Origin of the sequence: Okeania sp. SIO2B3 (assembly GCF_010672525.1) — a bacterium.
In the GTDB taxonomy this organism is placed as follows: domain Bacteria; phylum Cyanobacteriota; class Cyanobacteriia; order Cyanobacteriales; family Microcoleaceae; genus Okeania.
Map to the genome: position 1 here is coordinate 1 of NZ_JAAHGH010000017.1, position 57,671 is coordinate 57,671.

Genomic DNA, 57,671 nt, shown 5'->3' on the forward strand with positions numbered 1-57,671 from the left:
CAGTAATTGACGATAACTTAGTGCAACAATGGGAAACACAACTAAAGGCAGTACCAGAAATAGAACAAGTAGCAGTAGTAGTGCAACAGAAAATACCACATTTACCACCATTGCATATATCAGACTTGCTGCCATCAGACTTAGTTCCTGGAAATAGAATACTAACAGATTTAGTAACACATCCAACAAATCCATCTCTTCAACCAGAAGATTTAGACTCAAAAGCACTCGCCCTCAGTGATGGAGGATTGTTGAATATCCCAGAAGATGCCCCCAGAACCTTGACAGAGGCTCTGATTAAAACTGCTACTCAGTTCAAAGAACGCCAAATAATTTATGTACTGGCTGAAGGAAAAGCAGATTTTCAAACTTATGGTTCTCTGTTAGAAGAAGCAAAATCAATCTTGAGTGGCTTGTACCAAATGGGTTTAACAGCAGGGAGTAGGGCAATTTTACAAATTCAATCCCTGCGAGATTACTTTCCCATATTATGGGCTTGTATTCTAGGTGGGATTAAACCAGTAACGGTAGCAGTAGCCAGTAAATATGAAGAAACAAATGCTGTTGTCAAAAAGTTGTATAGCACCTGGGAATTGCTGGAACAGCCACCAATATTAGCAAGTGATTCTTTAATAGAACAGCTAAATGGCTTAAATAATTTCTTACCCGTGTCAAATTTGAAGGTAGTATCGGTGAGCGGGTTACGCAATTATCCACCCACAGCAGAAATTCATAAAAGCCATCCAGATGATGTTGCTTTCTTTCAATTGACTTCAGGTAGTACAGGCGCGCCCAAATGTATTCAAGAAACCCATAGAGGAATTATTGCCCATATTCATGCAGCTCAACAGTTTAATGGCTATCTAGATAGTGATATATGCCTCAACTGGCTTCCTGTAGACCATGTAGTGCCAATTCTTACTACCCACTTGAAAGATGTTTATTTAGGATGTCAGCAAATTGAAGTAGCCACTGAAATAATTTTAGCTAACCCCTTAACCTGGTTAGATTTAATTGAAAAGTATTGTGTGACTCACACTTGGGCACCGAATTTTGGGTTTAAATTAGTTAGTGATTCCCTGTTAAAAGTTCCAGGTAAAAGTTGGGATTTATCTTCAATTAAATTCCTGATGAATGCAGGAGAGCAAGTGACTTTACCAGTTGTACAAGAATTTCTGAATTTAGTGTCTCCTTATGGTATAAAATCTCAAGCCATGCAACCAGCATTTGGTATGGCAGAGGTTTGTACTTGCATGACATATCAAAATCAATTTACACCGGAAACAGGAGTTCATCGAGTAGAGAAATCATCTTTGGGAGGTAAACTGCAAATTACTCAAGATGATGAGCGAGATACTATTGATTTTATTGATTTAGGTAAACCAGTTCCCGGAGTACAAATTCGGATTACCGATCAAAATAATCAAGTGGTACCAGAAGGAGTGATTGGTCGGTTTCAAATTAAGGGAGCAGTTGTGACTCCAGGTTATTTGAATAATGCTAAAGCTAACGAAGAAGCATTTGTAGGAGATGGTTGGTTTAATTCAGGAGATTTAGGGTTTATAATTGATGGTCATTTGATTCTCACAGGAAGAGAAAAAGAGCAAATTGTGATTAATGGAGTGAATTATTATTGTTATGAAATTGAGGAAATTGTCAATCAAATAGAAGGAGTAGAACCAACTTATGTAGGAGCTTGTGGGTTGACATCAGATTCAAAAGGAACAGAAAAGTTAGCCATATTTTTTACACCACAAAACTCCAGCGGAGAAATAGATATAGAACTGATTAAAAAGATTAAAGGTAAAGTATCTGCCAATATAGGTATTAATGCAGATTATGTGCTGCCTTTAGAACGTCAAGATTTTCCGAAGACAACAAGTGGAAAAATTCAGCGTTCCCTAATGAAAAAAATGTTGGCGAAGGGTGATTTTGATGAGGTAATCAAGCAGCTCGATGTTAAAGAGGGAAATAGTAATACAATTCCTGATTGGTTCTATGAAAAAGTATGGCGGAGAAAACAAGGATATTATCAACCACGAAAATTAGCAGAAATTGGGGTTGTTTTAGTATTTTTAGATGGCTTAGAATTAGGTGAAAAACTGTGTCATAAATTAGACAAAAATTCTCAAGTTTATGTGAAGGTAGAACAGGGAGAAACTTTCAAAAAGGTCAATGATAATCACTATATAATTGCTCCAGATGTCCGAGAAGATTATCAAAAATTATACGAGTCTCTAGCAGCAGAAAATCTCCAAATCGGAGCAATTATTCATCTGTGGCATTATGATAAATATGCAGGAGAAATTACTGACATAGAAACTATAGAAACAGCACAAAAAACTGGAATTTATAGCCTTTTATTTATATTACAAGCCTTTAGTAATCAAAGTGAAAATTATCCAGTGCGACTGCTTTATGTCGCCAGTCATAGTCAGTCTCTGAATCCCAAAGAAGCCATTGCATATCAAAAAGCAACAGTACCAGGTTTACTAAAAACTATTCCCCAGGAAATCCCCCACTGGAGTTGTAGGTATCTAGACATACCACAAGAATCATTAGATGTCAATAGCGATCAGATACTTGAGGAACTAACTATTGATGCCAAAGATTCAGAAGTGGCTTATCGAGATGGAGAGCGTTGGGTATCAGGTCTGGAGAAAATTAACCTGTCTTCTTCACCTAAACAATCATTACCATTCAAAGCAGAAGGCACTTACCTGATCAGTGGCGGTTTAGGAGGAATTGGTGTCGAAATTGCCAAGTATCTCCTGCAACATTATCAGGCTAAATTATTGCTGTTAGGTCGTACACCTTTACCAGAAAGCAACAGTTGGCAAACCCATTTACAACAAGGAGGTAAACTAGCAGAGAAAATCGAAGCTTACCAACAATTACAAAAACTAGGTGGTGAGGTGATATACCTAGGGGTGGATATCTGCAATATTACAGCAGTGCAGGAGGTAGTAGAGCAAACCTTGTCTGGATGGAACACTCAACAACTAGATGGAGTGATTCATTTGGCAGGGTTGATGCAAGAGCGCTTGCTGATGGAAGAAACACCAGAAAGTTTAGCTGAGGTGTTACACCCTAAACTCATAGGTACTTGGGTATTACATCAATTGCAAGAATTGCAACCCAAAAGCTTGTTTATCAATTTTTCCTCTATTAATGGTTTCTTTGGTGGCACAACGGTGGGAGCTTATGGAGCAGCTAATAGTTTCTTGGATGCTTTCTCTTACTATCAACGCGATCGGAGTCAGTTACAGAGCTATTGTTTAGCTTGGAGTATGTGGGATGAAATGGGGATGAGTCGGGGTTATCAGATGAAGCAGTTAACTCAAGCTAAGGGTTATCTAGCTGTGGGATTATCTCAAGGTATGTCTTCACTCTTAGCTGGTTTATGCCATGATAAACCCTACTTGATGGTCGGTTTAGATGGTAGTAATCTTAATATCAGAAGGTTAACTGCTCCATCGGATAATCTGCAACAATTAACAGCTTACTTTACTACTAACGATAAAGGTAAACCAAATGTAAGTTCTCTGGATCATCAGGTATATGATGCGGTGGGTAAACCTAGTATTTGTACTGTGGTGGAGTTGCCACAAATGCCTTTGACTGAGACTGGGGAAATTGATGTAGGTTTACTTTCTGAGAGTAATTCGGGTCGTTCAACTCAAGAAAGGGTAAAGCCCAGGAATGATATAGAGCGTAAAATTGCTCAAATTTGGCAGGAGTTGCTTGGGGTGTCCCAGGTGGATATCTATGATAATTTCTTTCAATTAGGTGGGAATTCTCTTTTGACTACTCAAATGATTTCTCGCCTCCGACAAGCTTTGGGGAATGAACTGACTTTACAGCGCTTATTTGAGTCACCGACTATTGCTGGTATAGCTAAACATATTGAAGCGCTGCGTCAGTCTTCTCCAGATGAGAATAAATTTTCTCCTCTGTTTCCAATTAACCCAAATGGCTCCAAAGTCCCTATATTTTGCGTACACCCTAGTAGTGGAATGGCTTTATCCTACTTTGAGTTAGCTAAATTATTAGGTGATGATCAACCATTCTACGGCTTACAAGCATTGGGTTTAGAAAAGGGGCAAGAACCTCTGACGCAAGTAGAAGATATGGCTACTCTGTATCTATCGGCTATTCGTCAGGTTCAGCAAAATGGTCCATACATTCTACTGGGTTGGTCTTTTGGTGGATATGTAGCCTTACAAATGGCTGATGAACTAATAACTCAAGGTGAACAAGTAGCTTTTCTAGGATTACTTGATACTTACGTTCCCTCTGAGTTACCTGATGAGCAAGTCCTGATGGAAAGGGGAGAAATAGTTGTGCCACTGTTTGGGGGAACAATTTCAATACCTGCTAAAGAATTTCAGCAACTTACTTCTAACGAACAAGCACTTTTCGTTATGAAGCAAGCTCAACAAGCTAAACTACTTCCGCCTGATTTTGAAGTGGATGATATTCAACGTCTCTTAGAACTTTTAAGATTAAATTTAAAAGCAATGGGTGGGTATTCTCCCCCTCCTTATCCAGGCCCTATAACTTTGTTCCGGGCGGAAAAAGGCTCCTTAGGACTCTCTCAAGAAGTCTTTGCTGCTATGGAACCAACTCTAGGTTGGGCAAAAACAATTGTGGGCAAGGTTGAGGTAGAAACTGTTCCTGGTTATCACGAATACATGGTCTATAATCCTAATGTCACAACTCTGGCTCAGAAATTGCAAGTTTGTATAGAGCGATCGCTCAAAATCCTTTCATTAATGGATAATGGATAATGGATAATGGATAATGGATAATTACCTCTCCCTTTTAGGGAGAGGTAAGACCAATAAGGGAAAAATTTATTCTCTTGGTCGATTGGATCTGGCGCAGGTTTCGCAGCCATCCCACCCTGCGGGAAGCTACGCTAACGACCGCTTTTTTCCCCTTTATTGGGAAGGCAGAGTCAGCTGAATTGTTTAATTATTTAATTATTTAATTATTAATTATTCGGTAAAAATTGATGTAATGAACTCATAAACATAAATATTTGAATCCCTATGTCTCAAATTACAAGTAAACTAACCGGTGTCTCTCGTACTATGGCCGCCACCCTGAAGACCAGAGCAGAAGAACAAGAGCGTCCTGACTGTCTGTTTCAAGACCCCTTAGCTGTACAGTGGCACAAACAATTGCCTCTAGATGATGATATGGAAGCATCATATAATTTGGTAGGTGGTATATATCAAACCAGTTTGTCTACACGGTCTTATATTCATGACCAAATTACTTCTGGTCATATTGCTAACCATCCCCATCCTGTTGTTGTAGAATTGGGTGCGGGTTTATCTACTCGCTTTCACCGCATTGGACAGAATGTTAAATGTTGGCTAGACCTTGATTTACCAGATGTAACAAATTTACGCCGTCAACTAGATTCTGAAACCGAGCAACACCAGTTTATTAGTGCTTCGATAATGGATTTTGACTGGATGAATTCTATTCCTGATGTGGGTTCTGAAAATATTTTATTCCTTGCAGAAGGCTTGCTCATGTACATTGAGCCAAATCAATTGCAGCAACTGGTTAAGGAAATGCGATCGCATTTCCCTGGTGCAACTTGGGTAATGGATGTTATGGGTAATTCCTGTAAGTTATTATTAAATCAAGGGGCAGCTAAAATCGGAGCCCCACTTAAGTGGTTTGTGAAGAACGAACAAGACTTAGCCACCATGGGATTGCAAGTGGTCAATACTTGGCCTCTCTATAAACTATATCCAGAACGTTTTCCTTGGCAATGGCAACTACCTTTGAAATTCCTTACCCAATTCCCCTACTTTCGTAATTTTTATCTAATTGTTGAAACTAAGCTATAATTAGGTTTTGTTGCATGAAAGTTGCGATTAAGTATGAAGTTTAACGGTACGAGGTTAAGGTAGAAATTGTTCCTGGCGATCACGAATATATGCTTTACCGAAAAATTGTGGGTATGCGCCTCCCTTTTTAAAGGGATAAAAAGCGGTCTCCGGATGGCGAAGTCTCCTCGCTGGCCGACCATCGACCAAGAGAAAAGAGACTATTCCTTATTTCAAGCCTCCTTATTGCAGAGGTACTGATAACTGATAACTGAAATGACCAACCTAGTGTAATACCAATTCCCATGCATTAATGCAAGACCTTGAGTAATATCATGTCCGGTTGAACAGTTATAAATAAATAACGACGGAGTCCTCAGGAGTCAAGCCACCCCCGCCCCTCCCAGGAGGGGAAGGACCGAGTCAGGAGGTAAGAAGGAAGAAGGAAGAAGGAAGAAGAAGAACTGGAGTTGAAGGAGAAAGTTTTTTGATCACTAATTATCTGGACATGATATAATACTTCAGTTATCAACTAATTAGCACAGGCCGAATCATTTTTTTGCTAATTAGCAGCTCATTTAATGTTAATTATTCTTATGTTTACTTCCCCTCCCAGGAGAGGTTAGGGGTGGGTCCCCTGCTCAACAAAATGTAGAAAAGTTTTTGAGAAATGATATATAGCAATGAGCACTGGTATATTTACAAATTGCAGGAGGGGTCAAATAGCTAAAAGTCTTATATTATCGGCAATTTATTCCCCTCCTGGGAGGGGGAGGGGCTAGGGGTGGGTTGCCTGTTGGCAGATGAGCTGTTGCCTGCGCACAGCGCTATAACTACCCTGGCTCAAAAGTTACCGAAAAATTGTGGGTATGCGCCTCCCCTTTTAAGGGGATAATAAATAAAAATTTTCATCTGTTTGTCAATCCTCTTCTTTTCAAGGAGAGGTAATTATTCATTATTCATTATTCATTATTCATTATTGAAAGATTTGTTTGGAGCAAGCTTAATTTGAAGGATTAGTTTTTATTTTCAAGCTTATTGCTATTTAGGATGAGGAAGTGGTAGTGTAAAGGGGTGATAGCAAAAAAGTGGGCTATGTCCACTGAATTTCTATAAACTAGGAGGAAATAATTAACATGACAGTAGCACCTTATGATCGCAAGATATCTGAACTTCTCATACAGGCAGTATCACTTGCCTATCAACAATATTATCGTGAGGAATCTGAGGAGAAATCTGGCAATAACTATGACGGAGACATCACTCAATTCCCTCTTTTTAAAACAGTTTTCAGTGAATATACTCAAGTAAGAAATTTTAAAAGTTATAACTCTGATCCAGAAAGCATGAAGGATGAGTTCGGTGATAAATTTCAGGATCTGGTCTATGATATAGAGAAGTTTTGTTATCCATCGATGCCCGAGAATCCAAGTGAATACAAAGAAGAGAAGTATTCTTCATACCTAGGTTTCCTACTGAAATCTAAGAAAAACAACATCATTGTCTTTCGAGGAGTGCGAACTCCATTTGAGAAGAAACAATCAATGATTTTCCCACAAGTTCCTTGTAAATTAGGGGGTAAATATGTCGGATATATTGCGTCAGGTGTTTCAGAAATGTACATGAAAAACCTATATAACAAAAGATCCTTACAGGATCAGATGTCCCCATTGCTAAAAGAATTAGATAAAGATATACCTTGCTATATAACTGGTCATAGCTTTGGGGGAGCACTTGCTATCATAACAGCTCTTGAACTCGTAGAGACTTATGATATGAGTCCAGACAATGTATTTATGTACAACTATGGAGGGTCGGCTATAGGCGATCCTATATTTGCAAAGTATTACGATGCTAAAGTTCCAAATAGCTATAGGGTTGTAAACACTAAAGACTTTGCACCAAATATTCCTAGCATGTTTGGGATTCTTCATATGGGTCCTAGTTACAAGTACCAACATGTAGGCCAAAAATGGTCTTTCAGAAAGGACGCTTACGTATATCCACAAAATGAGCTGGTTATTCTTCCAGAAAGGAATCATCTTGACATGGTTGCTTATAATAAAGGTGAACCTCAAGTAGACCCATATTATGCAGCTGTAGTCAACGAAAAAGAAAAATCTACGGATGAATAGACCCTTAAAGATACAAATGAACTATATTTACGCTCTTGGATAACCCAGAGCTGTTTCATTCTAAACTGTGCCATTTTATGTATTTACAAAACCAGGTTATATCAAATCCGGTTAAATACCCTGACAATCAATAGCTTAAAACCCTGATTATTACGTTATTGGATCTATGTGCAATTAGGCGGATTTGATATTATTTCAAGCTTTAGGAAATTTATCTTTCGCTGTCTGAAAATCAATAAATTTATCAAAATGTTGGCAGAAGACCGGCGCTCTCCGGTCACGGGAGCGTCGGGATGAATGCCAATCAATCTTGCGGTTTCACAGGCAATCTGTAAAAATGTGAACATAGAAAACCCAACAGGAAGATGCTTGAAAAAGCGTACAAATTTAGGTTTTACCCAACTCCAGAACAGGAAAATCTGTTGCGGATCACATTGGGTTGTGTGCGTCTAATCTACAACAAAGCTTGAGCAGCTAGAACTACTGCATGGCATGAAAACCAAGAACGAGTAAGCTACAAGCAAACACCTCAACTATGCTTACTTGTTGGAAAAAACAGCAAGATTTAGATTTTCTTGCAGAAGTCAGCAGTGTACCACAGACTTGAACCACGGCACTTTAGTCATTGAAGATTTGAATGTTCGCGGGATGTTAGCTAAACACTGAATTTCTATAAACTAGGAGGAAATAATTAACATGACAGTAGCACCTTACGATCGTAATAAATCATTACTTCTCATACAGGCAGTATCACTTGCCTATCAACAATATTCTGCTTGGAAAAAGGACGATCACTATAACGGACAAGTCAATGATTTACCTCTTTTTAAGAGTGTTTTCAATGACTATCGTGTAGTGAAAAAACTTCAAGGTTATTCCAGAGCTAAAAGTAGCACTAGCATTTATCAGAGCAATAAAGATTTAGACGAAAAACATAGCTATTTCTCATACCTAGGTTTCATACTGAGCTCGCCGACAGACAACATCATTGTCTTTCGCGGAGCAAGAACTCCATTCGAGATATCGGAAACACTGCAGTACACCGAAGTGCCTTATTTATTAAATTCTGCAAATAAAGGCAATATTGAGCAAGGCGTATCAGAGATGTACATAGACATACCCGATACTACTAAGGAACAATCCTTAAGGACTCAGATTAACGCAGGGATAAAAGACTTAGAACACAATAAACCTTGGTATGTAACTGGTCATAGTTTAGGAGGAGCGTTTGCTATTCTAACAGCTCTTGAGCTCGTAGTGAGTCATCATATAAGTGCAAACAATGTATTTATGTATAACTATGGAGGAATGAAGGTAGGCAACTCTCAATTTGCAACTTTTTACAATGCTACTGTTCCGAACAGCTATCGGGTGGTAAACACTAAAGACTTTGTACCAGGTCTTCCTCCGCAGATATACAAAAACTACAGACATATAGGCCAAGAATGGTTTTTCTGCAAAGACACAGACACTCCATCGGATCAGTACGCAGTTAATGGTCAAACATATAAAGTATATAATCATTTGCATGAAGTAGAGCATCAAATAACAAATCAACAAACATCTCAGCAAAAATCAATTCAGATAGACCCGTATTATACGGCGGTAGCTAAAAGACAGGAACAGCTAAGGTCTACAACCAGCCCAACGGTTGCACCCAGCGCATGAGTAAACTAAAATTAGATACATTCAACTAGGGCTAGGGTGTGTTTTCAAACTCGTTATGAAAAACTTGCTGCCAATTATACAGCCATGATTACGATCGTCTGCATTACTTTGTGGCTATAATTTGAAAACACGCCCTAGTGTCGCTACGCGGAAGTCAAAAGTCAAATATTTCAGCTACATCAAAAACGTTGGCCTTGGCAATAGCAACTACCGTTGAAATTACTTACCCAGTTTCCCTACTTTCGTAATGCTTATCTAATTGTGGAAACTAAGCTATAACAACTTACTTATCTATTTACCAAACTCCTTACGCTCCAGAATATTTGCACAAGCTAATAAAATCCGGAAAGTCAGTCCCCCAGCAATTAATATCCCAACCCACTCTAAATATGGTATGTAAGGCAACTGTCTGACAAATTCATCAACCACTTCAAAATTAATGGGTTGAATAATCCCAAAATATTGCTGATAGAGAAATACATATGATGTGCCAAACCCACCTATCACCAATACAGATGACAAAGCACGCAAAATCACTGCCAAGGTCAGAGCAAACCTGTTAACTGTTAACTCAAAAGGTATAGTTTGCTGTCGGAGTTGAGGTAAAATCAGATCGTTATACTCTGCAAAAATTTCTGAGAATTTATTCATTGATGCCATCATACTCTCAGGGCGCAAACTTTGAATTAAAGCACGACGCTCTGATTGTTGATTATACTTTTTGCTAACCTTGAAGTAATCGAAATCTGGCAACAAATACTGAAGCGAACCATCTAAGGTTAAAAGAGACCGACTAACTTTCAGAAATGACCAGTTATTGGGGATACCATATCTATTTAAAACTTGGGAAAATTCGGCTGTAGCTCCACCCAGGGATTTTTCCTTGTACGATAACCCCTTAAGTCCTGAGCTATCTGCCCAAGTCTGAGTTGCTTGTGCTATCTCTACCCGTGCTCTAGAAATATTCACCTTGGGTACATCCACAGCAAACCTGATAATATAATCAGCAGCTCTAGTAAAGTCTCCCTCTGATAGGGCTTTATTATATTTCAAATATGAGGTTCTCAATTCTTTTTCTAGAGAACCCGTACTTCCTAAATCAATCAGCACAAACTTGTTCTTACGCAACAAAATGATGTTGCCTGGATGTAGGTCTCCATGATAGAGATTATCTTCATATATTTGTCGCAATAATGATAAGTATAAGCTTTCGCCAACCTTTTTGGGGTCTACATCGTTTTCGTCTTCCCATCTTCTAGCTTTGGCGCGATCGCGTTGATAAGTCTTAATATAATCCGCCATTAATACACCATCGATAAATTCCATCACCAAAACTCGACGTTTAGAATATTTATCATAAATTTTTGGAGTATATATCTTGTGTGCTTTTAAGGTTTTTTTCATCCTACGAGCACTTGTTGCTTCATAGCGGAAATCTAACTCTTCTCTAAAAGTTTTCTCCAATTCTGCTAAAGCTTCATCTAAACTTAAATCACTACCAATATTTAAAGACATCAACACATTGGCCAAAACCTTAATCAGGTCTAAATCTCGCTTAAAAGACTCCGCCAAACCAGGGCGTTGGATCTTAACCACCACAGGAATTAGTTTTTTCTTCTTCCGTAAAACTGCTCTATGAACTTGACCAATAGATGCAGCAGCTAAAGGTTGTTCATCAAAAAACTCAAATATTTTTTCTATTGGTTTGCCTAATTCTGATTCAATAGTTGAGCGTACCATGTCAAAAGGAAACCCAACAGCTTGATACTGTAATTTTAGTAATTCATCACATACTTCATCTGGAAACAAGTCGTTTCGCAATGCGAATAACTGACCTGCTTTTACCCAAAAACCACCAAATTCTTCAAAAATTTCTCGTAATTGGGTGGCTGTTTTTTGAACATCTGACCTACCAGTAAATTTACGAATTTGTATCCCTACAAGATAAACTATGAATCGCCAAATAATATAAGTGGTTGATAACCGACGGGCCTCTAGTTTATCCACGATTTTGACTTTTTTTCGGTCTTTTTTTTCAACTATAGGGGTAGGAATATATTTCTTCTTTATCATACTTTATTTTCAACTAGACCAAGAAATTATTGATTAATTGTTTACTTTACTATTTCATTTCAATGTTGAAATTTTATAAGCATTCAGCTGTCAGCCATCAGCTAGCTGTTTGTGCAGCATTCTGCAGGAAATGCTTACGAAATTTTTAGTTAGGTTTACTTTTGATTCAAATCTAGAAAATTACTCAGAATTCAGATAGAAAACACTCAGATTTGAAATACCTGAATTTTATTGGTAACACAATTTTTTAGTTATCAAACTATAGATAAATTACACCTTTAAAGTCACATTGGTCATAATGATTAATATTTAATTAGCTAGATAGTGAAAACTATTTAAGAATTTTGGAAAAATTGCTAGATATCAGATATTGTATGCAACAATGATCGCCAACTAATTTTTCATTTCATAATTATTGACTTAGGTATCAAATCAAGGATAATTTTTATGCAAATAAATCATCATTAACCATCGTAAATTTAGCCAACTAAGATTAAATATTGCGACCGCAATATTTAATGATCATTTTAATTAGGTTTATATTCATAATTCAATAACAAAATCCATTCTTTGTGTCAATTCATATAATGCCAATATAATTGTAATTGCTTACTGGTTGTTATATTTTTTTCATAAAAAACTTAGATATATTTCGATAATTTAGGTAATTTAAAATTATCACTATGACGACAATAGCAAAGATTGATAATTGAATAAATTACTTTCGCGATCGCCTCCTATCTCATCAATGAAATCCCTCCCAATTTTTTGTTCAATTCATTATCAAAAACTAATTGACTTCACCTAGACAATAAGCTTTGATTCCCTGAGAAGCAAACCAATTAATCGTTATTTCTGTCTGAATCGGTGACACCAAAACCACAAAACCAATCCCCATATTAAAAGTATTAAACATCGCTTCCTCTTCAACATTTCCAGCTTCAGCTATCCACTTAAAAATAGGAGGAATATCCCAACTACTTCTATCAATATTAATAGACATTCCTTCTGGCAAACAACGAGGTAAATTTTCTGGTAAACCACCCCCAGTAATATGAGCCATACCATGAATATCTAAACCCGCTTTTTGCCCTGCTAAAATTGGTTTAACATAAATTTTTGTTGGGGTTAATAGTGCCTCTCCTAAACTTTTCTTATTCAAAAAATTTGGGCAATCTTGTAGAGAAATATTGTACTCGTCAATAATCTTTCTTACCAAGCTAAAACCATTACTATGAATGCCACTACTTTCCAACCCGATCGCCACATCGCCCACTTGCACCTGAGACCCATCCAAAATCAAGCTTTTTTCCACAATTCCCACAGAAAAACCAGCTAAGTCGTACTCACCAGGTGGATAAAAACCAGGCATTTCAGCAGTCTCTCCCCCAATTAAAGCACACCCCGCTAAACGACATCCTTCAGCAATACCAGAAACCACTTCAGTTAACTGTTGCTGATTCAATTTTCCGGTTGCTAAATAATCTAAAAAAAATAGAGGTTCCGCCCCCGATGTCAACACATCATTGACACACATCGCCACCAAATCAATACCAACAGTATGATGACAATTAAGAATATTTGCTAATTTTAATTTTGTGCCCACACCATCAGTACCAGAAACCAAAACAGGTTCTGTATAGCCACTTGGCAAAGCAAATAACCCACTAAACCCACCTAATGCTCCTAAAACTTCTGGTCGGTGGGTACTAATAACCATATTGCGGATATTATCTACAAATTCACGACCCGCTTCAACATCAACACCAGCTTGTTTATAGTCCATCATGTCTTAGGCCAAAACTTTGATTGTGCGCTAGACAACAAAAGATTAAGAAACCCATTTATGAAGATTCTCAATCTAGCAAAGGCAATTTCATAAATCCCTACTTTTGTCAGGATGTCTAACCTTTAGAAGTTTACCATCAGTCTTGTCTCTTTGACACTCCGCGAGATAAATCCACGCGGATTATTAAGCAGAATACATTTGCCGGGTTCAATCCACGTCAAATTTAACCCTTAATGGCATAGTCAAAGATGCCTCTAGTCTGTCTGGGGTAAACCCATTCAGCTTACTTTTTAATCCAATATTTGCTGCTCCATTGCAGTCAGCATTAATCAATTTATTTTGCTTCGTTTTGTACAAACCACGTTTAATTCTTTTGCCACTAAAGCTATATTCAGTTGAATTATGAGCATGATAAAAAGGTATATTATCTCTATCCAAAAAACTAGCCTTGGATGTGTAAGATTCCTCTTGTTCCAAATAAGTTAATCCAGCTCTTTCACACATAGCTTTTAACTTTAATCTCAAACTATGATGCGGTATTTGTACAAATTTTTGGTTTGTTTTCTTACCTAAATTGATATCTTTTTTGATTCCGGGATTAACACCTACAACAATAGTAGATATTTGATTTTGACTACACCAGTTCATGAGATATCTAACTGCTTTATTCAGATAATCCCTTACTTTATTGTTTCGATTGACTGTAATGTTAATCTGTTTCTTAGTCAACCCTTTGATACCTTGTCGATCTTTTAATGACTGTAATCTAGCATTTTCCTTGTTGTACCACTGGTTGATTGATTTAAGTTTTCTTCCGTCCAAAATGAACGACGACCCAGTATTTGATACACAGGTAGCTAAATTATTTAAACCAAGGTCTATAGCTAAAGCTTTATCAGTTTTTGTGGCTGGTTGTGGTTCAATTTCAGTAATAAATTCAACTTCAAAAAACCTAGCATTATATCTAGGAATTACCCTAACTTCCTTAAGGTTTTTATCTATTAATCGCTCCGGAAAAGGGATTTTTACTTCCCCATACTCAGCCTTAAATTTCCTAGACATTGGGATCTTAAAATATCCGTTTTTGACGATAATTCGAGGTATAATTAGAGGGAAATACCCCTCTTTATTTAAGTATCTAGGCAATCGTATTTGTTCAAAGCGATATAGCCTCTCATCGGCAGCTTTTATTAAGTTGAAAAAAATTCTAAAAGACCTATCAACAACTTTTAATGTTTGTTGTGCAATATCGGTTTGAAGTAGCTGGTAATTTTCATTATCTTTGCAGTGATGATAGTTGGATTCGTATCTGAGATACCCACCTTCTGCAAAATAAAACTGTCTAACAGAGTAAAGTCCTACATTCTACATATTTTTGGATAATCTGCACAACTGTCTGAGAGCTTTAAACTCTTGAGCCGACAAGTTCCTGATTTTGTTCTTTTGAGTCAGATACATTTCAACTATTATCGCCATATAGTATAAGTATAGCGAAAATAATTATGAAAGGCAATATTTAGACGACAGGTTAAAACCTATCAGTTAGTTTTCACCCAGGGGTGAAAACGGCCTGGTTTCCCACATCCCTAAATTTTTACGATGAAATTAACCAAATTTTTTTTCTAATTTGATTCCCAATCTGAAAAGTTTGTGATACTCTATTGCAGTCTCTTAATAATACTTAAACATCGAAGAGTTTGGGTTATCCGGAATAGTCTTAGCTGGACTATGGCCAGATAAGTTCAACTCAATGGGTGCTTCTTAAAAAAAAGAGCTTAAAAAAAATAGGTTTATGAAGTACAAAATTTGGACTTTTCTGACTACTTTCTTGATATTTTCTAGTGTAGGTGTAGGTTACTCTTATGCAGATACTCTTCAAGAAGACAAAATTTATCAAAATAACGAACCAACAGATAGAAGCTTAGAAACAAATGATAACTTACAGAAAACTGTTGCTAATAGGCAGGTAGATGTACTCAAAGTTGGGGAATACCAGTTAAACACAGGAGAAGGGAAAGATACTGTTACTGAAATTATGGCCCATGAATTAACTGGTCGTCAAGCTGCAACTCTCTATGTTCGTAATATTCCAGTTCTTACTTTTCTTGACTCTCAGGGTAAGAAAGCAAATAATATTAGTCCAGAGTCTAACTCAGACTCTTCGATGAAAATAGCTACTATTCAATCTTCTAATTCAAACCAACAAAAAGATCCTGTGTGGCGAGCATCAATAGTTGCCTCTCAACTAAATCAGCTTATGCAGGAAAACCCTAATCTGGATATTACAGCTAAGTGGGACACAGATACTGAAAGCTACATGATTCTGGTCAATGACCAAAAATTAGTAGAAATAAACGAACAAACTATTCTGCCAGATAGTACCAACGATTTAGCAACAGATACCCTACAAGCAACTAACCGTCTCAGACGACAAGTTAATAATGCCCCTCCTCTAGAAGAAATAGCAGGTAAACCAAAACCAAAACCACAACCAGAGCCACAAAAAATAGCTGTCGGGCCTATTACTTTCCAATATCAAGGTTGGGCTTCTTGGTACGGCCCTGGATTTCATGGTAACTTAAGTGCTAGTGGCGAACGTTACAATCAATATGCCATGACAGCAGCCCATAAAACTCTGCCTTTTGGAACAAAGGTACGAGTGACTAATCTTAATAATGGTAGTTCAGTCGTCGTCAGGATTAATGATCGTGGCCCATTTATTCGAGGCAGAGTTATTGATTTATCTGCTGCGGCTGCTCGTATTTTAGGTATGATTCATAGTGGAGTTGCTCCTGTAAAGGTTGAGGTTATTGATTCTCGTGGATCTTAATTTAGTCTGATTAAAGAATGTTTCACTACAGGAGTAGTTACTCTAATAGTTTCGTGAGAGTGTCTATATAAATGATATGGGGGAAAAGATCAACTTTTCCTCCTTTTTTTCTATTTCTTAAGTATCTGTGCAAAATTAATTTATAGCAGAAGTGAAGAAGGAAGAAGGAAGAAGGAAGAAGGAAGAAGGAAGAAGGAAGAAGGAAAAATCTTATGTGTTTGAACATTTTTTGAGAAACAGCAGCCTCTAAGGCTTAGTGTCATGTCAAGCTTAAAATAGGGTAATACCAGTTTGATAAATGTTTGCTACAAATAGTTAGAGTATTTTTTAGGAGTCAGGAGTCAGGATTCAAGAGTCAGGAGTCAGAATGAATGGTTTCAATGCCAGTTTTTAGGTCATAAATTCTCTTTTTCTCTTGGTGCGCGTTCCCTCTCTTGGTTGGCGTTCCCATGGCAAGGAAACCCGAAGAACACAGAACTGCTCCGCTTTTCGGTGCGGAATGCTACGCAAACATGTCGGCGATAGCCAAAACGCCGGGTTCCGACCGCTTGCGACTGGCGTCGTTGCGGGGTCGCACCGCTTTGTCCAAGGGACATTTCCTGTAAAGTAGGGGCGAATGGCCATTCGCCCCTACACAATTTTTGTTGTGACGTGAGGTTAGAGATCGGCAAAAGCGCTGTAATGTTGTTACTGCTAAATCATAATAACCCTCTTCTGTTTTCTCCTAAAAAAGAATCTTTCTATTCCCATTACCAATTCCCAATTATCGTAAGCATTCAGCTATTAGCTGTCAGCTATCAGCTCTCAGCTCTAGAGTTTTAATGAATATAGACTGTGTAAGCCAGCTTTTAGGTGTAAGTATAAACTCTGATTCAATTAGTAAAGCTTTTATATCAAACTAAAAGCAATAGCTGATGGCTGATAGCTGACGGCTGTTTGCGCAGCATTCCGGAGGAAATGCTTACCAATTATCAATATTATTTTTATAAAAAATGCGTCTATTTACTACTATTGCAGCTTTGCAATGCTACTTAAACTTATTGAAAAATGATCGACACAAATCTCCACATACTGTTGGTTTAGTACCAACAATGGGAGCTTTACACAAAGGACATTTAAGCTTAATTAAACGTGCTAAAGAAGAGAATAAAATTACTGTTGTGACTATTTTTGTTAATCCTTTACAGTTCTCTCCTACTGAAGATTTCCAACAATATCCTCAGCAGTTAGAAACAGATAAAGAACTATGCGAACAAGAAGGAGTAGATATTATTTTTGCTCCCACTCCTGAAACGATGGGTATGGAAAATGAGCTGTCTACTAATGCTCAAAATTCTACAACTACAGTTGTTCCTCCATCTAGCATGACATCAATTATGTGTAGTCTTTCTAGACCTAATTTTTTTCAAGGAATTGCCACTATTGTAACTAAATTATTGAGTTTAGTTCAGCCAAATAATGCTTATTTTGGGCAAAAAGATGCTCAACAATTAGCAATTATTCAACGGTTGGTAAAAGACCTCAGTTTGTCAGTTAATATTATTTCTTGTCCAATAGTTCGTGAAGCTTCAGGATTAGCTATTAGTTCTCGCAATCAATATTTAACTGTCGAACAAAAACAGCAAGCTGCCATATTATATAGCTCTCTTTGTCATGGTAGAAAAGTATTTTTAGAAAATCGAAATGCAGCAAATATTGTCGAAAAAATTAAAAATGCTGTGCAGGAACAATTAGCAACTTTACCATTTATAAAACTAGAGTATGTAGAAATAGTCAATCCAGAAAATTTACAACCTTTAGAAAATATTCAAGATATAGGTTTATTAGCGATCGCTGCTCATATTGGTTCTTGCCGTTTAATAGATAATATACTTTTGAGAAACCGCAAACCAATAATTGCCATTGATGGTCCTGCTGGAGCTGGCAAATCAACAGTAACCAAATTAGTAGCACAAAAATTAGGACTTTTGTACTTGGACACAGGAGCAATGTATCGGGCCGTAACATGGATGGTTTTACAAGGTGCTGTCCCAGTAGAAGATGAACCTCAAGTAGCAGAATTAGTCAGTCAATGTCAGATTAGCTTTAATGGTCCTGAAAATAAGCGTGTCCTGATTAATGGCCAGGATGTGACAGAAACAATTCGGAGCAGGGAAGTTACAAATCATGTTTCAGCTATTGCAGCTCAGGCAACTGTCAGGTATTTTATGGTAGAACAACAACAAAAATTTGGAACTAAAGGAGGAATAGTAGCAGAAGGACGAGATATTGGTACTCATGTATTTCCCAACGCTGAACTAAAGATTTTTTTAACAGCTTCTGCCGAAGAGCGATCGCGACGACGACTGCTAGAGTTACAACAAAAAGGTCAAACTAATATCAGCTTAGAACAAGTAAAAAAAGATATTATTCAACGAGACCAAAAAGATGCTAACCGGAAAATTTCTCCCTTACGAAAAGCTCCAGATGCTATAGAAATTAGCACCGATGGTTTAAGCATAGCTGAAGTTACTCATAAAATTGTAGATATTTACACACAAAAAAATCCACAACTATAGTTCAATTAATCCGGAAAATACTGAGTAGATTAAGATTAGTTAGATCAAACTCAGGAGGAGAATAAAGTATTTTATTTATAACGGAAGAATAGCTATTGTCTTAAGTAAAAACAATAGTTAAATCACCTAAAAAACAGAAATGTTTTGACAAGATAGCTGAATAATTTCAAAAAATTATAGTGATAAAGGTGTGTAGGAAAAATATGACAAACTTAGGTTCACTATCCAGACAAGGAAAATCTTTAGCAACAGTGATAGCTGCTAGTGGAAGTTTCTTAATCGGAATGTTACTGCCCATGGAAATATGGACAAATCAACAAACAACCACAAAAGCAACTACAGTAAAAACAGCAACAAATACAAAGCAAATAAATCAGTCGGTAAATAACAAAGACACTCCATTAGAAGTAATTAAAATTAGTTCTGTTGTTGCTAAAAAAATTAATAATACTAAACAAAAACTGAGGGAATTAGAATTAAAAACCTTTAATTTTAGCGTCCCCAAAAGATTCCAAAGTCAAACAGTTAAAAATGTTACTCTCAATAGCAAACAAAAAGTTATTTCCTTAACCTTTGACGACGGTCCATGGAACAAAACCACAGAACAAATATTAGATATTCTCAAAAAACATAATATTCGAGCAACTTTTTTCGTCGTCGGCCAACATTTAAACGTACGTCAAGAAATAGGTAAAAAAATTGTAGAAGAAGGTCACGTTATTGCTAACCACACATGGAACCACCCTTCTAAAAGTAGTAAAATGAGTTCAGACCGGATCAAAAGCGAAATTGGACGTACAGCAGACCTCATATATAAGATAACAGGTAGGACTACCAACCTATTTCGTCCTCCAGGAGGTGTCCTCGTTAATGGTTTAGCCGACTATGCCAAAGAACGGAAACACACCGTAGTCTTATGGTCTGCTGATTCTGTAGACTGGTATTACAGGTCAGCCCAACAAATTACTAAAAAAGTTTTGAATAGAGCTAGCAATGGTGGAATTGTCTTACTGCATGATGGCGGTGGCCCAAGAGGTCACGTTGTTGAAGCTCTACCCAATATTATTGCTGGCTTGAAAAAACAAGGTTATGAATTTGTTACCATACCAGAATTACTAACAATTAAAGATAGAGAGCTACATCAGGAAGAATTAGCACAAAAAAGAGAAATTAAAAAGCAAGAAACAAATGCACAAGAGAACAAGGAGCCGGCAAACAAGGAGTAAACTTTCAACAATTAATAATAGACATCTCCAGAAAAGAGGGAATAGGGAATAGGGAATAGGGAATAGGGAGAAATAACTGATAATTTCTGTATGATAATTGACTTTATTTTTGATTTTTGGAGATGTCTAATGAATAATTACCTCTTTTTATCAAGAAAAGGATTGGCTAAAAAGATTTTTTTTCTTGGATATGGCGCAGGCTTCCTCGCCATCCCACCCTACGTAAAAGCTGCGAAGAGCGACCGCTTTTATCCCTTATCCAAGAGGAGGCTTTAAACCTGAATTGTTGAATGAATAATTATTAACTATCAACTCTTAATTATTCATTATTAATTATTCATTATTAATTATTTGATAAACCCATCTATTAGTACCTTTGACCAAAACAAAATGGCTTCCATAGCTCGCAAAAATTTATTAGAAGATATTCCTCGGTTCATAGTAGCCCAAGCAGGGATATTATTTGCAGTCAGCTTAGTAACAATTCAAACAGGCATATTAAATGGGTTTGCTCGTTCCACAACCCTACTAATAGATAAATCCAATGCAGATATTTGGATCGCCTCTAATGAAATGGTCAACTTCGAGCTAACAGACCCCCTAATTTACGGTCAATTAAATCAAGCTAAAACAATAAAAGGCATCCAACAAGCAGAAGCTTTAATTTTAGGGTCAGTCAGATGGCGACCTCAGAATGGAGAAATGAGTCCATTAATGGTGGTTGGATTTAACCCAGATGGACAACTATTCAACCCAGGAAAAGTCATTGAAGGTAACCTCAGGGACCTAAAGCAACCATTCGCTGTGATGGCCGACCAAAGTAGATTATCCAGTATGCTTGCAGAAGGAGTAGGAACAACGGCGATCGCAGGTTCCCTACCAGCAAAATTAGTCGCAGTTACCAAAGGTACTCAGTCAATTGTATCCAGTACCTTGCTATTTACATCCCTAGAAAATGCTAATACATATATTAGTGCAGGTATTAACGCCGAAGTTAACTGCAAAGTTGTAGGAGCAGGAAATCTTCAATGTACAAAAGTAGTAGAAAAAAAAGACCCCACTCAAAAGTTGGAAGAAACGCCACCACCAAAAGAGTTAGAAGTAGCAGATCCGATCGCCTATATATTAGTCAAAGCTAAACCAGGTGAAGATTTACAAGTATTAAAACAAAAAATAGAAGAGGCGATGCCAGCTACTAATGCTTACACTAAAAATGAATTATCTGAAAAAACCAGATTTTTTTGGTTGGCACGAACAAATATTGGTTTAGTTTTGGGAATGGGTGCAGTAGTAGGTGTAATTGTAGGCATAGTAGTGGTCGCCCAGATTTTGTATTCATCTGTGTCCGATCACCTAAAGGAATTTGGTACTCTCAAGGCAATGGGTGCATCTGATAAGGAGTTGTATGCAGTAATTGTAGAGCAGGCAATTTGGATGGCAGTTTTAGGTTATCTCCCTGGGATGTTGGTGTGTTTAGGATTAAGTAGTTGGGTAGCAGGTAAAGGAATTATTATTTTGATTACACCTTTGTCTGCACTTGGAGTGTTAGGTATAACTGTTTTTATGTGTGTCGGGTCAGCTTTCTTTGCCATTCAAAAAGTAACTCGTATCGATCCTGCAATTGTATTTAAAGCTTAGAAATAATTTCAATACTACATCCTCTGTAATATCATGTCCGGATAATTAGGGCTTGCTGAATAAAGTATGAGTGGTAGGAGTAGGAGACAGGAGACAACCCACCCGCGGGCCTCGACCCTGGAGGGGAAGACAGGAGACAACCCACCCGCGGGTCCCGACCCTGGAGGGGAAGACAGGAGACAACCCACCCGCGGGTCCCGACCCTGGAGGGGAAGACAGGAGACAGGAGTAAACCCACCCCTAACCCCTCCCAGGAGGGGAATTTAGAAGAGGTAGGAGCTAAGTTTTGTCCTCAGATTTTTCTGTCCGAAGGTTTGCCTTTTATGCGTGCTTTTTTGAGGGTTTTAGACTAAAACCAACACACTTTTGGGGAATCAAAGAAGGTTCAAACCTTTACTTGTCAATGGTTTGATAATTAATCAGCAAGCCCTAATTAGTGATAAAAAAACTTTCTCCTTCAACTCCAGTTCTTCTTCTTCCTTCTTCCTTCTTCTTTCTTACCTCCTGACTCGGTCCTTCCCCTCCTGGCTCCCCTCCTGGGAGGGGCGGGGGTGGGTTGACTCCTGAGGACTCCGTCGTTATTTATAGCGCTGTGCGCAGGCAACAGCTCCGGAAAGCAACAGCTCCGGAAGGGGGAATCAATTGCCGATAACATAAGACTTTTAGGTATTTGGCCTCTCCTGCAATTTGTAAATATACCAGCGCTCATTGCTATATTTATAACTGTTCAACCGGACATGATATAATTCCCATTTCTCCTGAGTGCTGAGTTCTGAGTTCTAACTCCTACCCTTACCACTCATACTTTTTCAGCAAACCCTAATTAGGTGTTAGATGTTAGATACTATACCAATTTGATGCGAGACTCCACAGAATGGTGAAATTTATTAACTTGTCTGTCTAGAACTACAGTTAACTCTGATTAAGATATTATTCTCTGCAACTTTATATTCATTTGGTATGAGGTTTCTAAACCTTGAATCAAAGAGTGGTTAAATCTTCCTGAGACCAAATATGCCGATCAAAAAGTAGTTTTTCACCCGTCGCTCTAATGTTTAATATTTTTGCCATTTTTACCTAACTAAACTAACAAATATTCTCTTTTTTATATCCCTATAAAAAGTATATTGCCTAAAGGAAATCGGAGATAATTTAATCAAAAAAAGTTCACAATACATTCTTTTTTCTTTAATTGAAGCAAAAATATCATAATTTTTTATAGCGATTGATACAAATAAATATAGCACACATAAAACCATTAAATCAATTTTTTTATAGTCAAAAAAAGTATATTTTGGAAAAATAAATCATCATTAATATTCAACTAAAACTCATCATTTTGATATAAGTACAATATTTTAGTTATTTTACTTAATAGTTAATGTATTATTTTTACTTCATTTCCTGAAAAAGTGTCAGTAAATACAACTAGAAATCGAATAAAATGTTACAAAAACTATTATTGACATTGAGCTGAGTCACTATGACCTAGTGATACAGAACAAAATTTACTTACGCCATAATGCTGACTCAGACCCCTAGATACAAATCAATATTCTTACCATACAATTACAAGTATATGTAAATAACTCAGATAAATATAAAACTAAGGGCAGACTAAAAATGTCTAATATAAGCAAAAGTAAAGTCGAATATAACGAGCGATCGCTTAGAAAATTAGCTAGGGCTTTAACTATGTCTGAGGGCGATTTTTCCCTAATTTTAGTGCGTTGTAATTCTCCAGAATTAAGAGAACAGATCCTCGAAAAACTTAAACAAGAATACCCTGTAGAATACCAAGAATTAGCATTAGACAACTCTACTGATACACTTTACTCCAGTATCAACCAAAAGTTAGGGGAAATTTCTCCAAAAGCTTTAATGGTTAAGAGTTTAGAATCAGTCAATACTCTAGATAGATTATTAATAGCAGCTAACCTAGTCAGAAATAAATTCCAAAACTTTCAGTTTCCATTAGTATTATGGGTGACAGATGAAATTCACAAAAAGTTAATTCGTGTAGCACCAGATTTTCAAAGTTGGGCATCGGCCATTAGCTTTAATCCCAAATCTGCCTAAGCTTAACTTGAAAAAAATAAATTATTTGTATAATTTAATATAATTAAATCTTATAATTTGTTAACATCCTAGAAATATCCATGAATAAATATATTTTTTTGAAAAATAATTAAAAAAAAATAAAAAATTACATATTTAGCTAAAATTAGTGGTATGGAAAGAGGATTAATAAAATTATTAAACATTTTTGATATCTAGCTCAAAAGCCTGATTAACCTTCTATTCTGTCAGTGGAAACGCTAAATTTTGCTAATTTGGGTTGACAAAGACGACTCCCCATAGCGCAAGAAACCCGCCATTAGTATTTAGCCAACACCATAAAACTTGACAGAATAAGGAAGAAAAAACATGGAGACAGGTATTGAATCAATCCACGCCAGAGAAATTCTTGACTCCCGTGGTCGTCCAACCATCGAAGCGGAAGTCCAGCTAGCCAATGGAATAATTGGACTGGCCCAAGTGCCCAGTGGTGCATCTACAGGTAGCTTTGAAGCCCACGAACTTCGGGATGGAGATAAAGGACGCTACGGCGGTAAAGGAGTACTCACAGCAGTAAAAAACGTTGAAGAAAAAATTACCCCTGCCCTAATCAAAATCAATGCTCTCAACCAAACCTCAGTTGATAGCAAAATGCTCGAAATAGACGGCTCCCCCAATAAAAGTAATTTAGGTGCTAATGCTATCCTCGCTGTCTCCCTAGCTACTGCTAAAGCAGCCGCTAATGCTGTGGGTATGCCACTGTACCGCTATTTAGGTGGACCACAAGCCAGTCTGCTACCAGTACCTTTAATGAATGTAATTAATGGTGGTGCCCACGCTGCTAATAACGTAGACATTCAAGAATTTATGATCGTACCTGTAGGTGCGCCCTCATTTAAAGAAGCACTGCGCTGGGGTGCAGAAGTCTTCGCCACCCTCAGTGGAGTTCTAAAAGACAAAGGTTTACTAGGTGGAGTAGGAGACGAAGGTGGTTATGCTCCCAACTTAGGCTCAAACCAAGAAGCATTAGATATATTAATTGCAGCGATCGAGAAAGCAGGTTACAAACCAGGAGAACAAGTAGCTCTAGCGTTAGATGTAGCTGCTAGCGAATTTTACAAAGATGGTAACTATATTTACGACGGCGCAACTCATTCCCCTAGTGAATTAATTGATTATTTAGCTAGTTTAGTCGATCGATATCCCATTGTCTCCATAGAAGATGGCCTACATGAAGACGACTGGGACAGTTGGGTACAGCTAACCCAAAAATTAAGTAGCAAAATTCAATTAGTGGGAGATGACTTATTTGTTACCAACCCTTCTCGTTTACAAAAAGGCATTGATATGAGTGCTGGTAACTCAATTTTAATTAAACTGAACCAGATAGGTTCCCTGACTGAAACTTTAGAAACTATTGACTTAGCAACTCGTAATGGTTTCCGCTCAGTGATCAGTCACCGTTCAGGAGAAACAGAAGATACAACTATTGCTGACTTAGCAGTAGGAACACGAGCAGGTCAAATCAAAACAGGTTCCCTCTGTCGTAGCGAACGAGTAGCTAAATATAATCGACTGTTACGGATCGAGGATGAATTAGGCGATCGTGCCATCTATGCGGGTGCAGTAGGTTTAGGACCAAAAGGCCGAAATTAGGTTAGTGGTCTAATACCATCAAAAACTAAGTAACAACAAGAAAACTATCAGGGATAGAAACTCAAATGGGGTAATACCAGAGTTTCTTCCCATTTATTCGCAATAAAGCCAAAAGTTGACTGTTGACGATAGTCACTTTCTAAACTAAACTTGAAACTGTTAAATCTGTTACATCCTTAAATCAGGAAAATTTTTGATGGAGAATCAAACAAATGTTTCATTCATTGGCACAGGGACAATAGGCTGTCCAATGATATTTAAACTACCTGAGGGGGACGACCCAGCGAAACTATATGACAAATATAAATAAGCAGCAATACGGGAATATTCTTCAAAAGAAGCAACTAGAGGATGTAGAGAAATCATCACTTGCTTGTTTGCCCGTATAGGAGTATAACTTAGCTAATAGTTAAATTATTGACTGGCATTACTGCTAATGCTCAAAACAATAGTATTCCCTTAAACTTGATGTGGAATTTGATTAAAGCCTACCTTTGGTAGCAGTTTTGTACATTAAAAATCACCAAAATTTAATTTAGAGCATGGTTTGATAGAGCTAGCAAAAGCTCTTAGATAGCATTTTATAGAATATGTGAATGATGTCATCATCGAAAAAAAAGCTGACTTCAGTTAGAAAAAAACATGGGATTAAATTATAGATGTGATATAATTGAATAGTTGAACCATTTGGGCTGTCGATAACGAATCTAGTTATCAGCCTAATCATAGAATTATTCGCAAAATTAAGCATTTAGATGTTAGCAAAAATGCAAAAATACCATACATAATAAAAATGATTTCAGTTTTAGAAAAAGCTGTCAATTTAGTTACCCTCAGAAGGAGGATCTGCATTAACAATTAGCCTCTTGACATAAAATTACGCTAGCCTTAGAAAGAAAAACTACGGGCTTCAGTACCTCTTGCAACAGGAAAGCGAGAAGATGCAAAATTTTCTTTTTTATCTCCTTAATAGGGACAATACCTGATTTTTGTGGTCAATTAAAGATTGCTAGATCAAGGTTTGGAATACTTTTAGGGAGAGCAATTAAGCATAAACTAGATTGTTCGATAAAACCTAAATAGTTTACTAGCTAAGTGTTTGTTAATACAGCATTAGCTAGAAGATTAACGTGAAAAAAATCAATTAAAACAAAAACAGTTTGGAGTAAAAAAACAATGAGTCAATCAGTAAAAACTAACATCAACGAAAGTTTTAATGCCATCAAAGGAGCTCATATTCTCTCAGGTGATGCGGAAAAAATACAAGAATATTACGATCAATGGGCGGCTGCCTATAATAGCGATGTGTCTAACGAAGAGTATATTGGTCCTAAGTACATTGCCGATTTATTAGAAACTCTCAAGGGCGATAATGATTCAAAAGCAATAGATGCCAGTAATAAAAATATTGAAATTCTTGATGCAGGATGCGGTACAGGTTTAGTGGGTATTGTCCTCAAGCAAAAAGGTTATCATCATGTAGATGGTTCTGATTTATCAGAAGGAATGGTAGAAAAAGCCCGTGCGACAGGTGCTTATAATGTTCTGGAAAGTGGAATTGACCTCACTAAAATAAATGAAGCTTATGAGGACAATCAGTATGATGCTACAGTTTGTTGTGGTGTGTTCACTTTAGGTCATGTGCCTCCAACTGCTTTATCAGAACTAATCCGCATTACCAAACCAGGTGGCTGGGTAGTAGTAAGTACCCGCAAGAGCTATTACGATAGCACTGATTTCCAAGAAGTTTGCGATCGCTACCAACAAGAAGGTAAAGTCAAATTGGTCAATCATGTTAAAGATGGTCCATATATTGCTGAAGAAGGGGCGCATTATTGGGCTTTTGCAGTTTGTTAATTGACAAGCTGCGGTGAGCGAAGAGTGAAAGCTAACCTAGTAAAAGCTAACCAGATATAGGTTTGGCGATCGCGTGCAGCCAGTTTTACCTAGGATGTTGATTCTGATAATTTTTCCACCCCTGAAAAGTTATGCACCACTACTCCTGCTTATCTCTATGAACAGGAGATTATTAGATTATTAAAAGTGTTGCTCGGGTACTGTTTTGGAGTTAGTCTTAGTATTTCTAAGATCGCCCTTGTTATTTCCCTATAGGGCAAAAGAGTAAAACAGAAAACCTGATAGAATCAACTCCCTAGGTTTTACCGAAACCTTAACTATTTTCTAGCAATATGAAGAAAGCAAAAATTAGCTAACTCTATGGTTTTTATTGCGGAAATGTTAGATGGGAAATTGAACTATCAAATTGATACTATGGAAAGTCTACCAATTATCTCTTTATCAGAATTAGAAAAAGCTAGCCCAGAAGAAATCAAAAAATTGTACGATGTTTGCTACGAACATGGTTTTTTTTATATAAAAGAACATGGAATTGGCTCAGAAATAATCAATCAAACTATTGATGCATCCCGGAAGTTTTTTAAACTACCTGAAGATGTCAAACTAAACTATCGTCACGACATCCAAAAAGTTTATCCCAAACATTGTAGGGGTTACTCTCCTTTGTATGGGGAACTTCTGGATGGAGAACAAGCAGATCCTAAAGAAATTTTTGATTTAGGTATAGAAAGACCTTTATCAGAGCAACCATTTACAGGTCCGACAGTTATACCTGATGATAGTATAGCTCCAGGTTTTGCTAGTTCTCATTATCAGCTACAAAATGAAATTCTGACAAAAGTAGTTCCTAAATTATTAAAGGGATTAGCTTTAGCTTTAGGATTAGAAGCAAATTGGTTTGATAAATATTTTATAGATCCAACATTCATCCATCGGACGGTTTATTATCCGCCTGGTTTTGGCAAAGCGGGAAAACATACCGACACTGGAATTTTTACAGTCTTAATCCAAGAATACTTTCCTACTCCTTCTTTAAGGGTTTATACAAAAGATAAATGGATTGATGTTCCTTGTATAGAAGATACCTTTGTCATTAATTTAGGGGATATGTTACAGTATTGGACAGAAGGTTTATTTGTCAGCACTCCTCACGAAGTAATTCATAATCGTGCAAGCGACCGAGTTTCTATGCCTATTTTTGTTTTTCCAAATATTGAAACAATAATTCAACCTTTAGGTACTACTAAAACGATTCGTTCTAAGGAAGTGATGTTGAACAATTTTTTATCGATCTGGGAAACTGGTGAAGGGTCAGGTAGAGCTAAAGAATTAGTTTAATTAGAGATAGATAAGAATTTAATAATTTTCACGTATAACCCAATTTATTAAGGATTTGATACCTGTGCCTAAATTGGGTTAGTTTTAATTATAAGAATAAATAAGTGATATAATGTCGGCACTTTATCGTTTGTGTAAACCCAAGGGTGAATATCTACAAAAAATTTAAGTTTTTTTGGACTTTTAAGTCTTCTGTTCTAGATAACTAGGCGTTGATGATTCTGGGTATGATGCAAGCCCCCCTAACCCCCCAATTTTGGGGGGTATAAAACTCTAAAAGTCCCCCAAAATTGGGGAATTTAGGGGGCTTGACCAGAACCAAACAATTGCACATTCATACTTCAATTCAGCAACGCTGATAACTAATATAATATCCGAATAATTAGTTATTGTATGATGAGAGGAGTCAGTAGTCAGTAGGAAGAAAGGATGAAAGTTGGAATTATCTGGGAATATTCTGGCATTTTATGTCTGCATTGAATGGAATTAGAAAGTGCGATAACTGTATAACCGGATTTTATATAAAGCCTTCTTCCTTCTTCCTTCTTCCTTACCTTTACAATACCAATGCTACCGGAGATAATATGATTAATGAGTATGTTGAGATAGTCAATTATTATGACAACCTATTGACCAGTGGATACTTTGACTATGATTCCCTTAGCAATACCTTGTACAACTTACTTGGTACTAGAAGAAAAGTTTTAGATATTGGTGTAGGAACTGGATTACTTAGTGAAAAAATGCTTGCTTTGGCAAACTATAACATTGTTGGCGTTGATTTTTCTCCCCGAATGTTGGAAATTGCGAAGAAGAGATTAGCAAATTCAGATGTTAGATTGATTTGTGAAGATATTACACAATTTGAAACTGAGGAAAAGTTTGAAGCAATAGTTTCAACTGGAGGTGTGATTTGTATATTGGAAGAAGATGGAGAATATAGAATTTGTAGTCACATAACCGATCCAGAAAAAAATCAGCAGTTGTTGGCAAAGTTACACAGTCAGTTAGACGAGGATGGATTATTAGCACTAGGAATTCAGGGAACTCATACCAACTATAGAAAGGAAATCAAAGGTGAGATTTTTTATGAGCAGAAAATCAAGAAAGAGGGAAATTATATTGATAAGTGGTATGTGTTTTCTCAAGCTAATGGAGAAATTATCAGCGAACAATTTTGCCGTTTTTATGTTTTTGATAGACAACAGACAACTCAAATGCTGATTGATGCTGGATTTAAGCAAGGATATCAGATTATTGATGGCAAGTTTTTAGTCAGCTACAAATAATACAGCAATTATGACACAATTAATGGCGTTGCTGAAGCATTTGTATGATATTAATCTTAATTCTTTAGGAGTAAACCCACCCCCTAACGCCTCCCAGTAGGGGAACTCAGTCGGATCAACTCAAGAGGGAAGAAATAAGAAGAAAGAGCAGTAGAAGATCAAGTTTTTTTTTCGCGCTCTTATCCGGACATGATATCATACCTCAAGTCACCAACACCCAATTAATGAATGCTGTTTTTCTAAATGGGTAATTGTTTTTCCCCTAATCTACGGAAAAAATCAGGAAAAATATCAATGATTTGGTAAAATTGTGATTACACCATAATGACTACTCACATACTAAGTCAATAAATATCAGCAAAAAATGCAAAGTTTAGAAACAAAAAAATATTTCAACTGCCAAGAATTTGATGATTTTCTAATTGAAGAAGTGTACCTAGAAAATGTTTTAGTCAAAGGCAGTGAAATATGGTTTCGCTATCTCTGTTTTTGCTGGTTTTTGCGCTTATGGAGATAGAGAAAAAGTAATTAAAGCTTTTGGTAAAGACCTCTTTACTATGGAAGAAAATTTATATATTTGGTCAGAGTTACTGGGATTAAAAGGTTATATTCCTTGAAAATGTGTAGGAATGCCTGAAGAAACTCAACTTTATTTTTACAAGCTTTATCAACAAGGTGTGAGAAATCTGGCGATCGCTCTGTTTGAAAAGGAAATTTTGACACCGTTACAAAATAGTGGTAAGTCTGTAGAAAATTATTTTCAGGAAATTCAGAATCTATTCGGTCAAGTGTATGAAGAGCATCATACTATGCCAGAATGGTTGTGGCAAAAATTCGTCCAGTTCTCAGGAACTGTTCCCACCAATAATATTAAATTCGGTAGCATTGGTGTAATTAGATAAAGAGTGTGGGGAGTGTGGGGACCCACCCCTAACCCCTCCCAGGAGGGGAATATCGAGAAAGATTTGGCATTATGTGAAGATGGAACATTTTTTTATACCGAACCCGAGCAGATTTGATATAATTCTAGTTCTGACAAACAAAAATCCTAATTAACGACAAAAATCTCAAGAAAAAATATGGAAAACCTGTCAATTATTTCTCTCAAAAAATTAGCACAAGAAGATCCGCACGAAATCGAGCGATTATATCTTGCTTGCGACGATAGCGGTTTTTTCTATTTGAACGAGCATAGTATTGCCAAAGACATCATATTATAATCTCCTGTGAGCAATTTATCTCACATGGGAATTGACGGATATTACCAAATATCTCACAGATTTTACGGCTTATATCAATTACTTAATCTTAGGGGAAGCTAATCACTAATACCTGATTAAACAGAGAAATGCTATAGTATAATAGCCTGAAAATTATAGGTTTAATATTTTTTATATGCACAAAAACAAAGAAGATCCAGAAAAAAATTCTAATGATTTAGAAGACTGGGTTTTTGGTGCTGAAATAGCTCACAGATTTACTGATGAAGCAGAAAAACATATACCTGACTACTGGAAAGTAATAGAGCTAACAATTAATATACTTAAAGATAATATACCTCTAGATGGATTTATTGTAGACGTGGGATGTGCTAGTGGTAATACATTGTATTATTTATACAAACAGGGTTTCAAAAATTTGTTTGGGATAGATTATTCTCAAGAAATGCTAAATGTAGCTGGCAAAAATCTGAGTAAAGTTGACAAAGACTTTCCTTCAAGACTTTTTCAATCAGAAACATTCGTTCAAAATATGATTTTTAATGCTATTGTTTGTAACTGGACTCTTCACTTCATTCAAGAAAGACAAGCATACTTAAAAGCTATTTTTGATTCTCTAATTAGTAAAGGATTATTTATACTGACAGAAAAAACACTTCAAAGTCAAATAATAGAAAATCAATATATACTTTTTAAACAAGACCAAGGATTAAGTAATGAAGAAATTGAACGCAAGAAACAACAATTAGAAGGTATATTAGTTCCTCTATCTGTAAAACAAAATCTAGAGTTATTAGCTAAAACTGGTTTTTCTCAAATAGAAATAATCAATGCTAGACTAGGATTTGTAACTTTTTTGTGCATAAAACCCTAAGTAAACCACAAAAGGAATATTATAAATATGGACTTGTTAATCAATCAAATTCATTTATCCTAAAATCGCTATTCAAAAACTCTAATTGAGATAATATACTCTTTGCTTAACGCTACTGGTAGCGACTTCACAGCGATATTTGCGATCAACTAGCTAAATTTTTCAGTGGTGACATTATTGATGACAACCTCGCCAGTTTAATAGAGCTTGGTTAGTAGATGATGCTCTGCGGGTAATGAATTCAGTAAAAGAACCAATTTTGTATTTTGAACAGCCTTGTGAAACTGATGAAGAGTGTTTACAAGTACGTCAACTGACTTATTATCCAATTATTTTAGATGAATGTATTCAGCGTGATGGGGATGTTGTCCGCGCTCAAGCTGACAGTGCTTGTGAGGCTATTAACTTGAAGATTAATCGAGTTGGAGGTTTAACTAAAGCCAAGCGTATTCGAGACTTTTGCCTGGAAACGGGTATTAGGATGAATATTGAGGAAAGTGGCGGTAGCGTGATTGCAGATACTGAAGCAGTACACCTGGCTCAGAGTACCCCAGCAACTTATTTACGAGAACTTGGTTATGCCATGAAATCTTAACTGTGGATACAGCTACGGATGGTGCGCGAAATCAAGGGGGTAAAACTTATGCGCCAGAAGTTCCAGGATTGGGCGTAGAACCAAAAATGGATGTTTTGGGATAGGCGATCGCTGTTTATGATATACAGCGCTTTTCAAATTGATCAGGACTTACGCAACGGTACTAATTATAGTGGTTAAGTAAGCAATAATGACCAAATAATACACTATATGTAGCGGTACTGCGTAAATCCTGTTGATGAACCACATCTCCATAATCAAAACCCAGTAGGGACGCCCTTATGCAACGTCCCTACTGTGGTCTACTGAAATGAAAATTGCTGTAAGTTTCTAACGATATCAAATCTAGAACACTGCGGGCTACCTTCACTGCACTTGAATATACGATGTAGGAACCAAGAGTTCTATTATCTTTTCAATATAGATTAAAGATGCTCTTATCTTTGATACACTTTCTGATAAATTAGTCAAGTTTAAATAAAGTCTGTGAAATACTTCTTCTTATCAGAGGGGTGGGCCGTAGGTAGAATTTGGACGGTCGGTGGTCTCTGGAGTGAAACAGCTTGGAGACGAGCGCCAGATATTGAAAAAATGAATCTTTGTATTTTGGATAAAAATGAAACAATGTGGCTGCATCGAGTCGAAGAAGCAGTATTGATGGTAGAGATTTATCCCACTGCTGAAGCCCAAAAGTCTGCTTCTAATCAGAATATTGGCAATGTGGTGTTGACCCGCTTGATTAATTCTGAAAAAGTCTTGGAATATCTTTGTACTACCTCAGCCATCTGTCAAATTGGCTAAAGTCATTAGGCTTGAGTCTCAAGTCAAAAGTTAACTTAACTAAATATTAATCATCAATTTTCTTGCTTTTGTAATGTTGGCTTGCGATTAACTTCAAAACTCTATACAATTCTTGAAATAGTTTTAACTTTTATGCCCCTATCTGATAAAATAGGCCATATTGTCCCTCACTATCTTGACAATTGGACTATAATTGGGGCAACTTTACGTAAACCGTTGAGAGGCCTCACAGCATAATTTTCAATTTGGTGTGAAATGAATCGGCGGTAAGCGTAAAATCTGACTGCGGAGCTAGGCGCGTAGTTTTTCGATCTGCAAAAAGGGCGGTGGGGCATCCCGTCCTTAAAGCTCGTGGAGTCCGATGCAATAGCAGGACTGCGAAGCGAGAAGCCTACACTATACCGAATGGTTAGTGTGGGAGTATGTCACGGCAACTTTACGTAAACCGTTGAGAAGCCTCACAGCATAATTTTCAATTTGGTGTCAGATGAGTTGATAGATGGTTTCCTAGTTCTAAGACTTGCAGTAGGTGTGGTCAAGTGAAGCAGTCTCTATCCTTATCAGAGCACATTTTTGAATATGAAAACTGTGGCTTAAGTTGCGATTGCTCCGCAACCCTAGGGCAAACGAGATTTGTTTGCAGAGCATGACCTAGGAAATGCTAGCTTAAATCTAGCTATGGCGGTCAGTTTGCTCCGCAAGGCTGGCGCGAACAACCGTGACAGCTTGCGGACTGGACAGGCGCCGACTTTGCCAGTGGAATAGGGAATAGAACAGGTTATTTATAGAAAATCATAGATTTTTGGAGATAATCGTAGGTTTCTAAGAACGGCATAACAAACAAAAGAAAAAAGCTTTCAGTATAGACATCACTTAATAAGGAGGAGTGTAGTCAATGGGACTACCTTGGTATCGAGTACATACAGTTGTTCTGAACGATCCAGGACGACTAATATCCGTGCATTTAATGCACACTGCTCTAGTAGCAGGTTGGGCTGGCTCAATGGCCCTTTATGAACTAGCAATCTTCGATCCTAGCGATCCAGTCCTGAACCCCATGTGGCGTCAGGGAATGTTCGTCATGCCATTTATGGCACGTCTAGGTGTTACCCAATCTTGGGGTGGTTGGAGCGTTACTGGAGAAGCAGCTTCTAACCCTGGCTTTTGGTCTTTTGAAGGTGTAGCAGCAGCTCATATTATTCTTTCTGGTCTGCTGTTCCTAGCTGCTGTATGGCACTGGGTTTTTTGGGACTTAGAACTTTTCTTTGACCAACGTACCGGAGAACCTGCTCTAGACCTACCAAAAATGTTTGGTATTCACTTATTCTTATCTGGTTTACTCTGTTTTGGCTTTGGAGCCTTCCATTTAACAGGAGTATTTGGTCCAGGAATGTGGGTATCAGACCCCTATGGATTAACGGGTTCTATTCAGCCAGTAGCCCCGGCCTGGGGACCGGAAGGATTTAACCCATTTAATCCTGGTGGTATTGTCGCCCACCACATTGCAGCTGGAATTGTGGGAATTATTGCTGGTTTGTTCCACCTATCTGTAAGACCACCAGAACGTCTCTACAGAGCCTTGCGGATGGGTAACATTGAAACAGTCCTCTCAAGCAGTATCGCAGCAGTTTTCTTTGCAGCCTTTGTTGTCGCTGGCACAATGTGGTACGGCAGTGCGGCTACCCCTATTGAATTATTTGGCCCTACTCGTTATCAATGGGATAACGGTTACTTCCAGGAAGAAATTGATCGTCGCGTTCAATCTGAAATAGCAGCAGGTCAAACTGCTTCAGAAGCTTGGTCAACTATTCCTGAAAAATTAGCTTTCTACGACTATGTTGGTAATAGCCCTGCGAAAGGTGGTCTTTTCCGTGTTGGCCCAATGAATAATGGTGATGGTCTTGCTCAAGGTTGGCTTGGTCATCCAGTATTTAAGGATAAGGATGGCGAGGAATTATTTGTGCGTCGTCTACCAAACTTCTTTGAAACTTTCCCCGTTATCTTGACCAATGCTGATGGTGTAGTCAAGGCTGATATTCCTTTCCGTCGTTCAGAATCAAAATATAGTTTTGAGGAGAAGGGCGTAACAGTTAGCTTCTTAGGCGGTGAACTTAATGGTCAAACGTTTACTAAAGCTACAGATGTTAAGAAGTATGCTCGTAAAGCTCAGATAGGTGAACCTTTTGAGTTTGACCAAGAAACTTTAGGGTCTGACGGTGTATTCCGGACTAGCACTCGTGGCTGGTTTACTTATGGCCACGCTTGTTTTGCTCTACTTTTCTTCTTCGGTCATATTTGGCATGGATGTCGGACTTTGTTCCGCGATGTATTCGCAGGTATTGACCCAGACCTAGAGGAACAAGTAGAGTTTGGTCTATTCCAGAAATTGGGAGACCTAAGTACTCGTAGGAAGGAAACCTAAAGCTACTGTGGTTTAACCAATAATAAAAGTAGACCACTAAGAAAACTAGGTATCTCTCATCTTCAAATTTTCGATAAAAGTCCAACGACTACTTTGATAAAAGTTACAAAGTATTTTCGTTGGACTTTTTTTGACGTTCAACTGGTAAACTAATATAGAACTGGATTTTCAGGAAATTCCCTTATGGAAAGCGCAGCTTACATATTAGTATTGGCTTTGGCCTTGGGTGTGATATTTTTTGCGATCGCCTTCCGCGATCCTCCCAGAATTGGAAAGTAATTAGTTTTGATCGTTTTAATTATCAAATAAATTGCTTTTTTTATGATCGATGAGTGCTGAGTTCTCAACCCAGTACTCATTTTTTATAACTTTAAATAAGTTACTATTGGCCTAATTTAGGATAGAATATTTATGTCTGAACTTATGTCTAAAAAATTTAAAGTATGCGATGTCCAGTGTGCCAACATACAAATAGTCGTGTTCTAGAGTCGCGTTCAGCTGAATCTGGTAAGAGTATCCGACGTCGGCGGGAATGTTTGAACTGCCAGCATCGTTTCACGACTTATGAAAGAATAGAGTTTGTTACAGTAACAGTGATTAAAAAGGACGGTAAAAAAGAGTCTTTTGATAAGTTGAAATTACTCCGAGGTATTGTCCGCTCCTGTGAAAAAACTGGTATTGAACCTACTGAACTCGAAGCTCTTGTAGATGAAATTGAAGTTGAGCTACAGGGTAGATCCCAGAGAGAAGTTACTAGCGCTGAAATTGGTGAAATTGTTCTGAGTAAATTAGTTCACATTAGTGAAGTTGCTTATATCCGTTTTGCTTCTGTTTATCGTAAATTTCAAGGTATTAGAGATTTTGTAGATACTTTAAATCATCTCCAAAATCAAAAAAATAATTTAGATTTTAATTCTACTGCCCTAGAAAGTTCTGAAATTTCTCCAAAACCAGATGCTATTGATTGTGAAACCCCTGCTTCTTTTGTCACCTCGTCTTAAACTTAATGGACATCTCCACCAAAAGAGGGAATAGGGAGTAGGGAAAAAGAATTGATGAATAAGAGTACGATAATTGATTTAATTTTTTATTATGCGAGATGTCTAATGATAATAACTATGACAGTAAGTAAGCTCAAGATATTTTGGAGCTGAACTGGTTAAAAGAATAGTGGATCGATAAATTAATGTGGCCTCAAACTTACTTAGAGGAAAGAATTAGGTAATTTAAGCAAGCCAAATTATTAGATATCAGGTTAAATAATCTGCAATATTTGTCCTAAATACAGATAAAACTATGGCTTAGGACTATTTAGGTAATAAATGGTTAACGAAAAACCGACATCAAAGTTTATGGTAAAATAAACTGTTTTGAGTAATAATAGTAGGTTAGGGTTAGCTTTTGCAGGGTAGAATCTATATGATAGTCTTGACCAGAGCAGAGTACTTTAATACTCTAGGTCAAGTTTAACTCTGAATGAAACTGACCTAAATTTAAAGAATAGAAAGGCCATAACCAGGCAAGAACTATTAGCCAAAAGACTCTAAAGGTCTTAGTAGGAGCTGATGTCTTGGCAGTACAAGAGCTTTGTAATTAATATCTAGGTAAAAGAATACCTAAATTAATTTATATATGCTCTTAAATATATAAGGGGTTGATGTTGGAGTTGAAAATTTTCTAGCAACAACTGAATTGTGAGTTGATTGAAACCCTAGATTCTGGAAATAACTACATAGTAAGCTGAAATTGCTACAACGTAGAGTCAAATTCAAGCTTCTTGGGTTCAGCAAATCGACATCAACTTAACCATAAAGATAGCCAGAGTTGATCAAAAAATCTCAGACACCCGAAAAGACTTTCACTTTAAATTAGTTCATCATTATATGTGACCAAGCTGGAATGATATTTGTGGAAGACTTAGACTTGAAAACCTGGGCCAAAGGAATGTTAAGTAAACATACTTTAGATGCAGGGTTCGGTCAGTTATTCAAGCCTCTTGGCTTGGGTATGCTGGAAACGAGGGGTTTATTTGGGTAAGGTAGACTACAGATATACCAGTCAAATTTGTCCAAATTGTGGAGCGCATGCAGGCAAAAAAGACCTGTCTGAGCGCGAACATAAATTTCCTGAATGTCACTACTTAATCAACCGGGATACAGCAGCAGCAAAAGTGATTTGTCATCGAGGTGTCACTGCGGCCTTTGCAGATCGTAGAGCAAATTGACTGTCTAGGCGTACTGTCGGGGGCTGGCAACAGTCTAGATAAGTGCCACTCAAGCAGTAAACCTAAATCGTGAGGTTTGGGTTTCTCCCGTTAAATTAAAGATTATAACGGGAGAGGATGTCAAGAAACCATGATTTTGTCAAGGAGAGTTTTGCCTCATACATATAACCTATAAAATATTAATTAGACAGGCTAAATATAATCTAATAGCTCCTATTTTTTGGTGAGAGGAAAACTATCAAGACAAGTAAAAAACATTAAGGAGAGAAATCCCAAGAAACTATAACGCATGACAAATTTGAAAACACCCGCCAAAGAAGTTGGCTTTACTCACGAAGATTTTGCAGCTTTATTAGATAAATATGACTATCACTTTAGTCCTGGAGATATTGTAGCAGGAACAGTGTTTAGCATAGAACCAAGAGGAGCATTGATTGATATTGGAGCAAAAACTGCTGCTTATATCCCTATCCAAGAAATGTCAATCAATAGGGTCGAAAACCCTGAAGAAGTTATACAGTCAAATGAAACAAGAGAATTTTTTATCTTAACAGATGAAAATGAAGATGGACAGTTAACTTTATCCATCCGACGAATAGAATATATGCGGGCCTGGGAAAGGGTCCGACAATTACAAGCTGAAGATGCAACAGTACGCTCACAAGTATTTGCAACAAACCGTGGTGGTGCTTTAGTTAGGATAGAAGGACTGCGTGGGTTTATTCCTGGTTCGCACATTAGTACGCGTAAACCAAAAGAAGATTTACTTAACGAAGAATTGCCTCTAAAATTTTTAGAAGTAGATGAAGAACGTAATCGTCTGGTTCTAAGTCATCGTCGCGCTTTAGTTGAGCGGAAGATGAATCGTTTAGAAGTAGGAGAGGTAGTTATAGGGGCAGTTCGTGGTATTAAGCCCTATGGTGCCTTTATTGATATTGGTGGTGTTAGTGGCCTATTGCACATATCAGAAATTTCTCACGATCATATTGAAACTCCTAGTAGCGTATTAAAAGTCAATGATGAGCTAAAAGTTATGATTATTGACCTTGATTCTGACAGAGGCCGGATATCTCTGTCAACTAAGCAACTAGAACCAGAACCAGGGGCCATGGTCAAAAATCCACAACTGGTATATGACCAAGCAGAAGAAATGGCGGCTAAGTTTAGAGAAAAAATGCTTGCTGCACAACGGGGAGAGACGATTGAAGAAACAGTTGAAGCAACAGTAGAAACAGCAGAAGCACCTGAAGTGGAAGCAACAGTAGAAACAGCAGAAGCACCTGAAGTGGAAGCGATAGTAGAAACAGCAGAAGCACCTGAAGTGGAAGTGGCAGTAGAAACAACAGAAGCACCTGAAGTGGAAGTGGCAGTAGAAACAACAGAAGCACCTGAAGTGGAAGCGATAGTAGAAACAACAGAAGCACCTGAAGTGGAAGCGATAGTAGAAACAACAGAAGCACCTGAAGTGGAAGCGACAGTAGAAACAACAGAAGCACCTGAAGTGGAAGCGACAGTAGAAACAACAGAAGCACCTGAAGTGGAAGCGACAGTAGAAACAACAGAAGCACCTGAAGTGGATGAAGAAAAATCAGCAGCAGCTGTAGAATAAGTAAATCGAGGCTAGTAGGTGAATAGGGAGTAAATAAAATAATTAAGTTAGAAAATAACTAAATCAAAAATAACTTATAGCTACTCCCTATATCCTGCTGACTTAATATTCTCAATCAGAATAAACTCTAGTAATAATTAAAAATATATTCTTCCCTATTTTAAAGAATGGTAGCTATTAACTGCCGAGATGTAATATTCCAAGATATTCAAGCAATAATTTTTGATAAAGATGGCACTTTGGAAAATTCTCAAGAGTTTCTCAGAAATTTAGGACAAAAGCTGGCTCGCCTCATAGACGCTAAAATTCCAGGAATTGGAGAACCATTACTAATGTCCTTTGGAATTAATGGACACAGTATTAACCCTACAGGATTAATGGCCGTTGGAAGTAGGCGAGAAAATGAAATTGCAGCAGCAGCTTATATTGCTGAGACAGGTCGAGGATGGTTAGAGTCACTAGCTATTGCTAAAGAGACTTTTGAAGAAGCTGAAAAAATCATGCAACAGTCTGAACCTTCTCCTATATTTACAGGAAGTCTGGAAGTGTTGAAGTACCTCTGGGAAAAGGGTATAAAACTGGGCATATTATCTGCGGCTTCCACAAAAGCAGTACAAAATTTTGTCAAATACTATCAACTCAATGATTATATCCAACTAGAAATGGGGGTTGATGATGGCCTTAGTAAACCAGATCCAGAACTATTTTTACAAGCTTGCCAAAAATTAGGAGTGGCACCAGATAAAGTATTAATGGTTGGAGATTCTCCTATGGATATAGAAATGGCTAAAAAAGCAGGAGCAGCAGGTTGTATAGGAATTTGTTGGGGCAAGCCAGAAGTTAGCTATTTACAGGCAGCAGATGTAGCGATCGCCCAATTAGAAGAAATTAAAGTATTTTCAATAATTAATAATTAATAAGTAACTTCCTGTATAGTTAGCATTGGCGACAAGATTAATTAATATAGTTGTCGCTAAATAGATGGAAAAAATCGCTCAGATTAAGACACAGCAGTAATTCCAGACTTTTTTAGATAGGAGGTAGTGAAATCCTTACTTGACTTGGGTTTGCCAGTTTTTTTTAGTCATAAAGCGACGAGTCTAATTAGGGCTGGCTGATTAAATCTCAAAGCATTGACAAGTAAAGGTTTGAGCCTTCTTGAATTCCCAAGGGGATGCGCTCTTAAGTAGTCTAAAACCCTCAAAAAGTTAGCATAAAAGGCAAACCTTCGGACAGAAAAATCTTAGGACAAAACGCCCGCTCTTACCTCCTCGCTCCCAAGCCATTTCTCCCCTCCTGGGAGGGGCCCGCGGGTGGGTTGTCTCCTGTCTCCAGTATAGCTGTCTCCTACCCTTACCCATAAGACTTTTGAGCGCAAACCCTAATTATTTGTGTATTTGCATACCAATTTTGCTATAGTAGAAAACAACTGTTAGCTTAGAGACTGTAAAAAGTAATTTATAATTTTCTGCTTCTGGTCGAAAAAATGTATTGACAAGTAAAAATAATCTCAGGTTAGGCCGTTTAAAATCATCCGACTTCACAGATAGTAGAAAGTAGTTATTTTATACAACCTAACTCCCTAAGCTGAAGTTGATTGAACGGCTAATGCCTGGAAAAATATTAGGAGGAACTACTATTGTCTAGTCGTTACTTATTCACTTCTGAGTCTGTTACTGAAGGACATCCAGATAAAATTTGCGACCAAATTTCTGATACTATTATAGATGCTCTACTGACCCAAGACCCTCAGAGTCGTGTAGCTGCTGAAGTAGTAGTTAACACTGGGTTAGTCCTAATTACTGGTGAAATTACCACTAAGGCCCAAGTAAATTACATAGAATTAGCTAGAAAAAAAATTGCTGATATTGGCTATGTTCACGCAGAAAATGGTTTTTCTGCAGATAGTTGCTCAGTATTAGTGGCTTTAGATGAACAATCTGCAGACATTGCTCAAGGTGTAGATAAGGCCCAAGAAACTCGCGAACAGTTAAGTGATGAAGAACTTGATGCAGTGGGTGCAGGAGACCAGGGGTTGATGTTTGGTTTCGCCTGTAATGAAACTCCTGAATTAATGCCTTTGCCTATTAGTTTGGCACACCGCGTTTGTCGTCAACTAGCGGCAGTTAGAAAAACTGGTCAACTTTCTTATTTACGGCCAGATGGCAAAAGCCAAGTTACTATTGCTTACGAAGATGGTCGTCCTGTTGGTATTGACACGATTTTAATTTCTACTCAACACACCGCTACAATTGGGGAAATTACAGAATTATCAGAAATTCAAGCAAAGATTAAAGAAGACCTCTGGAAATATGTTGTGGAGCCTATATTTGCAGATATAGATATTAAACCAGATGCACAAACTCGTTTCCTTGTCAACCCCACTGGTAAATTTGTAATTGGCGGTCCACAGGGAGATTGTGGTCTTACAGGGCGTAAAATTATAATTGATACTTATGGTGGCTATTCCCGTCATGGCGGAGGAGCTTTCTCTGGTAAAGATCCGACAAAGGTAGATCGTTCCGCAGCTTATGCTTGTCGCTACATAGCAAAAAATATTGTGGCAGCAGGTCTAGCAGAAAAATGTGAAGTTCAAATTAGTTATGCTATTGGAGTAGCAAGACCTGTGAGCATGATGATTGAAACTTTTGGTACTTCTAAAGTAGATGAAGATAAGTTACTAGAGGTAGTTAAAGAAAACTTTGAACTTCGTCCAGCAGGAATTATTCAGACTTTTAACCTCCGAAACTTACCTGCAGAAAGAGGAGGTCGTTGTTACCAGGATGTTGCTGCTTATGGTCACTTAGGGCGTACCGACTTAGATTTACCTTGGGAGCAAACAGATAAGGTAGAGTTACTTAAGGAAGCATTTAGTCCACAGTTAGCAGCTAAAGTGTAATTAACTGTCCATAGAGTTTGAATTATAGATAATATCTGATTATGAGCAACCAAGAGAATTTTCTTTTGGTTGCTATTTTATAGTAATTAGGGTTTGCTGAAAAAGTCTTTTAGTAGGGGTAGGAGACAGGAGACAGGAGACAGGAGACAGGAGACATGGGGATGAGCTAGGAGACAGGAGGCAGGAGACAGGAGACAGGAGACATGGGGATGAGCTAGGAGGTAGAAGTAAGAATTGTCAATTTGGGATTTTTCTGCCCAACTATGCGCATCAAATACTAACTTTTTGAGCGTGAAGAGCTGAAAACCAGGAACTTTTTTCGACCTCAAAAAGGAACTTGTCTTTAATATATCAATGCTTTTAGATTTAATCAGCAGAGCAACAATTAAATCATGTCCGTAGGAGTTAGAAGTCAGGAGTTAGAGACTGTTTGTAAAAGGAATATGAAATCTAAGGGTAGGGTAGGTGAGGCTACAATACTTATGAGTCCTCCGCAAATTCTTAACTTGTCCGCCGTAACCCACCGAACATACCGAACATTAAAGCCAACGCTTTCTTAATCTTTGTTTGTATTCACTCTCTTAAGAGTCAGGAGTCAGGAGGGAATAGGAGACCAGAGGAGAAGAAAGTTTTTTATTGCTAATTATAACGATTTTCATATTAGTATTCAGTATTCAGTTATTAGTGGTCTGCTTTTGAATTTTTATTTATTTTGTCTTGCTTTCAAGTCTGGCTACTTGACACCATCGAATAAAAAAGATTATCTCATTTTTACCTATCCTTGACAATTTTTGTATCTGTGATGTAATATAAAAGTAGTATAAAGTTTTAATTTTAGTTTTGTATTTGATTTGCTAGACAGTATAAGCTATCTTAATTTGCTCATTTGAACAAGTAAAAATAAATATATTTATTTTGAAAAAATAACGAATTATCAGAATAATAATATGAATGATTATCGTATAGAAAAAATCAGCAAGTATCTGAGTTGGGTGTTGAGACATCGACCGGATAAAATAGGTATAAAACTTGATACTAATGGTTGGGTTGCCATTGAAGAACTGTTGAAAGCATCTCAAAATTATAACTTTCCTATAACTCAGATAGAATTAAATGAGGTTGTAGAAAAAAATGATAAAAAACGCTTTTCTTTAGACTCTACTAAGACTTTAATTCGTGCTAATCAAGGACACAGTTTAACAGTTGATTTGCAGCTAGAAGAAATAAAACCTCCAGATATACTTTATCATGGCACAGGAAATCATTTAATTGACTTGATTAAACAGACTGGTCTGCAAAAAATGTCGAGACATCATGTTCATTTATCACAAGATATTAATACTGCTATAAATGTCGGTAAAAGAAAAGGAAAACCAGCAGTATTTGCTGTAGATGCGAGTGCCATGTACAAAGATGATTATAGATTTTACTTTTCTACAAATCATGTCTGGTTAGTTGATGAAGTTCCCTCACAGTATTTACAAATAATTAGAAAATAATCAAAGTAATTAATCATTAAGCATTCAGCCTTCAGCTAGCCTCCTATCGGAGGAACTGCGTTATCAGCTATCAGCTTCATTAGCTTAAATTGTATGGTTAAAAACTCAAAACAAGTCTTTCTTGTGCTTCAATTGATGAGTGGAAAATTTAGTATAAGTTAAACTAATTTTTACTTCATTCATTTTTATTGCTGAGAGCTGACCGCTAATAGCTGTTTGCGCAGCATTCCGCAGGAAATGCTTACATTAATCAAGTATCAAATTAATTATGAAAGTTGACGACTCAATTATATAAAGACTATTTCTAAAAGGAATTTATTTATCTTTTCTTTTGTGGGTTTAATACCTCAAACCTCACCTGCGGTGCTCAAAATTGTTTGGGGTTAGAATCGATAAGTAATTTTTCCTCCTGACTCCTGACTCTTTATTCAAGTAGATTTTTGACAAAATATGGGAACAGAATATTTCGGTAGTAAAGAAAATTATCAACAAAATAATCCTCAAAATAAAGGTTTATTAGGAGCTGGTTGGCGACCTCTTCACCGAGATTTTGATTTGGAATATCTATGGTATTTATTATCTAATGATCTTTGGGAATTAAGTCAAAAAACTCTTGATATAGCTAGCGATCTTGCTGATGCTTTGGGTCGTCATCAATTTGCTTGGTGGGCGAATATATTAAATGTTTTTTCGGAAAATACACGATATGAATTTGATGAATTTTGGGACTATATAACTCCTCAACCTCCAGCTCCAGATTATCGTTATCAAGATGTATTGAGTGTAGAAACACCTGTGACACGCACTATTACTAGAGACACTATTGCTATTGAATATGTTCTCGATAGACTACAGGAAATTACTATTTTTAAAATACTTGATTTCTTGGGTAAACCTGACATAATTACCCAGTCATTTATGGAAAGAAATTTTTACTATCCGATAGAAAGATTTATAAGTTGGCAAAGTCTAGAAACTTTAGGAACAGTATATGGTTATTGGTCAAAATATTCCTGTTGGTTACAAATAGAAACTTATGATAAAGGTAGACGTTACTACAGTTTAATTGCTAAAGATATAGCACCACTTGTTAAAAAATCAACCTATAATATGGCGGTGATGGTAAGTGGTTATCAATGTCGTATAGGACAAGTTCAAAGTCAATTTCCGATCAACACATTTCCTCAAGATATTCAAAATTTTACTGACACAGTACAACAAGCAATTTTGGAAGAAAATCAATTAGCTGTATTAGTAAGTGGAAAACCAGGAACAGGTAAAACAGCTTGGACTCAAGCAGTAGCAAAAGAGGTTTTAGTTCCTTTAGGATATGTAATTTTTATATTAGACCATGATGCAGTAGAAAATTTTGTACCACCCACATATCTAGAACAAATTTGCATTATTATCAATGAGGCAGATAATTTAGCACAAGACCGTTCGCTTCAAGCTGCACAAACTAACAATAAAACAGAACATATTCTCAGTTTGCTAGATGGTACTTTATATCAAAGTGTCGTAGATGAATCAGGAATTCATCTACAACAGAAATTAGTTGTTTTAATGACCTGTAATACTAAAGAAAGGCTAGACCCAGCTATCTTACGGAAAGGTAGAGTAGATTTAATGTCTGAATTTACTTACTGCTTTGTGTAAATTTGCGCAAATAATACTTAAAGAAAGACTAGACTCAGTTATCTTACGGAAATAGTAAAGTAGATTTAATGTCTAAATTTACTTACTACTTTGTGTAAATTTACGCAAAAGGCAAAAGATATTATATTTGATTTATGAAGTTTTGATGTAGATTTTAGTTTATACACAAAAGCTTGTTAAAATATATTGAAGACTACAATTATAATTCTAGAGTGGAGAATACACTTAGAATTGAGTTTATAGCTATTTACAGCTCAACTAATCATAAAAATTAGATAATAAAATATATAGGATTTTTTTTAATTGGCAAGAATTAATAATATTTTATAATGTCCATTTCAATATTTCTTGTTCAGTGTAAAAATTTCAAACCTGTATTTGATTAAGTCACAAATAACTATGTATTAGTGGAAAATCACCAAAAACAATAAATGTAGTTTAAATTATATTCAATTATCTATAAAATTACTTAATATTCGGGTAATTGATGTTGCCTATTTGTGAAATTTAGATTGAATCAACTTTTTTTGACAATTTCCTGAAATAAAAAAAATATACAGAAAATAGGAAATAATTCTGGTAGTAAATCTATTTTAAAAGTGATTTTTGTTTTTTTCCTTAGTAGTTCTTATATTTTTTATTTACTTATTTCATATTCATAACTTTTGAACTTCTCAAGAAGTCTGATCGATATTTTTCTGATTCTTCTTTTTTAAAAAAATCATAGTTAACTTCTCGTTCCGAGATCTTCTTAATACAACAATTAACTGTTAATTAATATTTGACAACTTGCCAACTTGCATTGATAGGCAAGTTAGTTTTAAAAATATGATAGTTGAGGTGGTGAAACCAATTATATTCAACACCCCATAATTTATTAAACTGAGATTATGTACCATCTAACAGTACAAACACAAAATCAGACTAGGGAAGAAATTTCAAAAATGAAACAAAGGCCAACAAAAGCAACTAATGATGGTCATTCAACCCTTCCCCAGAGTCATCAATATCCAGAGATACATGGGAGTCACCATCAATTATGCCAATTCATCAAACACATACCTGTTGCTATAGCAATGCTGGACAAGGAAATGCGCTATCTAGCAACTTCTGGGATGTGGTTACAATATTGGCAACTTGAATCTGATGAAATTATCGGTAATCAACACGATCAGCTATTCCCTAATCTCCCAGAATCTTGGGATAAACAAGCTAAAAAATGTCTACTTGGTATCATTGACCAATTTGATTTAGAACATCTAATTACCGCTCCTACTCCTAATGGATTTATACAACGGGTAAAATGGAATGTCAAATCTTGGTATATAGATGAAGGTATTATTGGTGGCCTGATTTTATCTATAGAGGAAATAACACCAGACAAACAACTTCAACAACAATTAGAATTAACTCAGTTAGCAACAGATAATGCAGCTGATGCTATTTTCTGGATGACAATTGATGGACAAATATGTTACACAAATAAACAGGGATGTAATTTTCTTGGCTACTCCGAATCTGAGTTACTTGAACTAACAATTCACGACATAGACTTAGAATTATCAGTAGAAGTTTGGCAAACTCATTGGCAAGAAGTTAAAAATCAAAATTCTTTGAGATTAGAGTCTAATTTTCTGACCAAAAAAGGCGACATTTTACCTGTAGAAATTAATGTTAATTATTTAGAATTTCAGGGTAATGAATATCAATGTGCTTTTGTGCGTAACATTTCTCAGCAAAATCAAATTAATCTGCATTTACGAGAAGCTAAGGAACAATTGCAAGCGGTGTTAAATGCTGTACCAGGATTAGTTTCATGGGTAGATGCAGATTTACGATATATAGGAGTTAATCAACATCTAGCTAATGCCTATAATTTACCCATAGAAACTTTTATTAATCAAGAAGTAGGATTTTTGCAAACAAGCCCAGAATTTAATAATTTTGTTTATGAATTTTTTGCTAAACCAGATTGGAATTATGCCAAAGAAGTAAAAACCAATGTTAGAGGAAATACTAGAACTTATCTAATAGTTGCTCAAAAATATTATCGTGATGAAGTATCGTTACCATCAGCAGTTTTTGTCGGTTTAGATATTACAGAACGTTTGGAAATGGAGGCTTCACTACGTAATAGTCAGAAAAAATTCCGGCAACAAGCTTATCAATTAGAGCAAACTTTGCAGAAACTAAACTCGACAACTACTCAATTAATTCAAAAGCAAAAAATGTCTTTCTTAGGACAGCTGATTACAGGTGTTGTCCATGAAGTGAATAATCCTATTAATTTTATTTCTGGCAATATTGCTCATGCGATAAAAGACGTTAAAGATTTGTTGAATTTAGTAGATATCTACCAACAAAATTATCCTCGTCTTTTACCAGAAATTGAAGATATAGAACTAGATTTTATTCAAGAAGATTTGCCAAAATTATTAGACTCAATCATGGCAGGAGCAGAAAGAATTGGAGATGTAGTAAGCTCACTCAAACAGTTTTCTACAGCAGAGGAAGAATCTATAAAAGCAGTAGATATTCACAAAGGTTTAGACAGTACACTTTTAATTTTACAGAATCAGTTTCAAGGCAAAGGAGGTCGTCCTGATATTAGTTTGATGAAAAATTATGGGAGTTTACCAAAAGTAGAATGTTATCCTGGACAGTTGAATCAAGTCTTTATGCACATTTTAACTAATGCTATTGATTCATTGGAGGAGAAACACGAAGATTTAGTAACAAAAAATATCAGCAATCAGCCATTTGAACCACAGATTTTAATTAGTACAAAAGTCAAAGATAATTCTGTAGAAATTGCTATTTCTGATAATGGCTCTGGCATGACTGAAGAAATCTCTAGTCGTATATTTGAACCTCTATTTACTACTAAACATACAGAAAAAAATATAGGTTTAGGCTTGTCAATTTCTCAGGAATTAATTGTTGAAAAACATCATGGAAAGTTGTACTGTAATTCTCTAGCTAGAGAAGGTACGGAATTTATAATTGAGATTCCTATTAAGTTTTATAGCTCAAGTTAGAAAAAAAACAATTGAAGAAGGAAGAAGGAAGAAGGGAAAATTGCTTATGAGGGGTATTAAACCCGCCACAGATAAAGATAAAAAAAGACTTTTCTCCAATCCTATCCGTTTTAAGGCTATCTATTACCGATAAATTGTGGGTATGCGCCTCCCCTTTTAAGGGGATAAAAGCGGTCGTTTTGCTGGCGCATAACTTACGTTAACGCTACGCGACATGTTTGCGGAGCATTCCGTAGGAAAAAGCGTAGCTTCCCGAAGGGTGGGATGGCGAGAAAACCTGCGCCATATCCATCAGACCAAGAGAAGAAAAATTTTTTCCTTTGAGTCAATGCTATCTGTTTTAAAGGAGAGGTAATAATTAATAATTAATAATTAATTATTAATTGTTGAACCACATCTTTACTTAACGTAAAACCTGATAAATATAGACCAGTTATCTATAAGTCTTTGAGAGGCTTTTTCCGGAGAAAAGTGTATTGAAAAGTACATTTTTTGAGAACTGTAGACAAGATTCTTGCTCCCCACACCCCCACCCTGGAATACTTTTAAGACTTATGGATAAGAGATAGGTTTTAAGGAGAGGTATAGCAATGAGCGCTGGTATATTTACAAATTGCAGGAGAGGCCAAATAGCTAAAAGTCTTATATGATCAGCAATTTATTTCCCCAGATGAGCTGTTGCCTGCGCACAGCGCTATAATTGTGAATTATTAATTGTTAAAAAATTATCTATAATTACGATATCAAGAAAATTTTTCGACCAGAGCTAATAAAAAATTTACAGTTAAAAATCCAACTCCTAAAAGAAGGATAAAAAACAAAGTGACACTAAAAATAGACTGAATTTTTTTCATAGTACATTTTTGATACGAAATTTAGATGGGGAAGTGAAAATTATAAAATTCTATTCTAATTCTATAAGCTGCTAAAAATCGTAAAATCAGAACAGAATATTTCTTCGATTATGTATAGTATTTATCTATAAGTAAGCATAGTATAGAAGCAAGTCGGATTGCATTTAGATTTGTAACCTCCTTTCATAATTAAAAAAGTTGATGCTCTTGATTAGTTAAGAAACATCACCAAGACTTATAATTATTTGTGGTTAGAATGGATGTGGGTAAGTCTAGTTGAACGGTAAGTTGATTACTGTCAAAAAAATAGGCATCGAATGCACTCAAGACTAAGAATAGAAAACTTTTTCTGCTACTGCCTTACATTCAGCTTAAGGAATATAAGGAATATATAGTTATGGGGAATAAAGATTCATTACTCCGGAAAGCTCTGAAACCAACTTTGTATAAAAAGCATTGGATCAATTTAGTGGAGTATGCTTCAATAGTCGGTTCGGCAGTAGGTGCTTTTGCAGTAGCAGTTGGAAGTCATACTTTTTATGCAGTAGCTCCTCTAACATTGGCCTTATCTCTAAATGTGGCTAATAGATATAGATTTGAACGACAAATGCAATTATCTCAGCAGTCTGAGATGGTAGAAGTTCAAAAATCAGTAGAAAAGCTAGAAAAAAATGCTGTAAAGGTAATAGTAAAGCTTCGTCAACAGCTTTCTACAGATATTGAATCAGTTCGTGAAACACTCTCTAATCAATCAATACAAGGCGTAAACTCAGAAATACAACAGCAACTAATTGCACTAGAATCTTCAGTTTCTTCTGTACAACAAAGTTTAGCATCTGTAGATACAAAAGCTTTGAATACAAATGATTGGCAAACAGTGAATGGCCGTCTTTTGGTAATTGAGGAAGCGATCGCTAATTTGCAAAGAGATATGGAAGCATTGGCCAAGGAACCTCAATCACAAATATCTCAACTTCAGGCCAAAATTGAAGATTTGGAAATACAAAATACAGAAGTTGTCAAACCTCATTTGAAGCGCTTAATTACTCTTGTTAGACAATTGCAACATACAAGTTATTCAAACTCATCATCTCATCAATCTGTAATTTCAAAACAACAGTTCAGAGAACGTAATAGTGAGTCAGTTAAGCAACCTGAAGGTAGGTTTTAATAATTAATAATGAATAATTAATAATGAATAATTAATAATTACTTCTCCTTTAAAACGGATAGGATTGACTCAAAGGAAAAATTTTCTTTTTATCCCCTTATAAAGAGGAGGCTTTCAAGCACAATTTTTCGGTAAATAATAAAACTATAAGATAAGTTGATTATTAATGTAGATTTCAAGAAAAATGACTCAGATTATTTTAGAAAAACTAAAGCCTTTTGTGATAAATCGATTGAAAATATTGGCTCAAAAAAATAATCGTAGCTTGGAGGAAGAAATCACAGCAATTTTGGAGAAAGTTTTAGAAACTGAAGTGGAAATTAAGCCGAAATATGAAGGATGGCAACCGGGATTTTTTGAAGAGGTTATAGGAGGTTGGGCTGGTGAACCTTTAGTGCGAGAACCTCAACCAGAATATCAGGAACGAGAACCTTCTGTGAAAGAAAAACGATAATGGTCTCCTGATTTTTTTGAAAAAACTTGTGGCAGTTGGGAAAGTGACTTAGTGCGAGAATCTCAACCAGAATATCAGGAAAGAGAGTCTTTGTTATGAGTTATTTATTAGATACAAATGCTTGTATTAAATACTTATCTAGAAAAAAGGGAGTAGGCAGTAGGAGGAAATAATTGATAATTTCTGTGCGATAATTGATTTTATTTTTTCTGTTTAGAGATGTCTAATAGTTTTGACTTGAGCTGATAGCTAATAACTGATAGTTTCATGCTTAAAGCTATAATTAAAAAATGAGCAGTTTTGATTACTAATTTAAAGTTAATTATTAACTAAGGAAATGACTATCAATAACAATCCATCTAATATCAAAATATCTCTACCAGATAATACTCAATTACCAGAATCAGACGGCACTTTTAGTACCAATCCATCTAACATCAAAATATCTCTACCAGACCATACTCAATTACCAGAATCAGACAGCATTTTCAGTAACAATCTACCTCCGAAAATATTTATACCAGACCATACTCATTTACCAGAATCAGACGGTACTTTTGTCAATAGTTTTCAGTATCCCCAAAGCAGTTTATTAACAGATTCGATTCAACCTGTACTAGATAAAATTCATCCGGAAAAACAATATTGTATTGGTCAAAGTTTAGGAATTTATTGGCGAATTGTTGAACCTTTAAAACGAGGTGCTGTTGCTCCAGATTGGTGCTATTTTCCTCATATTTTACCCACATTAGATGGTGAAATTCGTCGTTCTTATTTTTTGTGGGGAGAGGCTATTCTACCATCAATTGTTATAGAATTTGTGTTGGGAGATGCTTCGGAAGAAAGAGATAAAACACCTCTTATTCGAGGGGAAAATGAATCCACACAAACACCTGGTAAATTCTGGGTTTATGAAAGAGTAATTCGACCAGTATATTATGCTATTTATGAAGTTCAAAAACCAAGATTAGAAGTATATCGACTTATGTATGGAGATGAATTGGTAGCTAAGTTTGAGTTAATAGAGGCAAATGAGCGGGGTCATTATCCAATTTCAAACTTAGGAGTAGAGTTAGGTATTTGGTCTGGTAGTTATCAAAATATGGAACTACCTTGGTTACGTTGGTGGGATAGTGAGGGTAATTTGTTAACGACAAGTGGAGAAAGGTTGGAAACGACAGAATTATTATTGGCACAAGAAAGTCAAAAAGCTGAAAAGTTGGCTGAAAAGTTAAGAGCAATGGGTATCGATCCGGAGGAGTGAGGTTTGAGGTTAAAGAGTTATGTATTAGAGCGATCGCCGAGATAATTAGGATTTGCTGAAAAAGTCTTTTTTAAGGAGTAGGGAACCCACCCCTAACCCCTCCCAGGAGGGGAAAAGGGGAGTGGGGGAGTAGGGGAGCAATTTTTTTTGAGAAAAAAAGGCTAAAATCTTTATCTGTTAATGCTTTTATATTTAATCAGCAGAGCAATAATTATAAATCTTATCAGAGCGAACTGTTTTTCCGATTATGCTGTTAAGTAGTAGAAAAATTTGAGTAGAAATAATAAAATGATAAGATAAGTTTATTATTGATAAAAATTTAACGAAAAATGACTCAGATTATTTTAGAAAAACTCAAGCCTTATTTAATAGATAAATTAAAAAGTTTAGCTGCAAAAAATAATCGTAGTTTGGAAGAAGAAATCACAGAAATATTGGAGCAAGCTTTAGAAACTGAAGTGGAAATTAAGCCGAAATATGAAGGATGGCAACCGGGATTTTTTGAAGAGGTGATAGGAGGTTGGAGTGGTGAACCTTTAGTGCGAGAACCTCAACCAGAATATCAGGAACGAGAACCTTTATTATGAGTTATTTGTTAGATACTAATGTCTGCATTAAACTAATTAATAATACAAATCAAGCAGTTGCTCGGAGATTAGCTCAGGAAAACCCCAAACAAATTTATCTTTGTACGGTGGTTGAGTTCGAGTTATATTATGGAGCATATCGAAGTCAAAAAGTTGATGATAATATTGCTAAGTTAAAACGTTTTTTTAATCAATTTAATTTGCTAAATTTTGATAGTAGCTCGGCAAAAATAGCAGGTTATATTCGGGATAAATTAAATAAAAAAGGAACACCAATAGGAGTCTACGATTTACAAATTGCTTCAATTGCATTGGCGAATGATTTGGTGTTGGTGACACATAATGTGAATGAATTTACCAGAATTGATGGATTAAAATATGAAGATTGGGAAACAGATTAAGTCGAATAGATCTTAGCAAAAATTTGATGCTAGGATTAGCGATCACTTGGTTCGTTTAAAAAGCAATTGATACATGAATCATTTTTATTTTCTCTTTTAGGTGTATCTTGAAAGATTACTGGAAAAAGTTCTCCTACAATAAGAGGCATTCCTAAGAAGAAAAATAATAATAAAATTAAAAGTCTTTCTACTATTGGTATTCTGCTAATTATATTGTTGGCTGAAATGTCTATAAGTTCGTCTTTTAAAACATCTTTTAAAATGTCTATATCAGCTTGATTAAAATCCCCAGGAATAGTAATGACTAATTGGGGCTTGCCAAAAAACTTAGTACCCATAAAACTGACATCTTTAACAGCTATATCCAGATTTTGTTCAGTAATTTTATTCTTTAATCCCCCTGATTGAAAAAGTTCTTCTATTTTTTCTAGTCCTGATTGAGAACCCTCTAAAATTAATTTAAGACTACCTGGTGTAATATTTGCCACAAAAGCATCAACAGCTAAGTCTTCTAAAATACTAATAATAGATTTTAATGTTTCTATTGATTTTCTTTTAACAGTACCAGCAATTGCAAATGAAGCTTTTTCTTGTTTTTCCTCTTTCTCTTGTCCTTCGTTTTCTTCTTCTTCTAATTCTTGTATTTCTAGTTCAAAGTCTAATAATTTAAGTGTCTTGCATATGATGTTAAATATATCTAGCAGAATAGGCTTTTGATTAAAAAATTTACTTATTGTATTGCGGCCTATTCTACGTCCTGTCTCAAGTTCGATTCTGTCTTGAAGTTTTGTTTGCGAAGGTATCCCCTCTCTTCGCATAGCTCTTTTAGCTCTTTCGATCAACTTATCATTTGGTGTAGCAGTTACCCGTTCTTTACTCGAAGATTTTTTATCTTGGTTTACATTGCCCATAGAAGGTATCTATAAAATAAATCTTGAAGGATACAAAAATTAGGTTTTTGTGGGTTACGGCTAATTACAGCAGCTCACTATTTATTAAGCTTAACTATGGTTATTTTTTCTGACCTGTAGCCACTACTCTAGGAAAGCTAGGTTGAGCATAAAACAATCATAAGGCAATCATAAGACAATCACAAAACACAAGGCTATCACAACAAAACCTTTATATAATGTATATTCCAGGATTTTTAGTAAAAAATTAGTTGATTGTACTGCAAGGTAATTGAGTTATTTATGCAAGTTTTACTTGTGAATATATTTCTAGTCTTATCGTAGCTTTTTCGTTTTTTTTATAAATTTTAATACAGTTAAAGTCAATTACTTTGTCGCTCATAAATTGAACATAAAAAAATCAAAACAAAACCATTAGTCAATCAATTCCATAAAATTTTGAGGTGATACTAAGAATACAAACAACATTTAAGAGAAATAAAAAGTGGTGATTAAACATACTTCTGAGCCAACAGAAAACCAATGCACTCAGGTTTTACCTGATTTACCTGAAGGTATTAGCCCAAAAGTTATGAAGAATGAAAAATTGATGGTTACACAGACTTCTAATCCAACGGAAAATCCTAATATTATGACTTTACCTGATTTGCCTTACGGTTATAGCCCAGTCGGCATTATCTTGGCAACATCTGTTTTAGTCAAGATACTTGTTCCAGTAATGAAAAAGAACAATAAATAATATAGAATCCGGTTAAAAAGCTGTCATTGCGACGATAGGAAGCAATCTCGCAAAACTCCTGAGATTGCTTCCTTCCACTCCGTTCCAGTCGCAATGACTTGGCTATAGCAATTATCCTGATTCTACATAAGTTCTTCAATTAACAGCCTAATGAAAAATCCCGTACTCTCTTTTTTAGGGAGTAGCGGGATAAAAGTCGCAAATTTTGGTGTATACTAATCTAAAATGGGGAAGTTTTTGCCTAAATTCCAGTCATCTACTTTTTCTCCATCAATTTCTGACTACTTTCAACCATATTAATAAACTCACTCCGATAACCTTCTAAATCTAAACCTTTCGATTCATTTGCCAACTTCAACACTTCATTAAAACTAGCATCACCTTTATATTCTGAATCTCGTAAAATCATTCCATACTCAGCCACAGCAGCAGCAAATTTAAAATCATTTGAAGCATCATCTAAACTCACTCCCCTATCAACAACTGGCTGTTTTATCAACTCAGAAGTTGTACCCTTTGGCTCCTTATAACGCAACTTAACCAACATTAATTCATCACTATTATAAGCCGCATCCTCAACTTGATTATCTTGATATCTCAACTCATCAACTTCAGGCAAATTCACATTACTTTCTACTCCCACAGGAATAACTTCATAAAGTGCTGTAACCGAATGTCCTGCACCTAACTCCCCCGCATCCTTTGTATCATCATTAAAATCTTGAGAACGTAACAGTCGATTTTCATAACCAATTAAACGATAAGCTTGTACTTTTGCCGGATTAAATTCCACTTGAATTTTCACATCCTTAGCAATAGTTAGTAGAGTTCCTCCCATCTCAGTCACTAACACTTTTTTCGCTTCCAAAAGATTATCAATATAAGCATAATTCCCATTTCCCTTATTAGCCAACTGTTCCATTTTGGCATCCTTAAAATTACCCGTACCAAAACCAAGCACCGTTAGAAAAATTCCTTCATCTCGATAATTTTCAATCATTCTTACCAATTCAGCATCGCTAGAAACTCCCACATTAAAATCTCCATCAGTCGCCAGAATAACTCGATTATTTCCTGAAGATTGATAAAACCTTTTAGCTAAATCGTAAGCAAGTTTAATTCCTTCACCTCCAGCAGTGGAACCTCCAGCTTCGAGATTATTAATTGCTGCGAGAATTTTATCTTTTTCGCTGCCTTTTGTCGGAGGTAAAACTACTCCTGCTGCTCCAGCATAAACAACTATTGAAACAGTATCTTTTTCTGTTAGTTCATCTACCAATAATTGAAAAGCTGATTTGATTAAGGGTAATTTATTAGGAGTATTCATCGAACCAGAAACATCCAAGAGAAAGACTAAGTTACTAGGAGGTAAATTTTCTGTAACTATATCTTTGCCTTGAATGCCAACATGAACTAATTGATGTTGAGAATTCCAAGGAGAATCAGAAATTTCTGTAGTGATAGAAAAGGGGATATTCGCTTCTGGTTGGGGATAGTCGTAAGTAAAGTAATTAATTAATTCCTCGATTCTCACAGCATCTTTTGGTGGTAGTCTACCTTCAGTAATAAAGCGACGTAAATTACTATAAGATGCCGTATCTACATCAATCGAAAATGTTGAGAGGGGATTATTTTTTACTATTTTAAAAGGGTTGTCATTAATGAGGTTATATTCTTCTGTATTTGAAGATTCTAATTCTACTGTAGAATCTGTTTCAAACTGTGAAAAACTAGGAGCAGTTTGTGTTAGAGCCATATCTGCTGATTTTTGACGCCCTCTAGTACCTCCTCCTCTAGTAGCACCTTCCCTGAATTGAGAAGGTATTGAGCTTTGAGGAGTTGTATTTAAAGTTGCTGGAGGTGGTGGTGGAGGTGCAGGTGGCGCTGATGAAATTACTGCTTCTTCTGTTCTTTCTGGTTGACTACCACAGGCTATTAACATTAATAAAGGAAACAAGCCTAGTAATAATTTTATTTGATTAAATTGGCAGAATTTGACATTTTTTATCTTCATATTCTTGGCTCTGATATTGATTGAGTATTGAAATAATTTGACTAAAAATTTTTGCTTACAGCACTTTTGAGGATAGTGAGGTAAAGTTTAATACTAATCTCTATTCCCTATTTACTAAACTCGTAAAACTTTGTACATCATCAACTCCAAAACTGCTGTAATTTCAGCAAATTAGTCTGAACTACAAAAAAGAGCGATCGCTTTCCTGAAACTTGAGAAAAATTTCTTACTATAGTAGATGGAATAGCTGTTTGTGTACCACAAGTTATCTAGATTGGGTAAAAATGGGGTATTTTAGATTCAAATAAATATTAATTTTTATTAAAACTTAAAAATCAAATATTTCCAAGGTAAAATCAAATATAGATAGATTGAAAAAATTACTATCTAGGAGTTAAAAAATGGGATTTTTTGATAAATTTGGTAGTCAATTTATTGATATTATAGAATGGCTTGATTCCAGCGATAATACAAT

General features: G+C 36.2%; 39 protein-coding genes and 4 pseudogenes (1 of these 43 running past the window's edge). 38 read left to right on the forward strand and 5 right to left on the reverse strand.

All coding sequences use genetic code 11. The annotated features are described in order from the left end of the window. The first annotated feature begins 20 nt into the window (after nucleotides 1-20). The 5 genes and pseudogenes from F6K15_RS15570 (at nucleotide 21) to F6K15_RS15590 (ending at nucleotide 9,652) form a co-directional block, all read left to right on the forward strand. Nucleotides 21-4,790, forward strand: coding sequence for an SDR family NAD(P)-dependent oxidoreductase (locus tag F6K15_RS15570; protein ID WP_293062186.1), 4,770 nt, complete (start codon nucleotides 21-23; stop codon nucleotides 4,788-4,790). A gap of 264 nt (nucleotides 4,791-5,054) precedes the next feature. Further along, nucleotides 5,055-5,870 carry a class I SAM-dependent methyltransferase gene (locus F6K15_RS15575; protein ID WP_293062188.1) on the forward strand — a complete coding sequence of 272 codons (816 nt, stop codon included), beginning with the start codon at nucleotides 5,055-5,057 and terminating at the stop codon, nucleotides 5,868-5,870. Between the two features lie 1,115 nt (nucleotides 5,871-6,985). Further along, nucleotides 6,986-7,984, forward strand: a complete 999-nt coding sequence (locus F6K15_RS15580; RefSeq protein WP_293062190.1) for a lipase family protein — start codon at nucleotides 6,986-6,988, stop codon at nucleotides 7,982-7,984. A gap of 365 nt (nucleotides 7,985-8,349) precedes the next feature. Continuing rightward, nucleotides 8,350-8,582 (forward strand): annotated as a pseudogene (locus F6K15_RS15585) (helix-turn-helix domain-containing protein); the annotation flags it as partial. A 98-nt stretch (nucleotides 8,583-8,680) separates the two neighbouring features. Continuing rightward, complete coding sequence (locus F6K15_RS15590; RefSeq protein WP_293062192.1) at nucleotides 8,681-9,652, forward strand: lipase family protein; 972 nt, start codon at nucleotides 8,681-8,683, stop codon at nucleotides 9,650-9,652. Nucleotides 9,653-9,943: 291 nt separating this feature from the next. On the opposite strand, the gene F6K15_RS15595 is transcribed toward F6K15_RS15590, so the two are convergent. From F6K15_RS15595 to F6K15_RS15605, 3 genes and pseudogenes are all read right to left on the reverse strand, one after another. After that, complete coding sequence (locus F6K15_RS15595; protein WP_293062194.1) at nucleotides 9,944-11,725, reverse strand: AarF/ABC1/UbiB kinase family protein; 1,782 nt, start codon at nucleotides 11,723-11,725, stop codon at nucleotides 9,944-9,946. A 790-nt stretch (nucleotides 11,726-12,515) separates the two neighbouring features. Continuing rightward, nucleotides 12,516-13,511, reverse strand: coding sequence for a phosphoribosylformylglycinamidine cyclo-ligase (purM, locus tag F6K15_RS15600; RefSeq protein ID WP_293062330.1), 996 nt, complete (start codon nucleotides 13,509-13,511; stop codon nucleotides 12,516-12,518). Between the two features lie 210 nt (nucleotides 13,512-13,721). Further along, nucleotides 13,722-14,867: pseudogene (locus F6K15_RS15605) on the reverse strand (RNA-guided endonuclease InsQ/TnpB family protein); the annotation flags it as partial. 439 nt (nucleotides 14,868-15,306) lie between these two features. On the opposite strand from F6K15_RS15605, the gene F6K15_RS15610 reads away from it, so the two are divergent. From F6K15_RS15610 to F6K15_RS15760, 31 genes and pseudogenes are all read left to right on the forward strand, one after another. After that, the gene (locus F6K15_RS15610) at nucleotides 15,307-16,344 is read left to right on the forward strand and encodes a septal ring lytic transglycosylase RlpA family protein (protein ID WP_293062196.1); all 1,038 of its coding nucleotides are present in this window, start codon (nucleotides 15,307-15,309) and stop codon (nucleotides 16,342-16,344) included. A gap of 992 nt (nucleotides 16,345-17,336) precedes the next feature. Further along, nucleotides 17,337-18,902 carry a bifunctional pantoate--beta-alanine ligase/(d)CMP kinase gene (locus F6K15_RS15615; protein WP_293062198.1) on the forward strand — a complete coding sequence of 522 codons (1,566 nt, stop codon included), beginning with the start codon at nucleotides 17,337-17,339 and terminating at the stop codon, nucleotides 18,900-18,902. A 203-nt stretch (nucleotides 18,903-19,105) separates the two neighbouring features. Continuing rightward, nucleotides 19,106-20,128 (forward strand): polysaccharide deacetylase family protein, encoded by a 1,023-nt coding sequence (locus tag F6K15_RS15620; RefSeq protein WP_293062199.1) that lies wholly within the window; start codon nucleotides 19,106-19,108, stop codon nucleotides 20,126-20,128. A gap of 390 nt (nucleotides 20,129-20,518) precedes the next feature. After that, nucleotides 20,519-21,766, forward strand: a complete 1,248-nt coding sequence (locus F6K15_RS15625; RefSeq protein WP_293062201.1) for an FtsX-like permease family protein — start codon at nucleotides 20,519-20,521, stop codon at nucleotides 21,764-21,766. Between the two features lie 1,623 nt (nucleotides 21,767-23,389). Then, nucleotides 23,390-23,845, forward strand: a complete 456-nt coding sequence (locus tag F6K15_RS15630; protein WP_293062203.1) for a hypothetical protein — start codon at nucleotides 23,390-23,392, stop codon at nucleotides 23,843-23,845. 348 nt (nucleotides 23,846-24,193) lie between these two features. Continuing rightward, on the forward strand, nucleotides 24,194-25,480 hold the full coding sequence (gene eno / locus F6K15_RS15635) for a phosphopyruvate hydratase (protein WP_293062205.1): 1,287 nt from the start codon (nucleotides 24,194-24,196) through the stop codon (nucleotides 25,478-25,480). Nucleotides 25,481-26,656: 1,176 nt separating this feature from the next. Beyond that, nucleotides 26,657-27,337: a class I SAM-dependent methyltransferase gene (locus F6K15_RS15640; RefSeq protein ID WP_293062207.1), complete on the forward strand. Its 681-nt coding sequence runs from the start codon at nucleotides 26,657-26,659 to the stop codon at nucleotides 27,335-27,337. A 360-nt stretch (nucleotides 27,338-27,697) separates the two neighbouring features. Further along, a complete protein-coding gene (locus tag F6K15_RS15645) occupies nucleotides 27,698-28,675 on the forward strand; it encodes an isopenicillin N synthase family oxygenase (protein ID WP_293062209.1) in 978 nt (325 codons plus the stop codon). Between the two features lie 584 nt (nucleotides 28,676-29,259). Next, complete coding sequence (locus F6K15_RS15650) at nucleotides 29,260-29,964, forward strand: bifunctional 2-polyprenyl-6-hydroxyphenol methylase/3-demethylubiquinol 3-O-methyltransferase UbiG (protein ID WP_293062211.1); 705 nt, start codon at nucleotides 29,260-29,262, stop codon at nucleotides 29,962-29,964. Nucleotides 29,965-30,328: 364 nt separating this feature from the next. Next, nucleotides 30,329-30,481 (forward strand): hypothetical protein, encoded by a 153-nt coding sequence (locus F6K15_RS15655; RefSeq protein WP_293062213.1) that lies wholly within the window; start codon nucleotides 30,329-30,331, stop codon nucleotides 30,479-30,481. A gap of 112 nt (nucleotides 30,482-30,593) precedes the next feature. Next, nucleotides 30,594-30,866, forward strand: coding sequence for a hypothetical protein (locus F6K15_RS15660; protein ID WP_293062215.1), 273 nt, complete (start codon nucleotides 30,594-30,596; stop codon nucleotides 30,864-30,866). A gap of 493 nt (nucleotides 30,867-31,359) precedes the next feature. Then, nucleotides 31,360-32,058 (forward strand): methyltransferase domain-containing protein, encoded by a 699-nt coding sequence (locus F6K15_RS15665; RefSeq protein ID WP_293062217.1) that lies wholly within the window; start codon nucleotides 31,360-31,362, stop codon nucleotides 32,056-32,058. A gap of 208 nt (nucleotides 32,059-32,266) precedes the next feature. Next, nucleotides 32,267-32,653 (forward strand): annotated as a pseudogene (locus F6K15_RS15670) (enolase C-terminal domain-like protein); the annotation flags it as partial. 486 nt (nucleotides 32,654-33,139) lie between these two features. Next, nucleotides 33,140-33,454 carry a hypothetical protein gene (locus tag F6K15_RS15675; protein ID WP_293062219.1) on the forward strand — a complete coding sequence of 105 codons (315 nt, stop codon included), beginning with the start codon at nucleotides 33,140-33,142 and terminating at the stop codon, nucleotides 33,452-33,454. Between the two features lie 503 nt (nucleotides 33,455-33,957). Then, nucleotides 33,958-34,104, forward strand: a pseudogene (locus F6K15_RS15680) (RNA-guided endonuclease TnpB family protein); the annotation flags it as partial. Nucleotides 34,105-34,349: 245 nt separating this feature from the next. Next, a complete protein-coding gene (psbB, locus tag F6K15_RS15685) occupies nucleotides 34,350-35,876 on the forward strand; it encodes a photosystem II chlorophyll-binding protein CP47 (protein ID WP_293062221.1) in 1,527 nt (508 codons plus the stop codon). A 183-nt stretch (nucleotides 35,877-36,059) separates the two neighbouring features. Next, entirely contained in the window at nucleotides 36,060-36,155 is a 96-nt protein-coding gene (locus F6K15_RS15690; RefSeq protein ID WP_011613950.1) for a photosystem II reaction center protein T, read from the forward strand. Between the two features lie 164 nt (nucleotides 36,156-36,319). After that, a complete protein-coding gene (gene nrdR, locus F6K15_RS15695; protein ID WP_293062226.1) occupies nucleotides 36,320-36,877 on the forward strand; it encodes a transcriptional regulator NrdR in 558 nt (185 codons plus the stop codon). Between the two features lie 907 nt (nucleotides 36,878-37,784). Further along, nucleotides 37,785-37,913 (forward strand): hypothetical protein, encoded by a 129-nt coding sequence (locus F6K15_RS15700; RefSeq protein ID WP_293062228.1) that lies wholly within the window; start codon nucleotides 37,785-37,787, stop codon nucleotides 37,911-37,913. Continuing rightward, nucleotides 37,906-38,100, forward strand: coding sequence for a zinc ribbon domain-containing protein (locus F6K15_RS15705; protein ID WP_293062230.1), 195 nt, complete (start codon nucleotides 37,906-37,908; stop codon nucleotides 38,098-38,100). The genes F6K15_RS15700 and F6K15_RS15705 overlap by 8 nt, the downstream gene beginning before the upstream one ends. Before the next feature lie 289 nt (nucleotides 38,101-38,389). Beyond that, on the forward strand, nucleotides 38,390-39,709 hold the full coding sequence (locus F6K15_RS15710; protein WP_293062232.1) for a 30S ribosomal protein S1: 1,320 nt from the start codon (nucleotides 38,390-38,392) through the stop codon (nucleotides 39,707-39,709). Nucleotides 39,710-39,876: 167 nt separating this feature from the next. Further along, the gene (locus F6K15_RS15715) at nucleotides 39,877-40,626 is read left to right on the forward strand and encodes an HAD family hydrolase (RefSeq protein WP_293062234.1); all 750 of its coding nucleotides are present in this window, start codon (nucleotides 39,877-39,879) and stop codon (nucleotides 40,624-40,626) included. Nucleotides 40,627-41,348: 722 nt separating this feature from the next. Then, nucleotides 41,349-42,608 carry a methionine adenosyltransferase gene (metK, locus tag F6K15_RS15720; RefSeq protein ID WP_293062236.1) on the forward strand — a complete coding sequence of 420 codons (1,260 nt, stop codon included), beginning with the start codon at nucleotides 41,349-41,351 and terminating at the stop codon, nucleotides 42,606-42,608. Between the two features lie 947 nt (nucleotides 42,609-43,555). Further along, the gene (locus F6K15_RS15725) at nucleotides 43,556-44,107 is read left to right on the forward strand and encodes an RNA 2'-phosphotransferase (protein ID WP_293062238.1); all 552 of its coding nucleotides are present in this window, start codon (nucleotides 43,556-43,558) and stop codon (nucleotides 44,105-44,107) included. 450 nt (nucleotides 44,108-44,557) lie between these two features. Beyond that, a complete protein-coding gene (locus F6K15_RS15730) occupies nucleotides 44,558-45,763 on the forward strand; it encodes an AAA family ATPase (protein ID WP_293062240.1) in 1,206 nt (401 codons plus the stop codon). An 890-nt stretch (nucleotides 45,764-46,653) separates the two neighbouring features. After that, the gene (locus F6K15_RS15735; protein ID WP_293062242.1) at nucleotides 46,654-48,801 is read left to right on the forward strand and encodes a PAS domain S-box protein; all 2,148 of its coding nucleotides are present in this window, start codon (nucleotides 46,654-46,656) and stop codon (nucleotides 48,799-48,801) included. A gap of 1,251 nt (nucleotides 48,802-50,052) precedes the next feature. Next, nucleotides 50,053-50,826, forward strand: a complete 774-nt coding sequence (locus tag F6K15_RS15740; protein WP_293062244.1) for a hypothetical protein — start codon at nucleotides 50,053-50,055, stop codon at nucleotides 50,824-50,826. A gap of 184 nt (nucleotides 50,827-51,010) precedes the next feature. Beyond that, entirely contained in the window at nucleotides 51,011-51,280 is a 270-nt protein-coding gene (locus F6K15_RS15745; protein ID WP_293062246.1) for a hypothetical protein, read from the forward strand. Between the two features lie 337 nt (nucleotides 51,281-51,617). After that, on the forward strand, nucleotides 51,618-52,544 hold the full coding sequence (locus tag F6K15_RS15750; RefSeq protein ID WP_293062248.1) for a Uma2 family endonuclease: 927 nt from the start codon (nucleotides 51,618-51,620) through the stop codon (nucleotides 52,542-52,544). A 329-nt stretch (nucleotides 52,545-52,873) separates the two neighbouring features. Next, complete coding sequence (locus tag F6K15_RS15755; protein WP_293062250.1) at nucleotides 52,874-53,131, forward strand: hypothetical protein; 258 nt, start codon at nucleotides 52,874-52,876, stop codon at nucleotides 53,129-53,131. Continuing rightward, nucleotides 53,128-53,532 carry a type II toxin-antitoxin system VapC family toxin gene (locus F6K15_RS15760; RefSeq protein ID WP_293062252.1) on the forward strand — a complete coding sequence of 135 codons (405 nt, stop codon included), beginning with the start codon at nucleotides 53,128-53,130 and terminating at the stop codon, nucleotides 53,530-53,532. Before F6K15_RS15755 ends, F6K15_RS15760 begins: the two co-directional genes overlap by 4 nt. Before the next feature lie 35 nt (nucleotides 53,533-53,567). Here F6K15_RS15760 and F6K15_RS15765 read toward each other — a convergent pair whose 3' ends face one another. Then, entirely contained in the window at nucleotides 53,568-54,443 is an 876-nt protein-coding gene (locus tag F6K15_RS15765) for a hypothetical protein (RefSeq protein ID WP_293062254.1), read from the reverse strand. 484 nt (nucleotides 54,444-54,927) lie between these two features. Between F6K15_RS15765 and F6K15_RS15770 the strand changes: the two genes are divergently transcribed. Continuing rightward, the gene (locus tag F6K15_RS15770) at nucleotides 54,928-55,182 is read left to right on the forward strand and encodes a hypothetical protein (protein ID WP_293062256.1); all 255 of its coding nucleotides are present in this window, start codon (nucleotides 54,928-54,930) and stop codon (nucleotides 55,180-55,182) included. A gap of 256 nt (nucleotides 55,183-55,438) precedes the next feature. On the opposite strand, the gene F6K15_RS15775 is transcribed toward F6K15_RS15770, so the two are convergent. Further along, nucleotides 55,439-57,196: a VWA domain-containing protein gene (locus tag F6K15_RS15775; RefSeq protein WP_293062257.1), complete on the reverse strand. Its 1,758-nt coding sequence runs from the start codon at nucleotides 57,194-57,196 to the stop codon at nucleotides 55,439-55,441. A gap of 401 nt (nucleotides 57,197-57,597) precedes the next feature. Between F6K15_RS15775 and F6K15_RS15780 the strand changes: the two genes are divergently transcribed. After that, nucleotides 57,598-57,671, forward strand: the start of a protein-coding gene (locus tag F6K15_RS15780) for an SPFH domain-containing protein (protein ID WP_293062259.1). 1,210 nt of this gene lie beyond the right edge of the window; only the first 74 of its 1,284 coding nucleotides appear in the window; it begins with the start codon at nucleotides 57,598-57,600; the stop codon falls past the right edge of the window.

Coding starts and splice junctions, on each gene's coding strand:
- F6K15_RS15575 (WP_293062188.1), top strand. CDS start 5,055: ATGTCTCAAATTACAAGTAAACTAACCGGTGTCTCTCGTACTATGGCC.
- F6K15_RS15580 (WP_293062190.1), top strand. CDS start 6,986: ATGACAGTAGCACCTTATGATCGCAAGATATCTGAACTTCTCATACAG.
- F6K15_RS15590 (WP_293062192.1), top strand. CDS start 8,681: ATGACAGTAGCACCTTACGATCGTAATAAATCATTACTTCTCATACAG.
- F6K15_RS15595 (WP_293062194.1), bottom strand. CDS start 11,725: ATGATAAAGAAGAAATATATTCCTACCCCTATAGTTGAAAAAAAAGAC.
- purM (WP_293062330.1), bottom strand. CDS start 13,511: ATGGACTATAAACAAGCTGGTGTTGATGTTGAAGCGGGTCGTGAATTT.
- F6K15_RS15610 (WP_293062196.1), top strand. CDS start 15,307: ATGAAGTACAAAATTTGGACTTTTCTGACTACTTTCTTGATATTTTCT.
- F6K15_RS15615 (WP_293062198.1), top strand. CDS start 17,337: ATGCGTCTATTTACTACTATTGCAGCTTTGCAATGCTACTTAAACTTA.
- F6K15_RS15620 (WP_293062199.1), top strand. CDS start 19,106: ATGACAAACTTAGGTTCACTATCCAGACAAGGAAAATCTTTAGCAACA.
- F6K15_RS15625 (WP_293062201.1), top strand. CDS start 20,519: ATGGCTTCCATAGCTCGCAAAAATTTATTAGAAGATATTCCTCGGTTC.
- F6K15_RS15630 (WP_293062203.1), top strand. CDS start 23,390: ATGTCTAATATAAGCAAAAGTAAAGTCGAATATAACGAGCGATCGCTT.
- eno (WP_293062205.1), top strand. CDS start 24,194: ATGGAGACAGGTATTGAATCAATCCACGCCAGAGAAATTCTTGACTCC.
- F6K15_RS15640 (WP_293062207.1), top strand. CDS start 26,657: ATGAGTCAATCAGTAAAAACTAACATCAACGAAAGTTTTAATGCCATC.
- F6K15_RS15645 (WP_293062209.1), top strand. CDS start 27,698: ATGGTTTTTATTGCGGAAATGTTAGATGGGAAATTGAACTATCAAATT.
- F6K15_RS15650 (WP_293062211.1), top strand. CDS start 29,260: ATGATTAATGAGTATGTTGAGATAGTCAATTATTATGACAACCTATTG.
- F6K15_RS15655 (WP_293062213.1), top strand. CDS start 30,329: ATGCAAAGTTTAGAAACAAAAAAATATTTCAACTGCCAAGAATTTGAT.
- F6K15_RS15660 (WP_293062215.1), top strand. CDS start 30,594: ATGCCTGAAGAAACTCAACTTTATTTTTACAAGCTTTATCAACAAGGT.
- F6K15_RS15665 (WP_293062217.1), top strand. CDS start 31,360: ATGCACAAAAACAAAGAAGATCCAGAAAAAAATTCTAATGATTTAGAA.
- psbB (WP_293062221.1), top strand. CDS start 34,350: ATGGGACTACCTTGGTATCGAGTACATACAGTTGTTCTGAACGATCCA.
- F6K15_RS15690 (WP_011613950.1), top strand. CDS start 36,060: ATGGAAAGCGCAGCTTACATATTAGTATTGGCTTTGGCCTTGGGTGTG.
- nrdR (WP_293062226.1), top strand. CDS start 36,320: ATGCGATGTCCAGTGTGCCAACATACAAATAGTCGTGTTCTAGAGTCG.
- F6K15_RS15710 (WP_293062232.1), top strand. CDS start 38,390: ATGACAAATTTGAAAACACCCGCCAAAGAAGTTGGCTTTACTCACGAA.
- F6K15_RS15715 (WP_293062234.1), top strand. CDS start 39,877: ATGGTAGCTATTAACTGCCGAGATGTAATATTCCAAGATATTCAAGCA.
- F6K15_RS15725 (WP_293062238.1), top strand. CDS start 43,556: ATGAATGATTATCGTATAGAAAAAATCAGCAAGTATCTGAGTTGGGTG.
- F6K15_RS15730 (WP_293062240.1), top strand. CDS start 44,558: ATGGGAACAGAATATTTCGGTAGTAAAGAAAATTATCAACAAAATAAT.
- F6K15_RS15735 (WP_293062242.1), top strand. CDS start 46,654: ATGTACCATCTAACAGTACAAACACAAAATCAGACTAGGGAAGAAATT.
- F6K15_RS15740 (WP_293062244.1), top strand. CDS start 50,053: ATGGGGAATAAAGATTCATTACTCCGGAAAGCTCTGAAACCAACTTTG.
- F6K15_RS15745 (WP_293062246.1), top strand. CDS start 51,011: ATGACTCAGATTATTTTAGAAAAACTAAAGCCTTTTGTGATAAATCGA.
- F6K15_RS15750 (WP_293062248.1), top strand. CDS start 51,618: ATGACTATCAATAACAATCCATCTAATATCAAAATATCTCTACCAGAT.
- F6K15_RS15755 (WP_293062250.1), top strand. CDS start 52,874: ATGACTCAGATTATTTTAGAAAAACTCAAGCCTTATTTAATAGATAAA.
- F6K15_RS15760 (WP_293062252.1), top strand. CDS start 53,128: ATGAGTTATTTGTTAGATACTAATGTCTGCATTAAACTAATTAATAAT.
- F6K15_RS15765 (WP_293062254.1), bottom strand. CDS start 54,443: ATGGGCAATGTAAACCAAGATAAAAAATCTTCGAGTAAAGAACGGGTA.
- F6K15_RS15775 (WP_293062257.1), bottom strand. CDS start 57,196: ATGAAGATAAAAAATGTCAAATTCTGCCAATTTAATCAAATAAAATTA.